At 62.7% G+C, this 57,671-nt stretch carries 47 protein-coding genes and 4 pseudogenes (2 of these 51 cut by a window edge); 21 read left to right on the forward strand and 30 right to left on the reverse strand.

The annotated features are described in order from the left end of the window. On the forward strand, positions 1–622 hold the 3' portion of the coding sequence (locus tag V1292_RS28520; protein ID WP_334375909.1) for a trans-sulfuration enzyme family protein. It extends 551 nt beyond the left edge of the window; 622 of the gene's 1,173 nt are visible here — the last part of the coding sequence; the start codon falls outside the window, past its left edge; its stop codon occupies positions 620–622. Between the two features lie 126 nt (positions 623–748). Here the strand turns inward: V1292_RS28520 and V1292_RS28525 are convergent, their stop codons facing one another. Together V1292_RS28525 and V1292_RS28530 are read right to left on the reverse strand one after the other, a co-directional pair. Next, a complete protein-coding gene (locus V1292_RS28525; RefSeq protein WP_334375910.1) occupies positions 749–1,189 on the reverse strand; it encodes a globin family protein in 441 nt (146 codons plus the stop codon). 249 nt (positions 1,190–1,438) lie between these two features. Further along, complete coding sequence (locus V1292_RS28530; RefSeq protein ID WP_334375911.1) at positions 1,439–2,194, reverse strand: SDR family oxidoreductase; 756 nt, start codon at positions 2,192–2,194, stop codon at positions 1,439–1,441. Positions 2,195–2,331: 137 nt separating this feature from the next. Here V1292_RS28530 and V1292_RS28535 point away from each other — a divergent pair, with 137 nt between their 5' ends. After that, a complete protein-coding gene (locus V1292_RS28535) occupies positions 2,332–3,222 on the forward strand; it encodes an AraC family transcriptional regulator (RefSeq protein ID WP_334375912.1) in 891 nt (296 codons plus the stop codon). A 60-nt stretch (positions 3,223–3,282) separates the two neighbouring features. On the opposite strand, the gene V1292_RS28540 is transcribed toward V1292_RS28535, so the two are convergent. The 4 genes from V1292_RS28540 to V1292_RS28555 all read right to left on the reverse strand — a co-directional run bounded on the left by V1292_RS28540 (position 3,283) and on the right by V1292_RS28555 (position 6,453). Continuing rightward, a complete protein-coding gene (locus tag V1292_RS28540; protein ID WP_334375913.1) occupies positions 3,283–3,918 on the reverse strand; it encodes a class I SAM-dependent methyltransferase in 636 nt (211 codons plus the stop codon). Positions 3,919–4,170: 252 nt separating this feature from the next. Further along, entirely contained in the window at positions 4,171–4,701 is a 531-nt protein-coding gene (locus V1292_RS28545; RefSeq protein WP_334375914.1) for a dihydrofolate reductase family protein, read from the reverse strand. A gap of 176 nt (positions 4,702–4,877) precedes the next feature. After that, a complete protein-coding gene (locus tag V1292_RS28550; protein ID WP_334375915.1) occupies positions 4,878–5,546 on the reverse strand; it encodes a hypothetical protein in 669 nt (222 codons plus the stop codon). Positions 5,547–5,568: 22 nt separating this feature from the next. Continuing rightward, positions 5,569–6,453 carry a LysR family transcriptional regulator gene (locus V1292_RS28555; RefSeq protein WP_334375916.1) on the reverse strand — a complete coding sequence of 295 codons (885 nt, stop codon included), beginning with the start codon at positions 6,451–6,453 and terminating at the stop codon, positions 5,569–5,571. Positions 6,454–6,599: 146 nt separating this feature from the next. Here V1292_RS28555 and V1292_RS28560 point away from each other — a divergent pair, with 146 nt between their 5' ends. The 4 genes and pseudogenes from V1292_RS28560 (at position 6,600) to arsH (ending at position 9,337) form a co-directional block, all read left to right on the forward strand. Next, entirely contained in the window at positions 6,600–7,673 is a 1,074-nt protein-coding gene (locus V1292_RS28560; RefSeq protein ID WP_334375917.1) for an alpha/beta fold hydrolase, read from the forward strand. 208 nt (positions 7,674–7,881) lie between these two features. Next, positions 7,882–8,346: a PadR family transcriptional regulator gene (locus tag V1292_RS28565; RefSeq protein WP_334375918.1), complete on the forward strand. Its 465-nt coding sequence runs from the start codon at positions 7,882–7,884 to the stop codon at positions 8,344–8,346. A gap of 89 nt (positions 8,347–8,435) precedes the next feature. Further along, positions 8,436–8,579 carry a hypothetical protein gene (locus V1292_RS28570; RefSeq protein ID WP_334375919.1) on the forward strand — a complete coding sequence of 48 codons (144 nt, stop codon included), beginning with the start codon at positions 8,436–8,438 and terminating at the stop codon, positions 8,577–8,579. Positions 8,580–8,585: 6 nt separating this feature from the next. Then, positions 8,586–9,337: pseudogene (arsH, locus tag V1292_RS28575) on the forward strand (arsenical resistance protein ArsH). A gap of 128 nt (positions 9,338–9,465) precedes the next feature. On the opposite strand, the gene V1292_RS28580 reads toward arsH, so the two are convergent. Further along, positions 9,466–10,536, reverse strand: a complete 1,071-nt coding sequence (locus V1292_RS28580) for a nucleoside recognition domain-containing protein (protein WP_334375920.1) — start codon at positions 10,534–10,536, stop codon at positions 9,466–9,468. A gap of 117 nt (positions 10,537–10,653) precedes the next feature. Here V1292_RS28580 and V1292_RS28585 point away from each other — a divergent pair, with 117 nt between their 5' ends. Beyond that, the gene (locus V1292_RS28585; protein WP_334375921.1) at positions 10,654–11,106 is read left to right on the forward strand and encodes an Lrp/AsnC family transcriptional regulator; all 453 of its coding nucleotides are present in this window, start codon (positions 10,654–10,656) and stop codon (positions 11,104–11,106) included. Between the two features lie 105 nt (positions 11,107–11,211). Here the strand turns inward: V1292_RS28585 and V1292_RS28590 are convergent, their stop codons facing one another. The 8 genes and pseudogenes from V1292_RS28590 to guaA form a co-directional block, all read right to left on the reverse strand. After that, positions 11,212–12,474, reverse strand: coding sequence for a serine hydrolase domain-containing protein (locus V1292_RS28590; protein ID WP_334375922.1), 1,263 nt, complete (start codon positions 12,472–12,474; stop codon positions 11,212–11,214). Positions 12,475–12,716: 242 nt separating this feature from the next. After that, the gene (locus tag V1292_RS28595) at positions 12,717–13,892 is read right to left on the reverse strand and encodes a spondin domain-containing protein (RefSeq protein ID WP_334377195.1); all 1,176 of its coding nucleotides are present in this window, start codon (positions 13,890–13,892) and stop codon (positions 12,717–12,719) included. Positions 13,893–14,309: 417 nt separating this feature from the next. After that, entirely contained in the window at positions 14,310–15,101 is a 792-nt protein-coding gene (locus V1292_RS28600; RefSeq protein ID WP_334377196.1) for an aminoglycoside adenylyltransferase family protein, read from the reverse strand. Positions 15,102–15,139: 38 nt separating this feature from the next. Next, a pseudogene (locus V1292_RS28605) lies at positions 15,140–15,276 on the reverse strand (GMP synthase (glutamine-hydrolyzing)); the annotation flags it as partial. Positions 15,277–16,013: 737 nt separating this feature from the next. Then, positions 16,014–16,928: a restriction endonuclease gene (locus tag V1292_RS28610; protein WP_334375923.1), complete on the reverse strand. Its 915-nt coding sequence runs from the start codon at positions 16,926–16,928 to the stop codon at positions 16,014–16,016. A 3-nt stretch (positions 16,929–16,931) separates the two neighbouring features. Then, on the reverse strand, positions 16,932–18,749 hold the full coding sequence (locus tag V1292_RS28615) for an ATP-dependent helicase (RefSeq protein WP_334375924.1): 1,818 nt from the start codon (positions 18,747–18,749) through the stop codon (positions 16,932–16,934). After that, a complete protein-coding gene (locus tag V1292_RS28620) occupies positions 18,736–20,520 on the reverse strand; it encodes an ATP-dependent nuclease (protein ID WP_334375925.1) in 1,785 nt (594 codons plus the stop codon). The genes V1292_RS28615 and V1292_RS28620 overlap by 14 nt, the downstream gene beginning before the upstream one ends. Before the next feature lie 163 nt (positions 20,521–20,683). Continuing rightward, a pseudogene (guaA, locus tag V1292_RS28625) lies at positions 20,684–22,280 on the reverse strand (glutamine-hydrolyzing GMP synthase). 237 nt (positions 22,281–22,517) lie between these two features. On the opposite strand from guaA, the gene V1292_RS28630 reads away from it, so the two are divergent. Beyond that, the gene (locus tag V1292_RS28630; protein WP_334375926.1) at positions 22,518–22,850 is read left to right on the forward strand and encodes a DHCW motif cupin fold protein; all 333 of its coding nucleotides are present in this window, start codon (positions 22,518–22,520) and stop codon (positions 22,848–22,850) included. Between the two features lie 107 nt (positions 22,851–22,957). On the opposite strand, the gene V1292_RS28635 is transcribed toward V1292_RS28630, so the two are convergent. Next, positions 22,958–24,256, reverse strand: coding sequence for an RsmB/NOP family class I SAM-dependent RNA methyltransferase (locus V1292_RS28635; protein WP_334375927.1), 1,299 nt, complete (start codon positions 24,254–24,256; stop codon positions 22,958–22,960). Positions 24,257–24,890: 634 nt separating this feature from the next. Here V1292_RS28635 and V1292_RS28640 point away from each other — a divergent pair. The 4 genes from V1292_RS28640 to V1292_RS28655 are packed head-to-tail and all read left to right on the forward strand — an operon-like array spanning position 24,891 to position 31,799. After that, a complete protein-coding gene (locus V1292_RS28640) occupies positions 24,891–27,083 on the forward strand; it encodes a TonB-dependent receptor family protein (protein ID WP_334375928.1) in 2,193 nt (730 codons plus the stop codon). 14 nt (positions 27,084–27,097) lie between these two features. Continuing rightward, positions 27,098–31,009 (forward strand): cobaltochelatase subunit CobN, encoded by a 3,912-nt coding sequence (gene cobN / locus V1292_RS28645; RefSeq protein ID WP_334375929.1) that lies wholly within the window; start codon positions 27,098–27,100, stop codon positions 31,007–31,009. Beyond that, entirely contained in the window at positions 31,006–31,485 is a 480-nt protein-coding gene (locus tag V1292_RS28650) for a MotA/TolQ/ExbB proton channel family protein (RefSeq protein WP_334375930.1), read from the forward strand. Before cobN ends, V1292_RS28650 begins: the two co-directional genes overlap by 4 nt. Beyond that, positions 31,482–31,799 carry a DUF2149 domain-containing protein gene (locus tag V1292_RS28655; protein WP_334375931.1) on the forward strand — a complete coding sequence of 106 codons (318 nt, stop codon included), beginning with the start codon at positions 31,482–31,484 and terminating at the stop codon, positions 31,797–31,799. Before V1292_RS28650 ends, V1292_RS28655 begins: the two co-directional genes overlap by 4 nt. 54 nt (positions 31,800–31,853) lie before the next feature. On the opposite strand, the gene V1292_RS28660 is transcribed toward V1292_RS28655, so the two are convergent. Further along, positions 31,854–32,270: an MAPEG family protein gene (locus V1292_RS28660; protein ID WP_334375932.1), complete on the reverse strand. Its 417-nt coding sequence runs from the start codon at positions 32,268–32,270 to the stop codon at positions 31,854–31,856. A gap of 321 nt (positions 32,271–32,591) precedes the next feature. Between V1292_RS28660 and V1292_RS28665 the strand changes: the two genes are divergently transcribed. The 3 genes from V1292_RS28665 to V1292_RS28675 all read left to right on the forward strand — a co-directional run bounded on the left by V1292_RS28665 (position 32,592) and on the right by V1292_RS28675 (position 35,453). Further along, positions 32,592–33,284 carry an acriflavin resistance protein gene (locus tag V1292_RS28665; RefSeq protein WP_334375933.1) on the forward strand — a complete coding sequence of 231 codons (693 nt, stop codon included), beginning with the start codon at positions 32,592–32,594 and terminating at the stop codon, positions 33,282–33,284. A gap of 118 nt (positions 33,285–33,402) precedes the next feature. Beyond that, a complete protein-coding gene (locus tag V1292_RS28670; protein ID WP_334375934.1) occupies positions 33,403–34,371 on the forward strand; it encodes a dienelactone hydrolase family protein in 969 nt (322 codons plus the stop codon). 248 nt (positions 34,372–34,619) lie between these two features. Then, positions 34,620–35,453 carry a metallophosphoesterase family protein gene (locus V1292_RS28675; RefSeq protein ID WP_334375935.1) on the forward strand — a complete coding sequence of 278 codons (834 nt, stop codon included), beginning with the start codon at positions 34,620–34,622 and terminating at the stop codon, positions 35,451–35,453. Positions 35,454–35,459: 6 nt separating this feature from the next. Here V1292_RS28675 and V1292_RS28680 read toward each other — a convergent pair whose 3' ends face one another. From V1292_RS28680 to V1292_RS28695, 4 genes are all read right to left on the reverse strand, one after another. Continuing rightward, a complete protein-coding gene (locus tag V1292_RS28680; protein ID WP_334375936.1) occupies positions 35,460–35,732 on the reverse strand; it encodes a hypothetical protein in 273 nt (90 codons plus the stop codon). Positions 35,733–35,849: 117 nt separating this feature from the next. Beyond that, positions 35,850–36,875: an NADP-dependent oxidoreductase gene (locus V1292_RS28685; protein WP_334375937.1), complete on the reverse strand. Its 1,026-nt coding sequence runs from the start codon at positions 36,873–36,875 to the stop codon at positions 35,850–35,852. Between the two features lie 174 nt (positions 36,876–37,049). After that, entirely contained in the window at positions 37,050–38,540 is a 1,491-nt protein-coding gene (gene guaB / locus V1292_RS28690) for an IMP dehydrogenase (protein WP_334375938.1), read from the reverse strand. 222 nt (positions 38,541–38,762) lie between these two features. Next, complete coding sequence (locus tag V1292_RS28695; RefSeq protein WP_213285993.1) at positions 38,763–39,011, reverse strand: hypothetical protein; 249 nt, start codon at positions 39,009–39,011, stop codon at positions 38,763–38,765. A gap of 138 nt (positions 39,012–39,149) precedes the next feature. Between V1292_RS28695 and V1292_RS28700 the strand changes: the two genes are divergently transcribed. Continuing rightward, positions 39,150–40,628 carry a DHA2 family efflux MFS transporter permease subunit gene (locus tag V1292_RS28700; protein WP_334375939.1) on the forward strand — a complete coding sequence of 493 codons (1,479 nt, stop codon included), beginning with the start codon at positions 39,150–39,152 and terminating at the stop codon, positions 40,626–40,628. A 108-nt stretch (positions 40,629–40,736) separates the two neighbouring features. On the opposite strand, the gene V1292_RS28705 is transcribed toward V1292_RS28700, so the two are convergent. Together V1292_RS28705 and V1292_RS28710 are read right to left on the reverse strand one after the other, a co-directional pair. Next, positions 40,737–41,627, reverse strand: a complete 891-nt coding sequence (locus tag V1292_RS28705; RefSeq protein WP_334375940.1) for a Crp/Fnr family transcriptional regulator — start codon at positions 41,625–41,627, stop codon at positions 40,737–40,739. Between the two features lie 243 nt (positions 41,628–41,870). Next, positions 41,871–42,554: an RlmE family RNA methyltransferase gene (locus tag V1292_RS28710; RefSeq protein ID WP_057846319.1), complete on the reverse strand. Its 684-nt coding sequence runs from the start codon at positions 42,552–42,554 to the stop codon at positions 41,871–41,873. A 535-nt stretch (positions 42,555–43,089) separates the two neighbouring features. On the opposite strand from V1292_RS28710, the gene V1292_RS28715 reads away from it, so the two are divergent. Further along, on the forward strand, positions 43,090–43,719 hold the full coding sequence (locus V1292_RS28715) for a phasin family protein (protein ID WP_334375941.1): 630 nt from the start codon (positions 43,090–43,092) through the stop codon (positions 43,717–43,719). Between the two features lie 87 nt (positions 43,720–43,806). Here the strand turns inward: V1292_RS28715 and V1292_RS28720 are convergent, their stop codons facing one another. Next, positions 43,807–44,850, reverse strand: coding sequence for a Ppx/GppA phosphatase family protein (locus tag V1292_RS28720; RefSeq protein ID WP_334375942.1), 1,044 nt, complete (start codon positions 44,848–44,850; stop codon positions 43,807–43,809). Positions 44,851–45,071: 221 nt separating this feature from the next. Between V1292_RS28720 and V1292_RS28725 the strand changes: the two genes are divergently transcribed. Continuing rightward, on the forward strand, positions 45,072–47,447 hold the full coding sequence (locus V1292_RS28725) for a xanthine dehydrogenase family protein molybdopterin-binding subunit (RefSeq protein WP_334375943.1): 2,376 nt from the start codon (positions 45,072–45,074) through the stop codon (positions 47,445–47,447). Positions 47,448–47,606: 159 nt separating this feature from the next. Here V1292_RS28725 and V1292_RS28730 read toward each other — a convergent pair whose 3' ends face one another. Next, the gene (locus V1292_RS28730; RefSeq protein WP_334375944.1) at positions 47,607–48,401 is read right to left on the reverse strand and encodes a hypothetical protein; all 795 of its coding nucleotides are present in this window, start codon (positions 48,399–48,401) and stop codon (positions 47,607–47,609) included. Positions 48,402–48,550: 149 nt separating this feature from the next. Between V1292_RS28730 and V1292_RS28735 the strand changes: the two genes are divergently transcribed. The 3 genes from V1292_RS28735 to V1292_RS28745 all read left to right on the forward strand — a co-directional run bounded on the left by V1292_RS28735 (position 48,551) and on the right by V1292_RS28745 (position 52,064). Next, a complete protein-coding gene (locus tag V1292_RS28735; RefSeq protein WP_334375945.1) occupies positions 48,551–49,045 on the forward strand; it encodes a YaiI/YqxD family protein in 495 nt (164 codons plus the stop codon). Positions 49,046–49,048: 3 nt separating this feature from the next. Next, entirely contained in the window at positions 49,049–50,863 is a 1,815-nt protein-coding gene (locus V1292_RS28740) for an ABC-F family ATP-binding cassette domain-containing protein (RefSeq protein ID WP_334375946.1), read from the forward strand. Between the two features lie 118 nt (positions 50,864–50,981). After that, positions 50,982–52,064, forward strand: coding sequence for a D-TA family PLP-dependent enzyme (locus tag V1292_RS28745; protein WP_334375947.1), 1,083 nt, complete (start codon positions 50,982–50,984; stop codon positions 52,062–52,064). 87 nt (positions 52,065–52,151) lie between these two features. Here V1292_RS28745 and V1292_RS28750 read toward each other — a convergent pair. The 5 genes and pseudogenes from V1292_RS28750 to mmsB all read right to left on the reverse strand — a co-directional run. Continuing rightward, positions 52,152–53,331 (reverse strand): annotated as a pseudogene (locus V1292_RS28750) (TIGR03862 family flavoprotein). A gap of 174 nt (positions 53,332–53,505) precedes the next feature. After that, positions 53,506–54,423 carry an SDR family NAD(P)-dependent oxidoreductase gene (locus tag V1292_RS28755; RefSeq protein ID WP_334375948.1) on the reverse strand — a complete coding sequence of 306 codons (918 nt, stop codon included), beginning with the start codon at positions 54,421–54,423 and terminating at the stop codon, positions 53,506–53,508. Positions 54,424–54,564: 141 nt separating this feature from the next. Next, positions 54,565–55,044 (reverse strand): MaoC family dehydratase, encoded by a 480-nt coding sequence (locus V1292_RS28760; RefSeq protein ID WP_334375949.1) that lies wholly within the window; start codon positions 55,042–55,044, stop codon positions 54,565–54,567. Between the two features lie 3 nt (positions 55,045–55,047). Continuing rightward, positions 55,048–56,778, reverse strand: a complete 1,731-nt coding sequence (locus V1292_RS28765) for an AMP-binding protein (protein ID WP_334375950.1) — start codon at positions 56,776–56,778, stop codon at positions 55,048–55,050. Between the two features lie 10 nt (positions 56,779–56,788). Further along, positions 56,789–57,671, reverse strand: the 3' portion of a protein-coding gene (mmsB, locus tag V1292_RS28770) for a 3-hydroxyisobutyrate dehydrogenase (protein ID WP_334375951.1). Its footprint extends 5 nt past the window's final position; 883 of the gene's 888 nt are visible here — the last part of the coding sequence; its start codon lies off the right edge, out of view; its stop codon occupies positions 56,789–56,791.

Consider the following 57,671-nt stretch of genomic DNA (forward strand, 5'->3'; position numbering starts at 1 on the left):
GCCGCTCAACCTGAAGCCGCTCGATCTTGGAGCGGACATCGTCACCGAAGCGCTCACAAAATACGTCGCCGGCCATTCCGACGTCTTCATGGGCTCCATCACTGTGCGTGACGAGAAATTCGTCGAGACGATGCGTTCAACGCTGGGCCGTTATGGCATAGGCGCCTCGCCCGACGACGCGTCTCTCGTGCTTCGAGGCATGGAAACGCTGGCCGTCAGGCTATCCTACAGCTCCCGGGTGGCGACTGATATTGCCTCGTGGCTCGTCTCACAGCCGATCGTCGAGGCAGTGCTCTTTCCGCCGCTGGCGCAATCGCCGGGCCACGCCCTCTGGAAGCGTGACTTCCGAGGTGCAAGCGGTGTGTTCAGCGTGATCTTTCGGCGAGGTATGGCGGCCCGCGTGCTTCAAGCTCTCGATACGCTGCGCATCTTCTCAATCGGAGCTTCCTGGGGAGGAACGCGCAGCCTTGTGGCACCGATGCCCGTCGTACAGCATCGCAGCGTCACGCCCTGGCCCCACGACGATTTGGTTTTGCGCTTCAGCATCGGGCTCGAAGCGGAACAGGATCTCCATGCAGACGTCGAAAGGCTTTTGCAGAGATTGTCCGCGGATCCGCAGTGAGTGACGGCGAAGCTCGTGGCGCAATAGCGAAGGCTAATCCGAGCTGGCGGAATGTCTATTCCGCCTATCGTTGATCTACTTTTCAAACAGCATGAGCGTCGCGGGCCAAGAGGCGACATGCCGGATTCAAATTGCCTGCAGGGTCGCGCTCTCTCGCGATGCGGCTGCCGCATCACGCATGACGCCGGACACGGTGCTGTATGCCTCCACCCAGGCGGACTTCGCCGCTGGCGTCCAAGCCTCTTTCAACCCCTGCTCCAGTGTCCATAGCAAGGCTGCACCAACCGTTTCGTAATGCCGATCCTCTACGCCATACCGAATATGGTTCCGCCCGAGGATCTCTAGCGTCGGTATCAACGACGGCAAGTCATCGACACTGTTGATCACGGCACTCAGTGCCTGGACGAGCTTCCGGCGCTGCTCTTTCATATCGGCATTCTTGAACAATCGCTGCAGCGATGGATCGAGCGTAAACAGTCTCTCATAGAACAAACCAGCCGCGATATCGCTGATCGGAATCACCTTTGCCCAGGTCGTCTTGAGAAGTTCTTTAGTTTCAGGAGACATGGCAGCACTTTCCTATCCGTTTGAATAATCTGATCGGAACACTGCAAATATGTACTGGGCCAACGCGCCAAGGTTCGATACCGGCACAATGATTTGTTGAGATCAGTACGTTCTCTTACTGCGAACGGCCCCAAAAGGAGCAGCGGGTCGCAGTTCATCTTTAGACCCACAGCAACGGTCACTTCGGTTCGGGGGGCGCGTGCGCGCCCCCGACACCAACATTAGCGTCAACGCGCTCCGGCGTATCGGTCAGATGACCTGGCCGCCGGAGACTTCGATCCGCTGGGCGTTGATCCAACGATTGTCCTCGCAGAGCAGGCTCGCGATCATCGGACCGATGTCATCGGGCTGGCCGACACGGCCGAGGGTGGTCATGCCCGCGAAGGTCTTGTTGAGATCCGGCGTATCGCGGACGGCGCCGCCGAGGAAGTCGGTCTCGATCGCGCCCGGCGCCACCGTGTTGACCGCAATGCCGCGGCTGCCCAGCTCCTTTGCCATGTAAACGCTGAGCACTTCCACCGCCCCTTTCGCCGCCGCATAGGCGGAGAAGCCGGGGAAGGACACGCGGGTCAGGCCGGTGGAAAGATTCACGATCCGGCCGCCATCGGCGATCAGCGGCAGCAGCGCCTGGGTGAGGAAGAACACGCCCTTGAAGTGAACGTTGACCAGCTTGTCGAACTGCGCCTCGGTCGTCTCGGCGATCGACGCCATATCGCCATGGCCGGCATTGTTCACGAGGTAATCGAATGTGTCGCGCTGCCAGGTTTTCCGAAGCATCGTCCGCAGTCGATCGGCGAACGAGGCGAAAGTAGAGACATCGCTGACGTCGAGCTGCAGGGCGACCGCCTTGCGGCCGATCCCCGCTATCTCGGCGACAACGGCTTCGGCGTCCTGCTGCCGGCTTTGATAGGTGATGATGACGTCGCTGCCCTTGCGGGCGATGTTGAGCGCCGTGTTCCGGCCGAGCCCGCGGCTTGCACCGGTAATGAGGGCGATCTTGGTCATGGTCGTGCTCCTGTTGCGTGAGTGACCACGCCGATATGGCGCACGCGAGCCAGCCTTAGTTGCCAGAACCTCGACGATCCTTGCCTAATCCTCCAGATCGAATTTACGCATCAATCCGGGCGCGATAGGATTGCCGCATGACCGACACTCTCCTCAAGGCTGTTCGCCGCTATGCGCAGGCCAATGCCGATCCGGCCGGGATTGCTCGCACTCCCATTGCCGGTCTGACGGCCATTCGTGCGACTGCACCGAGCGGCCTCGACTACGCGATCTCCCGACCGCTCGTCTGTCTCGTGCTGCAGGGAACCAAGCACGTGACGATGGGCAATCGGGCCTTCACATTCAGCGCGGGTGACTCTTTGCTGGTCACGGCTGACGTTCCAACGGTGAGCCAGGTCAAGCGGGCGAGCATCGCCTCGCCCTACTTCGCGCTCGTGTTGGACCTGGACCCGCCGGTGATCGCAGACCTCGCCGTAGAGATGAAAGCCGTGCCGACCGCCGACGGCGCGCCGGTGCGCTGGGAGCCGACCGATGCCGAGGTTACCGACGCGGCCCTTCGGCTGATGCGCCTGATTGAGCGCCCGGCGTCCGTGCCGGTGCTGCGCACACAGTTGATACGTGAGATGCATTACTGGCTTCTGACCGGCCGGCACGGAGAGGCGATCCGGCGTCTTGGCTGGCCGGACGGTCACGTGCAGCGAGTGGCGCGCGCGGTCGCAGTGCTTCGGGCCAAGTTCGCCCAGCCATTACCGGTCGAGCAACTGGCGGCCGTTTCCGGAATGAGCCCGTCGTCCTTCCATCAGCATTTCCGGGCAGTGACGTCGCTTTCGCCGCTGCAGTTCCAGAAACAATTGCGCCTGATCGAGGCGCGACGCCTGATGTTGTCCGAAGGGATGGCCGCGAGCAGCGCCGCCTTTGCGGTCGGCTACGAGAGCGCGTCGCAGTTCACCAGGGAATACGGCCGCCTGTTCGGCTTGCCGCCGGGCCGGGAGACCAAAGCAGCGAGAGGGAACGTCCAGGCCGCCTGATTCACCCTGCGCGCCGTTCACCAGTTCGTCACGATGAGAACGCCAAGCGGCTATCGATAGTTACTTCCTTGCCACAACGAACGGCCGCCCGTCCTTGCCGCGCGAGGCATGGCGAGCGCGCTCGATGATTTCAAATCCCGCTGCCGAAATTTCGCGCTCCAGGTCCTCCGCGGACAGGAACGCCACATAGGGCGCCTTGCCGACGAGCTGCATCAAGGGCAGCGCAATGCGCAATAGCGGATTCATTTCCTTCAGGCACGGCGTCTTGGAAATGAAGACCCCGCCGGGCCGCAGCAGCCGATGGACGCCTCGGAGCGCCGTTTCGCGCTCCGCCACCAGATGCAGGACATTGAAGCCGAAAGCGATATCGAAACTCGCGTCCGGCCACGGCGCCGCCTCGGGCCGCGCCACTTCGAACGTGGCGTTGCTGCAGCCTTCGGCTTTCGCCTTTTCGCGCGCGATCGCGATCATTTCGCCCGATAAGTCGGTCGCCACAATGCGCCCGACCGATGATGCAAGTCTTAGCGCCGTCGTTCCCGTCCCGCATCCGAACTCAAACGCCGTTTCGTCCCCCTTGAGGTAATGTCGCGTCCGCTCAAGCGTGCGCTCATAGCCCGCCATGTCGGCGATCGGGTCGGCGGCATATTTGCGCGCAGCGCGATCCCAGAACTGCGCGTCATTTGCAACACGAAACATGGCGGCTCTCCTGCGCGGTGACTTCTAGCATACGTGCAGGAAATGGAAATGCTAACGGCGACGCAGGTGCGCGGGGTGGATTCGCGAAAGCGTAACCCGCCGTTCAGGCGTTCGTCATGATGTGACAATGCGGTGAATTACCCCCTCGACTAACTGACTAATTAATCGCGGCCAGAAAAGACTGTCGCAACGACAATTCGTTTCAAACCGCGATGGCCGTTTTAGACAGGACCGACGGCACCGGACGAGCGATCAGGCAGGGACGTATGTCAGCCGGACCGTATCCTCGCCAATATGATCGGTGGCGACGAGGCGAAGGGGCGGCCGGGGGCCGGCGAAGAATGGCTTGCCCCGGCCAAGCACAAAGGGGCGGAAGTACAGTCGATACTCATCAATAAGGCCAGCGTCGCCCAGGCTTCGCGCCAAGTCTGGTCCGGCGACTTCAATCTCACCGCCGAGCCGAGCCTTCAGCTCACGGACCGCCTCGATACCATCCGTGAAGAGTGTGGCGTTGGGGCCGACGGACTTCAACGAGCGCGAGACCACCCACTTCGGTTGGCTCCGCCACACCGCCGCGTAATCGTGTTCTTCCGCGCCCCAATCGGGCTGGTCTTCGTCCCAATACCGCATCACCTCGTAGATGCGGCGACCGTACACACTGCCGGTGAAACCGCGCACCTGCTCGATGAAGTGACGAAAGAGCACCGGATCCGGTGGCCCCATCGCCGTGTGGTCGACGTAGCCATCCAGGGACAGATTCATTCCGAAAACGAGCTTCGCCATGTTCTGTCCTTTACTTCCAGCGAGGATCGCCGAGCGGACTCTCCGTCACGGCGGTTGCAGTTTGCAACTGGTTGTAGCCTACCGAGACTGGTTTTATATTGCAATCAGTTTTTCGGAGTGAGCATGTGGGTCACCAAGGCGCAACCTAGGGTGGGCAAAGCTGGCCGTAATTGTGGTCAACCCTCTACGGCGTTCTCATGAACCCCGCTGCCGCGAAGGCCCCAGAGGATCAGCGCAAAGGATATGATTCCCGTCGGGGCGGCTGGGTACATGACGAGTTGGATCAGCATCTCCTGAGCGTCGTTCCCACGTGCGCCGGCCGCCGCGATCGGAATGATCGAACCACCGGCTCCCAAGAGAGCCGCGATCACGAAACCGGCGATCGTTGCAAGCGCGGAATAGATGAGAAACCAGAATGCCAGCCGTGACGGCATCGATGTGAGCTTCAGCTTCGGCCAGACCAGACCCTCGGCCACAAGCAACACTCCGGTGAATCCGCTGAGCGTGTGAACCGAACGGCCGAGATTGGGTGCGGCGAAATACGGCCCCGCAAATCCCTGGAAGCTCGTGAAGAGGAACAGGGCCACGCCGATTTGAATCAGCCGGTGACCCTGGACGGCTAGTCGCGTCGCGCTCATGCGTTGCTCCTTTCGGCTGTCACCGTGATGTCTGGAGCCCGGTTCTGATTGAATCAGAACCGGGCTCCAGATTTTTGTTTTGACGCGTTTTCTTGACGCGAACCGGACCAGATCGAGTACCGCATTTACCGCGTCGCCTGATTGCTGCGCCTTGTGAGATTTATCGAGTGCTTCGATAAGGAAGATTCCGCGGCTACGGAATTCCACGCTGGCCTCGGCCGTGCAAGGCTTAGCGCAGTTCGCTTGCGGTTGCCCGCGCGGTCTCGACGAAATGGCGAAGCGCGCGCCGGGCGCCGCGTGGCCGCCATGCGATCGCGAGTTCCCAAGCGAGATCGTCGGGCCCCTCGACGAGAGGCACGAACGCGACCCCCTCGACGTTCATGGTTCGCGCGCCCGAAGGTACGAGGGCCAAGCCGAGTCCGGCGGCGACGAGGCTCAGGATCGTGTGCATCTGCCGTGCTTCCTGTGCGATGCGCGGCAGAAAGCCGGCCCGTCGGCAGGCCTGCATGATCCGTGTGTGAAGAGCCGGACCCTGCCGGTGGGGGAACAGAATGAAGGCGTGCTCGGCGAGATCTGTGAGCCTGCACTGGCCGGCTGACGCGAGCGGGCTGGCCGCAGGGACGGCGATGGCGACCTGATCGCGGTGGATCAGTTCAATCGTGAGGCCGTCAATCTCCTCTACTGGTGGGTGAAGGAAACCGAGATCAACTGTGCCGGTCGCCAGGTCTGATAGCTGTGCGTCGGTCGGGCGCTCATCGAGCCGAATGGCCACCTCTGGCCAGGCTTCCTGAAAACGGCGGATCGCGGCCGGGAGCACGCGATAGAGCGCCGCAGACACGAATGTCACCGAGAGCTCGGCAAGTTCGTCGGACGCAGCGCGCCGTGCAAGGCGCACGGCCTCGTCGCCCTGGGCGAGCGTCCGCCGCGCCTCCTCGAGGAACACCCGACCGGCCGGCGTGAGGCTCACGACGCGCTGGGTTCTTTCGAAGAGCGGGAAGCCGAGCTGAGCTTCGAGTCGCCTGATCGCTTGGCTCAGGGGCGGCTGAGCCATGACGAGCCGCGCTGCGGCCCGCCCGAAATGCAGTTCCTCAGCCACAGCCACGAACTGGCGCATGTGCAGTAGATCAACGGCCATATCCTGATCGTCTCAATAAAGATCGCATTGATATTGGTAACGTGGAACGCGAAGTACAACCTCCCTCGCATCGGCAACCGCAACCGGTGTTCTTGCCTCGAGCGCCGGCATTCAAGGAAGTGACGATGCGATTCTTGTCATTCGCCATGGCCACGGCGATGGCCTTGCTTACCCCGATCCAGGCCGGGGCCGAGATCTGGCGCGAGGATTTCCGCGTTTCCTCGGAGCCCGGGATAGAGTTGGCCCTCCGCGAGGTACGCGATACCGACGCGCGGGCGGCAAGGCCACCCGTGATCCTTCTGCACGGCGCTCGCGTACCGGGCGTCGCCTCCTTCGACCTTCCGGTCGAGGGCGGCTCGCTCGCCGCCGACCTCGCGCGTGCCGGCCACCGGGTGTTCGTTATGGACGCGCGCGGCTACGGCGGGTCGTCGCGCCCCCGTCAGGACGGGCCGCAGGATGGTCAACCGCTCACCAACTCGCACGAGATCGTACGCGACATTGGTGCCGTCGTGAGCGCGGTCGAACGCCGAACGGGCAGCGACCGCGTCGCGCTCCTCGGCTGGGCAACCGGCGGGCACTGGGCCGGCATGTATGCCGCGCTTCACCCCGAGCGGGTCAGCCACCTCGTCGTCTACAACAATCTTTATGGCGCAACGCGCGGGCACCCTTCGTTGGGGCCCGATGGCGAGAACGCTGACCCGGCGGATCGCAGCCGCTTCAACGTTGCGAGGTTCGGCACCTATCGGCTGAACACCGCCGACTCGTTGTTGCCCTCATGGGACCGCTCGATCCCGGCTCGGGACAAAGCAGGCTGGCGCGATCCGGCGGTGGTCGAGGCCTATCTGAAAGCGGCGCTCGCGTCTGATCCGACCTCCACCAAGCGGAGCCCGCCGGCGTTCCGGGCACCCTCGGGCGCGATGGAGGACAGCTTCTATCTCGCGTCGGGCCGACAGTTGTGGGACGCGGCGTCGATCACGGCGCGGGTGTTGATCGTGCGCTCAGGCAATGATTTCTGGAGCCGGCCAGAGGACGTGACGGCCTTGGCAAGTCACTTGGCCAATGCTGTCGAGGTGCGCACCGTCACGATTCCGAACGCCACCCACTACGTTCACCTCGATCGCGCCGAGCATGGGCGGGCGCAGTTCCTGAGCGAGGTGACACGCTTCCTCGCGCAGCCACCCCTGGCGGCGGCGCGATGACGCAGATAGCGGCCATCGCTGAGCGGATGGCGGCTTCTGGGTTCCCGGATAGAGACTATCGACAGCGACCGGTCAAATCTTTGTGCACAGATGCGAGCGGGGTCCCAACAACAGGCGCTCAAGAACACCGTCACCCTGCATATTACCAGGCGTGGATTCCGGCCGACGAGTACGTCACGGCTTAAGCTCCGCATTGCTTGATACCTCGATGTTCGAGGCCTACATGGTTCGTATGGCTCGCCTGCCTCGCCCCGTAAAGGCCATCCGTTCGGCGCCTCGCCCAATGCTCGATTACACCGATCGCGCGTACTGGCAGGGAACGATCAAGATGTCGCTTTCCAAGTTCTTCGTACTTTGCGTGCTTCATCAGAAGCGGATGCACGGATACGAGGTTGTCCAAGCAGTTCAAAGAACGACAAAGGGATGCTGCAGTCCTACCGAGGGAACGGTCTATCCGGTGCTCAACGAGTTTGAGGCAGGCGGCTACCTCACCTCGCATTCCGAGATTGTCCAGGGGCGCGAACGGAAGGTCTACACCCTCACCAGGAAGGGGCGCGAAGCGTTCCAGACCGCAGTCGACGCATGGCTGGAGGCGACAGATTGCATCATTGCCAGCAAGGCAGCAGCAGATGCGATGAATCGTTCGCGCGGCAAAGCCAAATACACATGCTGATATTTTTTTGCACTTATACATCGATGATCAAGGCATCGGTATCCGATGCGTCTGTTGGGTCGCTGCATATATGCATTTCAAAGAGTCAAATGAACATGGTCATCGCGCTTGGCAGCGCTCAGGCCGGCCGCAGGATCGACCTGTTCGGCGGCCGCGACGTGCTGGCCGTTATCGGTCGCTCGAACTTGCCGGCTTCGTCGCTCTCCTTGCTCCCACCCTTCATCAACGGTTGAACAAGCATGAGACTTCGTTCACTTGCCAATCCGGATCTCCTGCCCGCGCTCGACAAGCGCTACGCCCTGCAACGGCCGGAAACCGACCTTGGCGGCGGTCCACAGTATCCCCCACGCATCCTGCTGCTCTACGGATCGCTGCGGGAACGCTCCTATTCCCGGTTCGTCGTCGAGGAGGCAGCGCGCCTGCTGCGGTTCTTCGGAGCCGAGCCGCGGATATTCGATCCCTCGGATTTGCCGCTACCCGATCAGGTCAGGGCGGACAATCACCCGCTGTCCACGAGTTGCGCGAGCTCGCCATGTGGTCGGAAGGACAGATCTGGTGCAGCCCGGAGCGCCACGGCCAGATCACCGGCGTCATGAAGGCGCAGATCGATCACTTGCCGCTCGACATCGGCGGCATGCGGCCTACCCAGGGCCGGACACTGGCCGTCATGCAGGTTTGCGGCGGCTCGCAGTCGTTCAATGCGGTGAACACGCTTAGGCTCTTGGGACGCTGGATGCGGATGTTCACCATCCCCAACCAATCGAGCGTCGCGAAGGCCTTCCAGGAGTTCAATGAAGCCGGACGGATGCGGCCGTCTGGCTACTATGAGCGGATCGTCGACGTGGTCGAGGAACTTTTCCGTTTCACGATCTTGCTCCGACCGCATGTCGCTGCCCTGAGCGACCGATACTCCGAGCGCAAGGAGGCGGGCCGCCCGGCGAAAGATGTCGAGACTGACCTGTCGGCGATCGCAACAGCGCACCAGCGGTGAGGAACACGAGCGTGACTAAGGCTGGTCCGGCCGACTGATCTCCACTTGGTCAAGCGCGACCGAGACTGGCCGCAGGGCATCGCCCCTCTGGCACGCCTGCGGGCCTGAATTGCGCTCCACACGACGCTTCAGTTCTCCGCGGACCCCGCCCCTCCCTTTACTTTCCGGCTGGTCCCGCCCAAAGGACGCGAGGCGAGCAAGCGCCCTGCTAACGTTTCGTCGAGCGACGGCGCGAACTGACGTTCTTCCCTATGGAAGAGGGCTTTGAAGAAAAGAGTGTCAGAAGCCGAATTGATTATTCTGGCGATCAAGGCGGTCGCGAGCACGGCAAAGGCCAGGCGAGCAAGAAGCACGCTCGTAAGGTCAGCGCCGAGCGCGACGACGACCACCGTATCCTCGATGAGGCTGTGGGCAAAACCCATGAACACGCAAGCGAGGAATATCTGACGCGGCTCTGCGCTAGCCGTGCGCGCCTCGCGGATCAGCAGTCCTGCGCCATAGGAAATCCCAAGAAACAGGCCGACAGCGGCGAAAGGCACCGTCTGCTTTTCAATGCCAGCGAGTCGAAAGAGTGGCGCAAGCCCACTGTTCATCCAATCCAGGATGCCTGACATCTTGAGAAGCTCGATTAGCCAACTCAGCGAAAGCAGAACGAACAGCATGATCGCCAGGGTCTTGAGTGTGCCCAGGAGAACGCCGCTCCAACCGGTGCTTTCATTCATCGGCATCCAGGCCGGCTTCACCGGCTCGGACTGCCATCCGGTGGCGGCGAATATCTGGTGCAGAAGGACGGCAAAGATCAACCCTCCGCCGATACGAAGCGCCGCGGTGACCAGGAAGCCAGGTCCGGCTTTTTGAATTATCCGTTGCTCGATCGGAATGGCGTGCGCAAACAGCAAAAGAGCCGAAAAAACTGTCATGTCGGCTGTGCTGAGTGCTGAAAGCGGAACCAGGGTGAATATGGTCACAAGCGCCCCCCAGATCCCGACCAGCAATCCGGTCAGCCAGGCAAAGGCGAGTTCGGGTGGCAATCCCACCAGCGTCATGACTGGGGAGAAGAACGGAGAAATCGCCTGGATGACACCAAGGTCCTGCAGAAGCTGGGTGACTATCGCAACCGGCACGATGACGCGAACCAGCTCCCAATAGATTTCAAGCGTTTCCAATGTCTTGCGATAGACGGCGGTGCAGATCGTCATTGGCGGCTCCATCAGCGTTGGAGCCCCGTGACTAGCGGGAGACGCTTCGCATTTGCGGTCAAACTTTGCGATTCTGTGCAATAAAATTGCATCGACGGACGCCGAGCGAGGACCGAGATGGACAAGATCGACAGGAAGCTTCTCAACCTGCTCCAGGATGACGCTTCACGGACGAACGCCGAACTGGCGGAATTGGCCGGGCTTTCCCCCTCGAGCTGCCTGCGCCGCATTCGACGACTGAAAGAAAGCGGCGTCATCAGCCACGTTGTCGCGCTTCTTGCCCCGGCCAAGGCTGGCCGAGGCATGAAGGCGTTCGTCACCGTCGAACTGGAGCGACATGGCGAGCAATACATGCATGATTTTTTGGAACGGGCCGCTCAGGAAACGGCCGTCACTCAGGCCTACAGCGTGAGCGGCCAAACCGACGCCGTCCTCATGCTACGCTTGACGGATATGGACGAGTTCGATGCGCTGTGCGAGCGGCTGTTCCGAGAGCGAAGCAATGTCGCACGATACTACACCATGTTCGTGATCCGAACGGCCAAAGAAGTGACCGCAATTCCGCTCTAGATTCTACAGTTCGATAGACCTACCGGCTGCCTTCGCATTGCGGTCGTTCGCGACCACATGCTCAGCGGGGGCGGTCCCCTGCGGATCGGCGTGAGCGCCACGGCGTCAGCCTCCCGCCATCAGATCCTTCGCCAGCGCCATGTAAGCCGGCAGCGTTACCGGATCGTTGGCGGCGTTGCCGGCGGCCGGGTGCGAGGCATAGCGGGCGATCACCATCTCGGCTTTCGGATCGATATAGATGCCCTGCCCGTGAACGCCGCGCGCCATGAAGGCGCCGTGCGCGTTATGTGTTACCCACCACTGGTTCCGGTACGAGGCGCCGGGCAATGTGGTGTAGCCGGCCGGCTTGAACTTTTCGGGATCGCCGCCGCGCGCGATGTCTTCGACGACTTGAGACGGCACGATCTGGCGGCCGTTGAAGCGGCCGTGATTGCGGATCGTCTCGCCGAAGCGGGCGAGATCGCGCAAGCTGGTCGAAAGGCCGCCGCCGCCGCTTTCGGTGCCGATGCGGTCGACGTGATAATGCGCGTCCTCTTCCGCACCCATCGGAATCCAGATCCGCTCCGACAGCAGATCGGACAGCGTCATGCCGCTGGCCCGCCGGCAGATCCAGGCCAGCACGTCTGAATTGACGGTCTTGTAGGCGAAGGCCTTGCCGTGCTCGCCCTGCTTGCGCTGCGCACGCAGAAAATCGAAAATATTGGTCGCGCCCTCGTAGCCCGGCTCGATCGGCGCCATGCCGTTCGCCCGCCTGAGCCCGAACACGCCGGAATTCTTGTCGGTATAGACCTCGGTGTATTCGAGGCCCGTGGTCATATCCATCGCCTCGTGCACGCGCGCATCGCCGAACGCGCTGGCCTTCAGCTCGGGGACATAGTCCGTGATCGGCGCCTGCGGATCGATCTTGCCCTCTGCCACCAGAATGCCGGCGAGCGTGCCGGTGAAAGATTTCGTGACCGACATCGCGATATGCGGTTTGTGCGGCTTCAGCGCACCGAAATAGCGCTCGTAGATCAGCTTGCCCCGGTGCAGCACGGCGATGCCGTCGGCATAGGTTTCCTCAAGCATGCGCGCAAACGTCATGGGACGTCCGTCCATCGTGACCGAAGCGGACGCACCGATATCGTGCTCCTCGCGCGGCAGCACCGACGCGGGCCCTGCCCCGCGCCAGACGTTTACGGTCGGCACCAGTTGGCGAATATTGCTCCATGCCCAGCGCAATTCGGGGAAGCTGCGGAACGATCCGGTATGGAACGTGATGGTTTTGTCCGGCGGCGGGGGAAAGCCCTGCATCCAGCCGAGTGCTTGCGGATCGGTCTCGGCGGCAGCGGGGGCGGCGGTCTGACTGGGGGCGGTCGCGACGGACATGAAGGCTGGCTCCCGGGGGACGATGCGAACTCGTAACATGGCTATGCGTAGTGCGCAGCCAGCGTTTTAGCGGGGGTGATCGGCGCGGCGAGCAGATTTGTAGCCCGCACGAGCGCAACGATATGCGGGGAGAGTGGCCCCGGGTATCGCTGCGCTCACCCGGGGCTACGCTTGCTTGCCGAGCCCGTACCGCTTGCGGTTTTGCGCCGCATGACGTCCGAACTCGATCAACCGCGTCTATCCTAGGCGAACAGCAAGTTGTCGGCCGAAAGACCACGGAGCGACTCTCCTGGCAGGAAAATGCTGCCGTCGTCGCCGAAGTCGATGACGACGCCGGAATGGCGTTGTGTCGCGTGAGTAAGCACGTCCTCGAAGCTGTCGACGCCCTCGACATTGAGTGCGATCTGGTCGTCCTTGCCGAATCCCACAATCGCGTCGTTGCCGTCGCCGCCTTGGAACATGAACGTGTCGGCGCCCGCACCGCCCACTATCCAGTCGTCGCCCTCCCCGCCGGCAATCAGGTCGTCGCCCCGGCCGCCGAAGATCTTGTCATCGCCGGCGCCGCCATTGAGCTGGTCGTCGCCCCGGCCGCCAAAAATCTTGTCATCGCCGGTGCCGCCATCGACAACATCCCAGCCGGCGCCGCCAAACACCGTGTCGTCACCCCCGCCCGCCGTGACAAGGTCATCGTCTCCGCGGCCGATGATCAGATCGCGGCCGTCCGTTCCTTCCCGAAAGCGAACCGTGTTGATGTGAACTTCAGCGAGCTGGGCGCCCGGACGGGTGAAGTCGGCCGCGACCGGATCAATGAACTCGCCGGCCTCATTGAAGCCGCCGAGGATGATCTGGTCGCCTTCGCCGACCGGATTGCCCAGAGAGCCGTTGAATCCGGGATGGAGGTGAACGACACCGGACTCATTCAAGCCAGTGTTGGGCGCGGTCTGGTTGATGAAGGCCGCGTCAAGTTCGGTGTTTACTTCGGTGCCGGCGTCGTAAGCATCTGTGCCCGCGAATGCGATCGTCGTCTCGCCGAGGAAGCGACCCTGGGCGTCGAACAGCCGCAACGCCTCATCCGTGCCGATGAACGCATCGTTCGACGGGATAATCATCGATCCGAAACTGGCGAAGGGATTGGAGACACCGTCGACGTCGAGGATGGCCGAGGTGGTCTCCTGCGTCGCGATGGGGCCGGCGGCGCCGGCGACGAGCAAACCCTGTCCGTCGGCATCGGCCGTGACGAGCTCGGTACCAAGTATCGTGGCGGCGCCGTCCTCGGCCAATTGCTCGAGCCCCGGCGAAGCCGCTTCGCCGACGTTGAACAGATCGAAGCTTCCATCGTGGAAACCGAGCCAGGCCGGCGTCAAAAATGTGCCGCCGCTCTCGGAGGTATTTTTGATTGTGACCCTGAGTTCAGTCATGGACGCCTCCCCTTGACTGCAAGGCCCCCAGAGGATCACTCCCTAGTCAGCGCCATCGATCGGATCAAATGACAATAGCTCACGTCCAATCACAAGGCGTTGCGACATACAACCTGACTGACCCATCGCAATGCGTGCCATGATCAGCAGGATGCCACAGCAGCCGGCGTGGCGACGATCTTTGCGCTTACACCTCCGGGCAGTCTGAGTTCGGCCGTGGGCTCGTTTCTGGCGGTAACTCGTTCTGATGAGACAATGCGGTGGATTACGCCTTCGGCTACTAATCCACCCTACGAGCTGAAAACTTCGATGCCTTCATCGGCTCCGCTCCTCCGAGCGGAGATCCGGCGCCGAAAAGCTCTACCCTCAATGCTCCAGTTTGAAGGGTTCAGACCAACGTGAAGCGCCGGCGAGCGATCATAGCGGAAGTGACGGCGAGGTGACTTCCACCTTGCAGAAGCGGGCAAAAGCCAGGACCTCATCGAGACGATTGCCCAGATCGTCTTCACCCCCGCCGAGATAGGCCCGCAGCGCCGTCTCCATGACAGGCCGGTGCTGATGCGGCAGGCGTTCAAGCGTCCATCGGGCAGCGGCATCCTTGGACGCGATTTCGCCCGTGCAGGCGCTGAACCAGATGCGGGCCAGCGTAAGAATGATGTTCCTCTCGTCACCGCGGAGATCGTCCTCGCAATTCCACAGGGACAATGTTTCGTGCAGCGCGCGGCGAAAGTCAGCCGGCGGCACAGGATCGAAAAGATCGGACGCGCGGGGCCCCTTCAAGGCGACACTGTGCCGACGCAGCTTTGTCAGCAGGATCGCAAGATCACGATCCTCGATGGGAGGTTCGACGATTCCCCGCTTCACGTCGCCGCGCAGCCACTCGCCGAATTGCAGTTCACGCCGTGGAGAATAGCGCCACGGCACCACTTCGGCTTTGACGATGACTGTCACTTCCAGTGGGCGCAGCGGCGTGCCACCCTTCGGCGTTCCCGACACCGCCAGCAAGCCCGTCATTAACGAGGCCCGCGCGACAGGCGAAAGCGCGGCATTGACGGTAACCAGCAAGTCGATGTCGCTATGCGGCTTCAGCCCACCATCGATGGCAGAGCCGAACAGATGGATAGCATGAACCTGGCCGCTGAGGTGCTGCTCGATGACCGCAAGCGCCTGCTGTAACTGCTCAGCGATTTCGTCGGGAACAATAGGCATAGTGCTCATGAAAGTGCGCGATAGCGAGAGCCTCGCCCTCACTCCCACTCAAGCGTCCCCGGCTGCTTACTCGTCACATCATACACTACCCTATTCACCCCTTCACCTCGTTGATGATTCGCGTCGCGGTCTGGCCGAGGAAGCTCATGTCGAAGGGATAGAAGTCGGCGGTCATGTTCCGCCCGGTTTCTGATCTACTTTTCAAAGAGCATGAGGGTATGGGTCCGCATTCTCGCGGCGAAGCGCCCGAGCTTTGCGTCATCTGGGGCCCTCTGCACTAGTAGAGGGCGCAGGGAAGACCGGGTGCTGGCTGCACCCGCGGTCTCGTGTGCAATTGCGCATAGCAAAAGCGCACACGAGCATACAGGTACAGCGGGAGCATCCCGGCCTTCCCTGCGCGATGGCTTTACGGCTTATAACGTGCTCTCCCCGGCGAACGGCTTTTTTGCCACCGTCGCCCCCAAGAAGCTTAGCTTGCAGCTTCGCTCCTTAAGGACTTAATGCCAGCACCGCGACATCAGGACCACACGACTTCGCCGTACGCCTCTTGCGCGCAACGTCTATCGCGCCTTCAGCGTCCACCGCATCTCACCGCACGTCAGTGACGATGGCCAACGCCCCTCATCTGCCGTGAGACGGACGGAGTTATGCGACTGATTTGGGTGAGAACGAAAGCAGAATATTTTTGATTCCGGGGCTTGACACGACTTCTGAAAATCAGAAGTGATTTGCCTGTCGTGCTAGTTTGTGACGCGGCCTTGAGCTACCGTTGCAATTTTTTGCACTGTAACCGTGATGCGACGAGCCCACTCCTATTCGATGGTCACAATACCGGAACCTGAAATCGTGCAGAAAATCTCAAGAATAGGGTCGCCATCCCGGCGACGACGACGGCCCATCGAAAAACCCGCTTCAACGGCCACGCAAGCTAAGGTCTCGAACCGCAACGAAGGCGCGATTTGTCTCTGCCGCACGGCGGGCCTTCTCCTCCAAGACGTCGATCAGCGATACGCGGCGCGAGAGAACCTCGTAGAGATCGAGACCGTCAGCACAAATGAGATTGGTCTGACGGCCGCGCGCAAACGCATCAAGCCCGTCTATCGTGAAGCCTGAGTTGCTAACAAACAGACCGCGCGACCACGATGCTTTCCCTGCAACCTTTCCTGAGAAGATCATCAGGTCCGCGAAACCGATCTGCGGTCCGTGCCATTTGGCCTCCACCAGATAGGTCTGTCCCTGAAGCTTGAAGCTACCGTCGATCTGTTCCCCCACCAGGCGGAAAGCCCCGCGAGGTGCAAGGCCGAAGCCAGCAAACAGCTCGTTGAGGAATGCTTCGAAGCGAAGGCCGCGTGTCTGCGGGTCGAGCTTCGTGATCTCAATGAGAAGCGCGGCAAGCTCCTGCGCCTTCGCCTCGTTCAGCATTGTTGCTGGTCGGGGCGCGGGCTCCTCGGCTTTCGGCGGGCCGAAACTGCTGAGGAAGCCCGAATCCAGTAACTCCGGAATCTTGAATTGCACGCCGGGAAGGAGGCTGTTCAGCCGGTCGATCTCTTCGCGGCTCAGGGGATTTCCCTTACCGCGTCGGTAGGTCATGGCCTGCCGGACGATTGCCACGATCAGCTTTGTAAAGCACGACCGGCGCTGTTCGAGCGTCGCGGTCAAGAGCTGGACGATCGCAGGCCTCTTGCTGCCCGGAACCCATAGATCTCCGACGCCAGCTTGCGATGCCGCAAGCGGAAACGCCGTCCTGTTGTTTCCGCTTCCCGGAAGGAAATCGTAGAGGAGGTCCGCTAGGTCTTCGACCGCCTGGGCTTCACGAAATGACAGCATTGATTACTCGCCGTAGGCCTCTTCCATTCGCGCTTCAAGTTCGTTCAAGAACGGGGAGCGCCCCCAATTCATCCTCCCGCCACGCGTATCAACATAGCCGGAATAGAGCATGTGGATCTCGTCCCGAGCTCGCGTAAGGCCGACGTAGAACAACCGTCGGCTCTCGCGGCGAACCGCCGGCAGCTCATTGCGCCAGGGCAGACTTCCGAGATCGAGACCAACCATGATCACGACGTCATATTCGCAGCCCTTCGCGGAGTGCAGCGTCAACAAATTCAGGTGCAGCGGTGAGCCATCGCGTCCCCCGAGGCTCGCTAGGTCAAGGTCCGCGAGCGGCCCCCCGACCGCTAGCGCCGCGGACATGCGGTCTACCTGTTCACGCTGATCGGCGAGGCTCGGTTCGGTCGCCATCAACGCATCCAGAATCCCAGCCCGTACTCCCGCCACGAACTCCCGAGCGAGTCCCTCCTCGACTCGAAGCGACCAGAGAAGCTGTGTTAGACGTTGCGTTTCATCACGCGCCTGTGCGTCGGATATCCGAGTGCGGTGAAATCCGAGCCAGCGATCGAGCAGCCCACGCAACTGCGGACGGGCCTTGCGCCAGCCGCTGGAGCACCAGGCGGCGCAATCCTCGATCCAGCTCGTGAGCGCGACTTTCCGATAAGGAGCTGCGGTGTCGATGCGGACGAAATCAAGACCCGCGGCAGCAGCAGCTTCCGCGACGACGTCGCCGGCCCGATAATCCCGGTAGAGAATGGCGATCTCGCCGAGCGCGCGTCCGGGCTTGGCCGCGAGCGCTGCCGGGATGATCTCGGCGACCGCGTGCGCAGCCTGTCCTTCGAGCCCAGCGGGGCATCGGACGAATTCGATGACCGCCTGTCGGTCCGGGTCGTTGGATTGATAACCACGAGCCTCGCCGAGCGCCATTTCCGATGCGCTGACGATGCGCGACGCCGAACGATAGTTGAGCTGGAGCTGAACACGCTCGACATCGTCCCGCCCGGCCAGTTCCTGCAGCAGGGCTCCGTCCGCGCCGGTGAAGCCGTAGATCGACTGATCGGGGTCACCCACCGCAAAGAGCCGGACGCCGCCATCGAAGGCGACGCGCTTCACGATGCGGTGCAACGCCACGCCGAGGTCCTGATATTCGTCGACCGCGAGGACCGGAAATTTCGCCTGAAGAAGCGGGAGCACCCAGTCATGCTCCGACACCAGTCGCTGCCCGAAAATCACAAGATCATCGAAGTCGATGATGCCTAAGCGACGCAGCTCGGCCTCATATCCCTCCGCCCATGCGGCGAGCTCCGCCTCGCTGGTCCAGGCGATAGACGTCCTATCGAGAACCGACCGTCGATGCCGCCCAAGTTCCATCGGCTTGTTGGGATGGCCGACGCCGAACAGCCGATCTCCGACCCGCTTCATTGCTTGGTCGCTCTGCCGTTGCGTGGCGACGGCGAGCGGGAACGGCACCGGCAGGTCCGCAAGCCGGCCATAGGGCATGAGGAGATGCCTCAAGCAGAAGCCATGGACTGTGCCGATAAACAGATTGGGCGCCTCGCGCAGGCCTAGCCGTTCGAGGCGACGCGTCAGCTCGCGTGCACACTCCTGGCTATAGGTGATGCACGCCGCCCCGCGCGGTGCGCGCACGTCCTCAGCCATGATTCGGGCGAGCTTGAGCACCAGCGTCTTGGTCTTACCGCTGCCGGGTCCAGCCAGCACCACGCAGTGGCCAGTTGAGTCATAGGCCGCCTGCTGGCCCGGATTGCCGACAAGATCGGCCGCCTGGGCGAGATAGGCCGCACTGACGCTACGCAACGGCATTGCGAATGTGCTCCAACGCCTGGCGGATGTATTCTGGGCAAGTGTCCTCGGTGACGCTGGGCGCTAGCGCCTGGGCAAAGCGACCCTTGCCGACCCGTTCAATGAGAGCAATAAGGCGATCATCATCGAGTGTTTCGGGATCGTCCACCCATCCCTGCAACTCTTCGCGCGAGTCGTCGCCGATAGCCAGCTCTCGCTCGATCACCTCCTGAATGTCCTCGGCAAGCCCTCCGGTGAATAGTTCCGGCTCGAGGGTGTTGCTGTTGACAAAGTAGCCGAAGGGTTCGGCGCGAGCGATCACGGCGTCAGCGTCAAGACGCCGGTAGTCGACGCCTTCTTCAAGCAGTTGTAGCAGATTGATCAGGCGGCGGCGGACCCGAGGGGGACTTCTACCATTTGGGTCGCGGTCCGTCAGAATGACATGCGGGATGTTCAGTCCCTGCGGACCCAGCAGCTTGACGTAAGGCGTGAAATTGGTGCCGCCGACCGAGCATACCGTGATGCCCAGCATATCGAGCGGAATGTCCAGCGCCTCTGCAAAGGCGGGCACCAGGAAGCGCTCCGCGTCGCCCTCGACCAGGATCACCCCTCGGGCGAAGAAGATTTCACCACGGCTCACATCGATATAGCGCTGAAGGTCCGCCTCGTCGCGCTCATCGAGCGGAGCCGTGGCGGTCGAAACCGCCACCGTCGCATTCGTTTCCGCGTCGTAGCGGAGCAGCACGATCGAGCGGATCGGCGTGACGCTGGCGATATGCGGCGAGTGCGTCGTCAGGATCGTCGTGAGCGGCGGCGTATCTTCTTCGCCATTCCCGCCACTGCCCAGGAAATAGCGATAGACGAGACGCTGGACGTGCGGGTGAAGGTGGGCCTCTGGCTCCTCGACGACGAAGAATGTGTGATCGCGCTCGCCATCCGTGACGAGGTGATCGAGTTCCAGACTCTTGAGCGCCAGGAAAATCAGGTTCGCGGTGCCGAGACTGGCGTCGGGAATGCCACGTGCGCCATTGTCGATGAGCAGACGCAGGCTGCGCAGCAGCGCGTCGACCCGCGTCGGCGCGAGACCGAGCGTCAAGGGGACGGCATGCTGCTCCCCGGCAATGGCGATCAGTCTCTCGCTGATCCGCTCTGCGGTCGCGACCACCTCATCATGGCTGACAAGCTCAGCCTGCGCGTCGTTCACCTGCTGCTGGATTTCCGCGCGCGCATCCTCGTCGAGCGACGTCGCCAACTCCTCGATCAGCGGCCTCAGCGGTGAGTTGCGCCAACTCGACAGATCCTTCTCGGCATCGCGCAACGCAACCTGCACGTCGAGCGGCAGCATCCGCCGCAGCGATGGGCCGACGGACATCTCGGGATCGTCGCCGCTGAAGATGATGTACTCATAGTCGGCCAGACTCTCCGGATCCCGCCCGAGATTGGCCTTCGGCTGAAAGCGATAGGTGAGCCGTGCGACCATCGGCGGCCCGGGGTCAACCACGCAGTCATTAAGATGCGCCATCAGACGCGGATTGCCGGTGAAGTCGGTCAGCTCGACCGCGATCTCGATCGTCTCCCCAAGCTTGTCCTCTCCTAGACCGTCCCAGAAATGCTCGAGCCCGAGCTGGCGATCACGCTCGGAGAGGCCGGGGTCGAGGATCAGTTGCAGGGCACGGACGAAGTTGCTCTTGCCGACCTTGTTCTCGCCGACGATGACGATGCTTTCGCCCGTTGCGACGTCTAGTTCCGCGAAGTTGGCGAAATTGGTTATTCTAACTCGTGAGATGCGCACACTTCTCCCCCCCAACTATTGGACGCTGCGATTGGCCCACATCGCAATGTCCGCCCAAGGCATGAGAGCATCTTAGAGAAGAAATCCATCTTCGATCATGCGGACGTAATCTCTTACTGCGTCGCCTTCAGGCGCCCCCTGGCGTGGCATGGCTGCTGTCAAATCACTCCCACTCAATCGTCCCCGGCGGCTTGCTCGTCACGTCATACACCACCCGATTCACCCCCTTCACCTCATTGATGATCCGCGTCGCGGTGGCGCCGAGGAAGCTCATGTCGAAGGGATAGAAGTCGGCGGTCATGCCGTCGGTGGAGGTCACTGCGCGTAAGCCCACGACGTATTCATACGTGCGGCCATCGCCCATCACGCCGACCGTTTTCACTGGCAACAGCACGGCAAAGGCCTGCCAGATCTTGTCATAGAGGCCGGCTTTGCGGATCTGGTCGATATAGACCGCGTCCGCGTTGCGGAGAATGTCGAGCTTTTCCTTGGTGATGTCGCCAGGACAACGGATGGCGAGACCCGGGCCCGGGAATGGATGGCGGCCGACAAAGATTTCGGGCAGGCCGAGTTCGCGTCCCAACACGCGGACTTCGTCCTTGAACAGTTCGCGCAACGGCTCGACCAGCTTCATGTTCATGCGCGCCGGAAGGCCGCCGACATTGTGGTGCGACTTGATGGTCACCGAGGGGCCGCCGGTGAAGGAGACGCTCTCGATCACGTCGGGATAGAGCGTGCCCTGCGCCAAAAATTCGGCGCCGCCGATCTTCTTCGCTTCCTGCTCGAACACGTCGATGAACAGGCGGCCGATAGTCTTGCGCTTCGCCTCGGGATCGCTGACGCCCTTGAGCTCGCCGAGGAAAAGCTTTGAGGCATCAACATGCACCAGCGGGATATTGTAGTGATGCCGGAACAGGTCGACGACCGTCTCGGCTTCGTTCAGCCGCAGCAAGCCGTGATCGACGAACACGCAGGTGAGCTGGTCGCCGATCGCTTCGTGAATCAGCACCGCGGCGACCGCGGAATCTACGCCGCCGGACAGGCCGCAGATCACCCTGCCCTTGCCGACCTGGGCGCGGATTTTTTCGATCGCTTCCTCGCGGAAGGCGCGCATGGTCCAGTCGCCGGTGAAGCCTGCGACCTTGCGGACGAAATTGCGCAGCAGCTTGGCGCCATCAGGCGTATGCACCACTTCGGGGTGGAACATCAGGCCGTAATATTTGCGCTTCTCGTCCTGGATCACCGCAAACGGCGCGTTCGGCGAGACGGCGGCCACCGTAAAGCCCGGCGGCATTTTGGTGATGCGGTCGCCATGGCTCATCCACACCGGATGGCGCTCGCCCATCGACCAGGTGTCGTCGAACAATTTGCTCGCCGTCTTCACCTCGACATCGGCGCGGCCGAATTCGCGGTGGTGGCCGCCCTCGACCTCGCCGCCGAGCTGGGCGGCGAGCGTCATCTGGCCGTAGCAGATGCCGAGCACGGGGACGCCGGAATCGAAGATCAGTTGCGGCGCACGCGCCGAGCCTTCTTCGTGCACCGACTCCGGGCCCGCCGGAGAGGATCACCGCCTTCGGCTTCATCTCCTTGAAAGCGGCTTCGGCCTTCTGGAACGGCACGATTTCGGAATAGACGCCCTCCTCGCGCACCCGGCGGGCGATCAGTTGCGTCACCTGACTGCCGAAGTCGACAATCAGAATCTTGTCATGCGCCGAGGCCACCGAGGTGGTCTGCTCGCGGGCTTTCTGTGCTGCTGTCATGGACAGGAATTACGCGACGGGGCGCGGCCTCGCAACCGCGGCAACGGGCTGACCCACATTCTTTCTCGGGCATGGACAGATCGATACTGGGTAAGTATTATTGACCTAATTTGGCCGGCCGCGCGCTGTCGTTCCGGGGCGCGCCTAAGCGCGAACCCGGAACCTCGAGATTCCGGGTTCGCTTCGCGCCCCGGAATGACGGAGACTCTCTCTTATGAAGATCGCAGGACATTCCGCATGAAAATTCCCACCCTGCCCTTCACCGTCACTGACTGGAGCCAGGTCGCCGCGACCACGCATCCGGGTGTTTCAGGCGAAGCGCTGTGGCGCACGCTCAACATCGGCGACTTGCGCGTGCGGATGGTCGAGTATTCGCCGGGCTATTTCGCCGATCACTGGTGCGACCGCGGTCACGTGCTCTATGTGCTGGAAGGCGAGCTCGATACCGAACTGCGCGACGGGCGGACGTTCAAGCTTCGTGCGGGGATGAGCTACCAGGTGTCGGATTTCGGCGATGCTGCGCATCGCTCGTCGACGAAGACCGGAGCGAAGTTGTTCATCGTGGATTGAAGATCTCTCCTCGTCATTGCGAGGAGCGAAGCGACGAAGCAATCCATCTTTCTTTACGCCGCGCGATGGATTGCTTCGCTTTCGCTCGCAATGACGCGGAAAGAGCGTCACGCCTTCTTCAGCACCGAGACGAAGAATCCATCCGTGCCCGTGCGACGAGGCGTCATCAACCAGCCTTCCGCCGATCGCAGCGCAGCCTTTTCAAAATCTTCCGCTCTGTCCCATAGCATGCTCGCCGTCTCGTTCAGTGGCTGAATCGAAAACTCGGGATGACGTGCCACGAAAGCGCGGACTTGTTCGCCGTTTTCGCTTGGCAGCACCGAGCAGGTGACATAGGCGATCCGGCCGCCCGGCTTGACCAGGCGGCTTGCGCGATCAAGCACTTCGGCCTGGTCCTTCAAGCGAACCTCCAGCGCGCCGGGGCGCATCCGCCATTTGGCATCGGGGTTGCGGCGCCAGGTGCCGGTGCCGGTGCAGGGCGCGTCGATCAGCACGAGATCGGCGGACGACTTGATGTCGGCCAATGGATCAGTGTCGCCCTTCGGCGCACGAATCTCGGCGTTGTGGACGCCGGCCCGCGACAGCCGCTCGTAGATCGGGGCGAGCTGGCGCTTGTCGCGATCGGTCGCGATTAATCGCCCCTTGCCTTGCATCATCGCGGCCAGCGCCAGCGTCTTGCCGCCGGCGCCGGCGCACAGATCGATCACCTGCTCGCCGGGCTTTGCAGCGGTGAACATCGCCGCAAGCTGCGAGCCCTCGTCCTGCACTTCGATCGCGCCCTTGATGAAATCCTCTTCCGCATGAATGCCGGGATTGCGGGCGTCGGCGCCGAGTTCGATGCGGAGCCCGATCGGCGACCACGGCGTCGGCGTAGCTCCGAGATAGCCAAGCGACGCCAGCACTTTTTCGCGCTTGGCCTTCAGCGTATTGACGCGCAGATCGAGCGGCGCGCGGCTCGCCATCGCGGTCGCCTCCGCCACGCGATCGTCGCCGAACACGGCAACGAGATGCGGATCCAGCCATTCCGGATAGTCGCCGGCGATGTGCGGCGGCGCGGCGTCGATGGTCCGCGAGGTGAGCGCCGATCGTTCGGCCTCGGTCAGCGGTTCCGGCGCAAAGCGTCCGCCGTCGCAGAGAGCCGATATCGCCTCGACATCGAGCTTGCGCTCGAGCTTCATCATGCCGAGCACGCGCGCCCGCGGCGTGTCGGCGTCCATCAGCCAGGCGCTCGATGCCCGCCGCCGCAGCACGTCCCAGATCAGGCCCGAAATCGCCGCGCGGTCGCCCGAGCCGGCATAACGATGCGCGGTGCCCCACTCCTTCAGCGCCTTTGCCGCCGGAACGCGTTGCGCGTCGATGGTTTCGATCAGTTCGATAGCGGCGGAAAGGCGGGCAGCGGGGGTCATCAAGAACTTTCGGCGTCAGAGCGTTGTCGAACGAAAACAATTCAAGACAAGGGGGCTAGCACATTGCACCAAAAGGAAAACCAGCAAACGCGCTCGGTTTGACAACAAGGTCTGGCACCGCCGACCACGTTCCATGGAAGCGATCGCCGATAGCGTCGTGCATTCACCGCGACCTTCACGACATTCAACTTGCGTCGGTGCTTTTGATTGGGCCCAACATCCCGTTGACAACGGATGCCTCCACTCCGTACACGTTACGTTATAACGTTACATTCGGTAGGGTGTTACCCGAATGGCGGGATTGGGGAATGGCATGGGCGTGGCGGGAATGGTTGGCGTGGCGGACGCGTGGGTGCGGGGGACTGAGGCTGCGCCGATTTCGGTAGTTTCTTGCGCAACACATCGATCAGTCGGATTGAACCATCAGGTGTGGCGAGCCTCAAGGCTGACGCTACTCGCCAGTGTTGGGGCTGTTTACGCAACGCTTGCTCACGGCCAGACACCGACTAGCTCCGACAAACCCTCTGTCTTGCTCGAAGCCATCACAGTGGCCGCGCCACCGCGCTCCGTCACTGCTCCGCGGCGCCCGGTAGCTGTCCCTCGGGTCCCGGCGGCTTCGGCGCCGTCCAATTCGGTGACGCCGGCCAGCGAAACGTCGCCTCCGGCCGCCAACGCAAGCCTGAATCCACCGCCCTTTCAGGCGCAGCAGGAGCGCTTCATCCGACGCCCCGGCGCCGAGACCGTCGTCTCGGTGACGCAGCAAGACAAGGGCAATCAGGCGAACCTGAGGGAGGTTCTCGAGCAAACGCCGGGTGTCTACATCACCGATCGGGGCGAGAACACGCTCGGCACAATATCAATGCGCGGCAGCGATAGTTCGCAAACCGGCCCGCGAAGCGGCCGCGGCGTGCGCGGCTACATGGATGGCGTGCCGATCGGTCGCATCGAGAGCGGCATCACCCAAGCGTTCTTCGATACGAAGGCCATCGACTATATCGAAGTCTATCGCGGCGCGAACAGTCTGCGCTATGGCGCGCTCGCGACCGGCGGAGCGATCAACGCCGTTTCCAAGACGGGATTGACCGCACCCGGAGTGGCGCTCTCGGGTTCCGGCGGGAGCTATGGCAACGCGTTCGGCCAGTTCGAGGTCGGCGGCGCGAAGGGACAGTTCGACTACTACGGTCAGGTCAACCAGTATCGCAACGACGGATACCAGTTCCACTCCCGCAGCGAATCGACGAAGGCCAGCGGAAACTTCGGTTGGCGGCCGAGCGAGAACGTCGAGAACCGGACCTTTGTGTCTTTCAGCAAGAGCGAACAGCAATTGCCGACGTCGGTGCCGCTGAAGCAGCTCGATACCTACCGGCGATCCGGTTACGATCCGACCAACGCCTCATTTCCCTACAATCTGCGTGCGGACTACGACTATCAGCGCATCGTGAACAAGACCGTCATCCGCGCCGGCGATACGGCCTATGAGATCGCGCCGTATTTCATGGCATCCCAGTTTGACCATCTCCCCTCGCCGCGTGCCGGAATCGTCGATGTCAAATGGCAGGACAGCGGAATTTCGCTTCGCGCCGAACGCAAGACCGAGATTGCCGGCTTGCCGACCGAGCTCGTGGCGGGCTTCCGGCCGACCTACGAAACCGCCAGGTATCGCGACTGGCAATGGGCTGCCGGGTCGGCGGGCAATCAGAAATCCAAGCTCGTCTATGATGACAGTTTTCGTTCATGGCTGACGGAAGGATTCTCTGAAGCCGCAATCGAGATCGTCCCGCGCGTGCGCCTGTTCGCCGGCGCACAGGTATTCTGGACCAACCGAATCTTCCGCGACGAGTATTCCGGACCCGTGGTCCCCTCGGGCGGCCTGCTCGGGCCCGCCAGTTCAAACGGTCGTCGCAACTACGATCGTGAGTTCAGCGCGCTCAATCCCAAACTCGGCGTGAACTGGGAGCACACCAGGGATCATTTCTGGTTCGCCAACATTTCGCGAAGCACCGAGGTCCCCAACAGCGGCGACATCTTCTCGCTATTGGGCATAGAGCAAGCCGTCAACGGATTGAACAATCCGGCTGTGCAGCTCAACCTTACGCAAGACTTGCGCATGCAACGCGCCTGGACCGCCGAAACGGGCATTCGCGGCGGTTGGGAACGCTTCGGTTACGACATCACGCTCTATCATATGCGCCTGCGGGACGAGATATTGTCTCAATGCGCTCTGGGACTGATTCCGCTGAACCGCCTGACGCCGGGACAGCGGGCGCAGATAAATGGCCAGTTCGCCTGCAGCCAGTCGGGCAATCTTGTCGCCTATAACGCCGACCGGACCATTCACAGCGGAATCGAGACCGGCTTCAAGACGCGGCCTTTCGTCGATGTGTTTACGCACCGCGATCATATCTTTCTGAACGCCATCTGGAACTATACCGACTTTCGCTTCGACAACGATCCGGTATTCGGCAGCAACCGGTTGCCGGTGCTGCCGACACATCAACTGTTCGGAGAATTGGGATACCGGCATCCCTCGGGCTTCTATGCTTCCGGCAATATCCGCTACGTCGGCGAGCGTCAGGTGACCTTCGACGGCTCCGGTGGCGACGCCTTCGTCGTCCCGGCGTACGCGCTGTATGGCATCAAGGCAGGCTGGAAAGCCCCCGATAATTCCTGGACGCTGTGGTTCGAAGGACGCAACCTGACGAACGTCGCCTATGTGGGTGACTTCGTGCCGCTGCTGAAATCCAGCGATGCGGCATCTGGAACGCCGTCAGTTTATCCCGGTACGGGGCGGGCGTTCTATGCTGGCTTCACCAAGCGATTCAACTAGCGGGATCGCGCGCGATGTTGAACCGTATCGGCTTCGCTTTGAACTGCCTTGTAGCGATCGTGGCCCTCGTTGCCTTGCCATCGCCTGCGACGAGAGCGCAAGATGCGGGCGCTTCACGTCCTGTTTCGCACCTTCGTGTCATCACGACCGATTTTGTGCTGCCGGGAAGACTCGACAAGCTTGCGCGCCTCGCCAAGGACGCCGGGTTGAAACTCGATCACGTCTATGTTGAGGCCGACGCTGGCGATCCCAAGGCCTGGATCGCGGGCGTTGACCTCGTGATTCTCGATACGCCTCGCCCGATGGACCTGGCGAAGGTTCAGGAGCGGATTGGCGCTGCCTTGACGGAAAGTCGGACGCCGTGGATCCGCGTCGGCGGCGGCCCGCCGGGATTCGGCAATTTTCCGCCGACCGAAGCACGGCGACTGATTGGCTATTATTCCAGCGGAGGAGAATCCAACCTTCGCGCGATGTTTGCATCCCTTGTTGCGCAGGGCAATTCCTCCATCCCTGCGCCCACACCCATCCCGCAGACGGGATTCTATCACCCGCAGGCCGGTGCGCTCTTCAAGTCCGTCGAAGATTACCTGCAATGGGGGGCCGATCGATGGAAGGAAGGTGCACCGCGTATCGCCATCAATATCCACCCAGGCTTGATATCCGGGATGGAGACGCAGGTGCTCGATGCATTGGTCGCACGCAGCGAGAGTCTCGGCCTGGCGCCAATCCCCTTCTGGTTCGATGCCGCGGACCCGGAAGCGCTGCAAAAGAGCGTCGGCTCAGCAAAACCCGATCTGCTCATCGTAGCCACGCATATGCAGAACGGCCGGGCCCGACGCGCCGAGTTTGCAAGCCTCAATATTCCCGTGGTCCAGACGGTAAGCTTCCGGGAGGGCGATCCGGAAGCCTGGTCAGTTGCCGATACGGGCATGAACTCGAGGCTTGTTGCGACGTTCCTCGCGCAGCCGGAAAGCTGGGGTATCAGCGACCCCATGGTGATCGAGGCCGTCCGCAAAGGCGAGCCGGTGCCGATATCCCCGCAGGTGGATGCGTTGTTGCACAAGGCGGCGCAACTGTCCGCTCTCCGTCGCAAGCCGGCGGCGGACAAGCGGCTGGCGTTGATGTTCTGGAACTATCCGCCGGGAGAAAAAAACGTCTCGGCTTCCAATCTAAACGTTCCACGCAGCCTCGAACGCCTGACCGCATCGCTTGCCTCGGCCGGCTACAACGTACCTGCCGCGGACGAGGCACGGCTTATCAAATCTGCCCAGGCGATGATGGGCGCCCTGTATCATCCGGAACGGCTGCCCGCCTTGCGCGACGAAGGCCTCGCCGCCACCCTGCCCCTCGCCCGCTATCGCACATGGCTGGACGAATTACCGCAGAGGCGCCGCGAAGAACTGCTGGCGCGCTGGGGCGATCCGGGCGCTCAACCTGACGTCATCGAGATCGCAGGCGAAAAGCATTTGGTCATTCCGCGCCTTGCGCTCGGCAATCTTGTCATTATGCCGCAGCCGCCCCGTAGCGGGCGGCCGGGCGCCGACTATCACGACACCAAACAACCGCCCGGGCACCTCTATCTCGCTACATATCTTTATCTGCGAGAGGCCCACGGCGCCGATGCGCTCATCCATTTCGGTACCCACGGCACGCAGGAATGGACACCCGGCAAGGATCGCGGATTGTCCGTCGACGATTATCCCTATCTCGCCATCGGCGCCCTGCCGGTGTTCTATCCCTACATCCAGGACAATGTTGCGGAAGCGATCCAGGCCAAACGCCGAGGCCGCGCCGTGACGGTCAGCCATCAGACGCCACCCTTCTCGCCGGCCGGTCTCTACGACGAGCTGCGCGACCTGCATGCCAAGATCCACGAACATGCGCAGCTCGACGAAGGCACGGTCCGCGACCGGGTCGCGGCCCAGCTTCGCAAGACCGTGCTGGCCGCCAACATGCACCGCGATATGGGATGGAGCGAGCAGCGAATGCAGGACGACTTCGCCGCCTTCCTCGCAGAACTGCATGATCATGTGCACGCGCTCGCAGACCATGCCATGCCGCACGGCCTGCATACTTTTGGTGAGCCGGCCAGCGATGAGGAACGCGTCGCGACCGTCATGCAGCAGCTCGGCACACCGTTCTATCGGAAGCTTGGCGCCGATCCGAAGGAGTTTTTCGCAGTCGATTCGAGCAAACTGCAGGACAGCCCGCCTTACCGGCTGCTGCGACGGCATCTGAGGCAAGGCGTCTCGCTCGACGAAGTAGCGGATCCGGAACTGCGGACGATGCTTGAGCGCGCCATGGCTCTCGATCGCCATCTCGTCGGGACGGGCGAAATCGAGGCGCTGCTTGCGGGCCTTGCCGGCAGCTTCGTCAGTCCGGGCCCCGGCGGCGACCCCATCCGTAATCCCGATGTGCCCAGCGGCCGCAATCTGTTTGGATTTGAACCCGACAAGATTCCGACCAGGGAGGCCTACGAGGCAGGCGGCGTGGCGCTCACGCAGCTTCTCGATGCATATCGTGCCGAGCATGGCGGCGAGATCCCGACGAAGCTGGCCTTCAGCCTGTGGTCGGGCGAGACCATGCGTCACCTCGGGGTGATGGAAGCGCAGGCGATGCATGCGCTGGGCCTTCGCCCGGTCTGGGACCCGGGTGGACGTGTTGTTGCAATGGAGATCATTCCTGCTGCGGAACTCGGCCGCGCCCGCATCGACGCGGTACTGCAGGTGACGAGCGTTTATCGCGACCAGTTTGACGGCTTCATGCGGCTGCTTGCTGGCGCCATAGCGCGGCTCGGCACTCTCGACGAGGCCGGAAACACGATTGCTCACAACACGGAAGCGATCGCCGGCAGGCTGACCGCCCAACTGGGGACAGCGCAAGCGCGCCGTCTTGCATCCATGCGAATGTTCAGCAATGCACCCGGCGATTACGGAACAAGCCTGCCGGGCGCCATCCTAAAGTCCACGGCCTGGGAGCAGGACGCGCCGCTTGCGGAAGCGTTCCTGTCGCGACTGCAATACGCCTACGCCGACAAGGAATGGGGAACACGGATCGAAGGCGGAAACCTGTTTGCCGAGCAATTGAAGGGTACGCAAGCTGCAGTCCTTTCACGCTCCTCGAAGCTGCACGGCATCCTCTCCACCGACCACCCGTTCGAATATCTCGGCGGCTTGTCAATTGCGGTTCGACATCTCGATGGCCGCAGTCCCTCGCTCTATATCGCCAACCTGCGCGAACAGAACTCCCGCATCACCTCAGCGGCCAGGTTCCTCGCCGACGAGATGCGTTCGCGCTACCTCAACCCGCACTGGATCGAGGGAATGCGGCAGGAGGGTTATGCAGGAACACTGGAGATACTGAATGTCGTCAACAATTTCTTCGGATGGCAGGTGGCTGATCCGAACACCGTGCGCGCCGATCAATGGCAGGCGATGCATGACACTTTTGTTCGCGACGTCCGCAATCTGGACCTTGCTGCCTGGTTCGAGGCGCACAACCCGACTGCGCAGGCGCAGATCGTCGAACGGATGATCGAAGCGATCCGAAAAGGCTACTGGGACGCTGCCGAGCAGACCCGCAAGGAGTTGATCCAGCGCTGGCAGGAGCTCGCGGCCCGTCACGACATCAATCTCGGCGAGCCAGAGACCGTCGCCTTCATTGCAAAAACCGCGGCCGGCTTTGGCTTGAACGCCGCGGCTGGCGGCGCCGCCTCGAACCAGCCGAAATCGGCAGAAGAGCTGGCGGATGGATCCGAGCCGGTTCGTGGCCCCGTCCTTCAGCCGACGCCCCCTGCGCCGGCCGGTGCCGATGTCGGCTGGCGCGCCTTGCTTGGCGCTGCATTCCTGTTTGCTTGTTTCGTTGCCGGCGCGGGCGTTCAGACGCGCACCAACCGGCATATGTCGACTTTGGGACGAGGCGCATGAAGACTATCGATTCCACTCTGTATGTTCTTACGACGGTGTTTCTGTATCCGATCCTGGCGCTGATCCTGGCCTCCCTGATCTACGCGTTCGTCGCGCTGGGAGCGTTTGCCGCCGAGGCATTGCAACGCGGACGCGGCCAACACCGGTCTCGCCTTTCCGCCTATCATGCGGCAACACGCGCCGGCAGTGCCGATCTCGAACTATGGATCATGCAGCGGCTTGAGTGGCTGAGGATCGTGTCGCGCACTGCACCCATGCTTGGACTTGTCGCGACGATGATTCCGATGGGACCGGCACTGCTCGCGCTGTCCAACAATAACGCCAGAGCCGTCGGGGAAAATCTGGCACTCGCCTTCTCGTCCGTGATCCTGGCGCTGGTAACGGCAAGCATCACCTTTGCGATCCTGACGGTACGCCGCCGCTGGCTGTTGCAGGAATTGCGCGCTGTGGAACGCGCCCAGGAGACTGCGTCATGAGGTTCCTGTCGGAGACGGATGCAGACGATCCAATTCTTTCGGTGGTCAATCTGATCGACGTATTTCTCGTCGTCATCGCGATGTTGATGATCGTCATCGTGCAGAATCCGCTCAATCCATTCTCGAACAAGGACGTTGTCGTCGTCGAAAATCCGGGCAAGCCGGACATGCGCATCGTCGTGAAGGACGCACAGTCGATGACGCAATATGAGACGAGCGGCGAGATCGGCGAAGGGCGGGGAATGCGCGCCGGCATCACCTACCGCCTGCCGGACGGGCGGCTGATCTATGTGCCGGAGACACCTCGCCCATAGGCAGAGGCCCACGCCGCGGCAGGCCAACGGCTGGCCGCACGGGTTCGGACTAGATCAGAAGAGAAGCTTCAGCGCGAAATAGATCCACATCACAAGCAGCACCAGCGCGCCGGCAAACCACGCCAGGCTGCGCTGCTGGATGTTGTTCGAGGTGACGAAAATGCCGGCATGGGCAAATCGTGTCACCACGAACACCCAGGACATCAGCACGATGAAGAGATCGGCCCGGCGCAGCGGCAGCGCCAGCGCGATCAGGAGGTAGAACAGCAGCGGTACTTCGAACTGATTTGAGAAGCAATTGCCGATCTGGGCCACGCGGGCCGGATATTTCGGCTGTCCGAGCGCGATGTCCTTCAGGCTGGTTTCGCGGGCCTTCACCGCCTTGGTGCGGGCCGTCACCATCCAGAACATCAGGAAGAATGTGAGCCCGATCAGAACGAAGACCGGCAGCAAAACCATTTGAACCGACATGAGAATCTCCCCCGAAGCCTGCGTGAGGCCTTACAGCAATAGCGAGGCGCCCCTCACCTGACAAATCCACTTAATTCTGCGTCATACCGCTCAACCCCTCATCCTGAGGAGCCCGCGAGAAGCGGGCGTCTCGAAGGATGTAGGCCACAGACAGGGCCTCATGGTTCGAGACGCGCTTCGCGCTCCTCACCATGAGGGTCTTATGACGCAGGACGTTTAACCGGGCTCGCTTGAACCACAAGGAGAGCCCAGACGACCAACTATCGAGAATTCCGAAGGTTCTGGTCTCGAACCGGCCTTGAAGCAATCCGCGAGCAGGCGATGAACATCACCTCCCCGATCCTGACCGGCGCCGGCCGTGCCGCCGAGCTGCCCGGCGATTCCGTGACCTCCCTGCTCCGGGCCGTCGGATTCAGCGACGGCCCGGACGGCGGCCTTGGCATCGTCATGTCGGCCTTGGCCGGTATCGCCGCGGCGCTGGCGGTCGCGATCATGCTCTCCGTCTATTTCCACGGTGGCCACCGCAGCCGCCACGATCTGCTCAAACACGGGCTTGCCGCTTCCGCGGTGCTGGTCCTGCTCGCCTTCGCAATCTCGGACATCAGGCACGCGGCGCAGGCCTATCTCGGCCTCAATCCGGCAAAGCCCGCGGTGGAATTTGAAATCCGCCTGCCAAAGGCGACGTTGACGACCGCCGCAGACATCCAGATCGAGCTGCTCACTGACCGGAACCAGAAGCTGGCGAAGGTCCAGGAGGCGCTGGCCTCCGCGCCCGACGGTCGCAGCATCTTGCGCGGGACCGTGACGCTCGATTATCGCACCACCGAGCGGATGATGGTGCTGAACCTCCCCGGCCGGGCCCAAAGCACGTTCCGCCTGCGGCTGCCGGCAAGCCCCTCGCATTCGGAGCAGTTCGGACCATGGCATCTGGCCGACGGCATCGTCCCCGCCAATGGCGGCACGGTGACACCGGAGAGTCATGACGCCTTCGCGATCCGCTACCGCGTGCTCTGACGCCATTGAGATATAAAGATGGCGGACCGCTGGGCACATTTGCTTTGACGCCAACAACCGGCGCTCTACTGTATCCCTGACGGTCGCCGAAAAAGAGCGGCCGCGGGAGGATTGAAACTTGCGATTTCGCGATCAGGACATTGTCTTCGCCAACGGCGCCAAGGGACAGAATATCGATATTCTCACCGCCAATCCGGTCAACTACTTCCACGTCATCAGCAATGCAGCCGAGCTGCCGAGACTTGTGATCGACGGCAAGCTGTTCCTGCCGGCTTCGAACGATCGCAAGCGCAATGGGAAGCTGCCGCTGGTGATGGTGGTGCCGGGCAGCCTCGGCGTTGCGGCCTCGCATTTGGCGCATGCCGAAACGGTGGTCGGTGACGGCTTTGCGGCGTTTGTGCTGGATAGTTTCGGCGCGCGCAATGTGACTTCCACCGTCGCCAACCAGACCCAGTTCTCCTTTGCTGCCAGCGCCTATGACGTGCTGGCGGCCTGGATGGTGCTGTCAGCCCATCCGGAGATCGACGCATCCCGGATCGGCGCGCAAGGCCACAGCCGCGGCGGCTCGGCCGTGCTGACGGCTGCGACGCGCCGCTTTGCCGATGCGGTGGTCGGCGCCGGCGCCGGTTTTCGAAGCGTGCTTGCCGCCTATCCCTGGAGCGGCCATCAGTTCCTCGATCCGTCCGTCGACGAGACCGAAATCCGCGTCATCATGGGTGATGCCGATGAATGGTGCTCGCCGATGCAGGTGCAGGGCCATTGCCAGGCCGTCCGCCTCTCCGGCGGCAAGGCGACGATGCGGCTGATCGGCGGCGCGCAGCACAGTTTTGACCGCGGCACCGGAATCGAGAACGTCGCTGACGCGTCCGTCTCCCCCGCCGCGCCGACGGCCTATATCGCCAATGACGGCGCCTTCATCCATCCGCTTCAGGGCGTCGCGGAGAGCAAGCTGACCGACCGCGACCTGATGATCTATGCGCTGAAGGCCGGCTATGGCCGCAAGGGCGCGAAGATTGGAAGCCGCGACGGCGACGCTGAGCTGTTTCGGGAGGACATGCTGGCGTTTTGGCGACGGACGTTGGGGTGAGGATCGCGCCATCCCGAAAACTGTCAGCACCCGCGAAAGCGGGTGATTCAGTATTCCAGAGACAGCAATGATTGAACTGATGGGCCGCGGCGTACTGGGTACCCCGCCGGAGCCTGTCATCGGGCTCGCCGAAGGCGAGACCCGGTGGCGGGGTACGACAATGGAAAGTGGGGCGGCGACGGCGACTTAAGATATCGTCATCGTTCTGACTCCAGACGCGGCGATAATCCGTCCGAAAGGATTGCTGCATGACCGAATTTCGCCTGACGCAAATTTCCGATACCCACCTCACCCGCCGTCTGCAACAACTCACCGACAATTTTCACCGCGTCAGCGAGCATATCGACGCGACGCGTCCCGATCTCGTCGTCAACACCGGCGATCTCGCCTTCGACGCGCCGACCAACCCGGACGATCTCAACTTCGCGAAGGAATTGCACGACGCGCTGCCGGTGCCGTGCCGACATCTGCCTGGCAATCACGATGTCGGCGACAACCCGACGGCCGTCGGCGCCCCGCCGAAACCGCCGGCAACCGAACAGGAGCGGCAGAAATATCTGTCCGTCATCGGCGAAGACCGCTGGCGCTTCGATGCGGCCGGCTGGAGCTTTATCGGCCTGAATTCGCTAATCATGAACACGGGAATCGAGAGCGAGGCCGAGCAGTTCGGCTGGCTGGCGGCGGAGCTTGGGCGCATCAATGGCAGGCCGGTTGCGCTGTTCCTGCACAAGCCGCTTTACCTGCACACGCCTGATGATCCCGAGACGGCGGGAACGGCAATCCGCTATGTGCCGCAGCCCCGGCGCAGGAGTTTGATCGAGATGTTTTCGGCCGTCGATCTGCGGCTGGTCGCCTCAGGCCACGTTCATCAGCGGCGCGACTTTACCTTTGGCCACACCCGCCATGTCTGGGCGCCCTCCGCCGGCTTCATTATTCCCGATCGGATGCAGGAAGTGATCGGTGTCAAGGAAGTCGGGCTGGTAGAGTATCGTTTCCAGCCCGACGCCCTTGAAGTCCGGCACGTCAAGGCGCCGGGACAAACCGATGTTGATCTGGATTCACTGATTGGCAGGAAATCCTAGAGCAGCTCAGTATTCCCGCTCAACGTAGCCGTAGTAGGAGCCACCATCGGTCCACGGTGCCGTCGCAAAGGCACCTACGCGTGGGGCCGGCTGAAACCGGTTGCCGTAGTAACCGGGTCCGGGCGTCACAGTGACACCGTAACCTCCCGTCGTGTAAGCGGAGTTCGGATAGTTAAACCCGATCATGCCGGGTTCCTGATAAACCGCCTGAGCCATCGCAGGAGTGGCCAGCATCGTGGCGGCAACCAGGCCGAGCGATAGTTTCTTGAAGATCGTCATTTGGCTTCTCCATTAGATGTCAGGGCCAACGACAGTTTCGAAGGGACGTTCCGCCACCTCAAGTAGGCGTGAGCTTCCTCGTTGAGGGTTCCCCAGAACTCCGGGCGCGCGCCGGTTTCAAATCCTGTCCGGCCCGACGCGCACCAACTGCTTACCGAAATTGGCCCCCTTCAGAAGGCCCATGAACGCTTCAGGCGCACTCTCGAGGCCTTCGGTGACGAATTCCTTGTGCTTGACCTTGCCCTCGCGCACCCAGCCCGACATGTCACGCAGGAAGTCGCCGTGGCGCGCAGCGAAATCGCTGACGATGAAGCCGCGGATGGTGAGCCGCTTGGTCAATACCGCGCGCATCAGGGACGGCGCCCATTTCGGCGCCACCGCCTGCGTGTCATTGTAATGCGCGATCAGGCCACAGACCGGAATGCGCGCAAAGGCATTGAGCAGCGGAAACACGGCTTCGAACACCGCGCCGCCGACGTTTTCGAAATAGACGTCGATGCCTTTTGGGCAGGCATCCTTCAGCTTGGCCGCGAGATCAGGATCGCGGTGATCGAGGCAATCGTCGAAGCCGAGTTCATTCTTGACGTAAGCGCATTTGTCCTTGCCGCCGGCAATGCCGACCGCGCGGGCGCCCTTGATCTTCGCGATCTGGCCGACCGCCGAGCCGACCGCGCCGGAAGCGGCCGCGACGACGACGGTCTCACCCGCTTGCGGCTTGCCGATGTCGAGCAGGCCCGTATACGCCGTCATGCCGGGCATGCCGAGCACGCCGACCGCGGTCGAGATCGGCGCGATTTTCGGATCGATTTTTGCAACGCCCTTGCCGTCGGAGACCGCATGCGTCTGCCAGCCGGCGCGCGACAGCACGATGTCGCCCTTGGCGAAGCCGGGATTGTTCGAGGCGATCACTTCGCTGACGGTGCCTGCTTCCATCACGCCGCCGATCGGCACCGGCTGGGCATAGGACGGCCCGTCACTCATGCGCCCGCGCATGTAGGGATCGAGCGACAGCCAGATGGTGCGAAGGAGCACCTCGCCAGCGCCCGGCGTGGGGATGGGGCAATCCTCGAGCCGGAAGTCGGAGGGTTTTGGTTCGCCGACGGGGCGCGAGGCGAGAACGATGCGTTTGGCTGATGCGGACATGACGGTTTCCTCCAAATGTTATTGTTCTTCGTCATTGCGAGCGTAGCGGAGGAGTCAAGCAATCGGAAGCCGTCATTCCGGGATGGTCCGCAGGACCAGACCCGGAATCTCGAGATTCCGGGTTCGATGCTTCGCATCGCCCCGGAATGACGACGGTAATTTCGTCTGTCGAAACTACGCCCCGCCCGGATAATTCGGGCTCTCCCGCGTGATCGTCACGTCGTGGACGTGGCTTTCGCGCAGGCCAGCACCGGTGATGCGGACGAACTGAGCCTTGGCGTGGAATTCGGCGAGGTTGCGTGCGCCGACATAGCCCATCGCGGCGCGCAGGCCCCCGGCGAGCTGGTGCATGACGTTGGCGACGGGGCCCTTGTAGGGCACCTGGCCCTCGATGCCTTCAGGCACGAGCTTCAGCGTGTCCTTGATGTCCTGCTGGAAGTAGCGGTCGGCCGAGCCGCGCGCCATCGCGCCGACCGAACCCATGCCGCGATAGGCCTTGTAGGAGCGGCCCTGCCACAAAAACACTTCGCCGGGCGTCTCGTCGGTGCCGGCGAGCAGCGAGCCGACCATGGCGATGTCGGCGCCGGCAGCGAGCGCTTTGGCCAGATCGCCTGAATATTTGATGCCGCCATCGGCAATCACGGGCACATCGGCCTTCTTCGCCGCTTCCACCGCATCCATGATCGCGGTGAGCTGCGGCACGCCGACGCCGGCGACGATGCGCGTCGTGCAGATCGAGCCCGGGCCGATGCCGACCTTGATCGCGTCGGCGCCCGCGTCGATCAGCGCCTGCGCGCCCTCTTTCGTTGCGATGTTGCCGGCAATCACCTGCACCGCGTTGGAAAGCCGTTTGATGCGATTGACCGCGTCGAGCACCCGCGAGGAATGGCCGTGTGCGGTATCGACCACGATCAGGTCGACGCCGGCATCGATCAGCCGCTCGGTGCGCTCAAAGCCACCCTCGCCGACCGTGGTCGCGGCAGCCACACGCAGGCGGCCATGCTCGTCCTTGCAGGCGAGCGGATGCGCAACCGCCTTTTCCATGTCCTTGACGGTGATCAGCCCGACGCAGCGGTACTGGTCGTCGACAACGAGCAATTTCTCGATGCGGTGCGTGTGCAGCATCCGCTTCGCCTCGTCCTGGCTGACGTCTTCGCGAACCGTGACAAGGTTCTCATGCGTCATCAGCTCCGAGACTTTTTGCTTGGGATTGGTCGCAAAGCGGACGTCGCGGTTGGTGAGAATGCCGATCAGCTTGCCGGGCGAATTCTTGCCGGCGCCGGTGACGACGGGAATGCCGGAAAAGCCGTGGTCCTTCATCAGCGCCAGCGCGTCCGACAGCATCGCATCGGGACCGATGGTCAGCGGATTGACCACCATTCCGGATTCATACTTCTTGACCTGCCGCACCTGGGCGGCCTGCCCTTCCGGATCGAAGTTGCGGTGAATGACGCCGACGCCGCCGGATTGCGCCATCGCGATCGCCATGCGCGCTTCGGTGACCGTGTCCATCGCCGACGCGATAATCGGAATGTTCAGCGGAATCGCGCGGGTCACGTAGGACCGGATATCAGCCTCCGAGGGCAAGATATCCGAGAGACCGGGTTTCAGAAGCACATCGTCGAACGTGAAGGCTTCACGGATACCCTGAAGGCCCTGCGCCATTGCCAACTCCTTTCGGCGGCTCGCCGCCCCAATCAGTTCTATGGATGAACGCCGCCTTCGGCGATGCTACCGGCATCGCCGTCGAATCGAAGCCCATCGGTGGGGTTGACGGTGGTCGATAGCATGGCAGCACGCCGAATCAAAGCGTTTGACGGCTATGCACAGACTTTTCGGGAAACGCCGCAATCCCAAGGGCTTAGGGGAAGAGTTTACGGCAAGGCCTTACGGCCGATAGCCCGGCGGCGGCCCGTGCTGGCGGATCGCCTCCACCACCTCGCGGTGCCGGCGGTCCTCCCGCTTCATGTGAACCGCGATCAGCGCATGCGCCGACGGCACCAGGAACAGCACGTGGAAGATCAGCCCGAAAACCAGGCAAAACACGATCAGGACCAGGTTGAAGATCGCCGAAAACGGCTGCCCGTTCAGGAGCAGCCCGAGCGGCGGCAACAGCGCGGCGAGAACGTAGATCATCATGACCTCCAGCGGCTGGCGCGGTGCATACCAGCGTCACGCAGGATTTAGGTGGTATGCCCGGTTTCGCAATGGCTTGTGTGACAGTGGGGTGATACAGCGCCCTCGCCTGCCTCTTTCTTCAATCCCCCCATCCCGATGGACAAGCAACGCCTGATCCCGCTGATCGTCGCCACCGCCCTGTTCATGGAGAACATGGACTCGACGGTGATTGCGACCTCGCTGCCGGCGATCGCGGCTGACATCGGCACCAGCCCGCTGACGCTGAAGCTGGCGATCACGTCCTATCTGCTTTCACTCGCGGTGTTCATTCCGGCCAGCGGCTGGACCGCCGATCGTTTCGGTGCACGCATGGTGTTCTCGATCGCCATTGGGGTGTTCATGATCGGGTCGATCGGGTGCGCGCTGTCGCAGAACGTCACCCATTTCGTCATCGCCCGCATCCTGCAGGGCATGGGCGGGGCGATGATGACGCCGGTCGGACGGCTGGTGCTGTTGCGCTCGATCGACAAGAGCGCGCTGGTCAATGCGATGACATGGGTGACGGTGCCGGCGCTGGTCGGGCCGGTGATCGGCCCGCCGCTCGGCGGCTTCATTACCACCTACTTCTCCTGGCACTGGATTTTTCTGATCAACATCCCGATCGGGCTGCTCGGCATCTTCATGGCCATGAAGTACATCGACCCGATCAAGAGCGACGATCCCGAGCGCTTCGATCTCTATGGGCTGGTGCTGGCCGGGATTGGGCTAGCCGGAATCGCCTTCGGTCTCTCGGTCGCGGGTCTCAATTTGTTGCCATGGCCGATTATCGCCGGCCTGGTCGCGATCGGCACCATCTCGATGACGCTCTATGTCATGCACGCGAAACGAACCGGCTCGCCGGTGCTGGATTTCTCGCTGCTGCGACTGTCCACCATGCGCGCCAGCATTATTGGCGGCTTCCTGTTCCGGCTTGGCATCGGCGCGCTGCCGTTCCTGCTGCCGCTGTTGATGCAGGAAGGTTTTGGGCTGACGCCATTCCAGTCCGGCCTGGTGACGTTTGCCTCGGCCGTCGGCGCCATGGGGATGAAGACGCTGGCCGCACGCATCATCCGTGCGTTCGGCTTCCGCTACATGATGACGGTCAACGCCGTCATCAGCGCGGTCTTTCTCGCCGCCTGCGCATTGTTCACGGTGACGACGCCGCTGTTGCTGATCTTCATCATCCTCGTGGTCGGCGGCTTCTTCCGCTCGCTGCAGTTCACCGCGATCAACACCGTCGCCTATGCCGAGGTCGAGCCGGCGCAGATGAGCCGAGCCACCACGCTCGTCAGCGTCAACCAGCAATTGGCGATATCGGCAGGCGTCGCCGTCGGCGCGTTCTCGGTGGAATCGACCATGCTGTACCAGCATGTCACGGAGCTGAGTGCCGGCGTATTCCCGCCCGCGTTCCTCGTAGTTGCGATCATCTCGGCGGCGTCGGCATACTTCTTCTGGCAGATGCCCGACGATGCCGGCCACGAGATTTCAGGGCGCAAGGTCGTCGAGATCTCCAGCCGCAAGGGTGCGGAAAAGGCAGCGACCAAGAAGGCCGCCAGCGAAGGCACCGAGGACGCGCGGGACCAGCGGCTGGGGTAACTCGCGGCGCGCTTTCACGCCCAAATGCCGAATTTTCCCGTCTCCGCGCCTCGCCGACTATCCTGCACCTGTCGACCGTTGAGGCCCAGCAATCCGGTCAATGACCTCTCAATGACCCCTTGGCCGTTGGCCGGTCGCTCCCCGCGTCGGAGTGCGCTGCCGCACTTCGTCCGCGTTGGCAGACAGGGAAGCTTCGGCGCCAAGCGGCGGCACTTTCATGTCTTCCGTCAGGACGATGCGATCGATTCTACGGCGCATGAGTTGGTAGCACTCGCATGTCGCCGCTTCGAGCCGCTTCCTGTCAATCTCAATCGAGCTGCGCCGATTGGATCGGATTCCACCGGAGTCGCGCAGCTTGCATACGACATGCGTCACCGTCGGGCGGCGCACACCGAGCAGTTCCGAAAGCGTCTGTTGCGTCACCGGCAGGATGTCGCCGTCGGCACGATCGTGGAGCTGCAGCAACCATCTTGCCAGGCGCGCCGTCACCGAGTGCAGCGCATTACAGGCTGCAACGTGCTGGAATTGGACCATTAGCGCCCTGGTGTGGATTTGAACCGTTCCCCTCAAGGCGCTGCTGCGTTCAAGCGCCGCCTGAAACTGTGCCGGCGAAATCTGCAGCGCGGTCCCCGCCATCCGCACCACCGCCGTTGTTGGAGAGCGGGCAGGCCCCAGCGTCGTCAGGACGCCCACGGCTCCTTCATTGCCAACGACTGCGGTCGCAACGGTTTGTCCGCTCGGCATATCCATCACGAAAGCGATCAGGCCGCTAAGCGGGAAGTGAATCCGTTCTATTGGATCGCCCGACCGCACCAGCACGGCGTCACGTTCGAGGGTGACCAGTCGGAAATGACGCACAAGCAAATCGAGGTCTGCCGGCGGCAACGCAGCTAACAATCGATTGCCAACTCTGGCCCTCTGCTCCATCACGGGAATACTCCTTCCCAGACGGAGGCGCGGCTCACTTGCAGAAAATTCCCGGTGGCGTTGGGGCTGCATGTGACAAACAGACCGCGCCTGAGTACTGAAACAAATACTTAGTACTGAAATACGCCGCTACGGGAGAAAGTTCCAGGGATTCGACGCGTGATCCGGGCCAAGGACGGCAACCGTTGGAGACGCTATCCAGTCCTCGCGCCGTCCAGGTTGCAGGAGCCCAGTTCTGATCAGAACCGGGCTCTAGATTTTTGTTTTGACGCGTTTTCTTGACGCGAACCGGTGTCCACTTCGCTGGAAAACGCTCTAATTGCGGTGCCCTCGAAACCCCATCGCCAGCACGTAGCGCTCCGAGGAATCCTGCCGGCTCGAGGCCGGCTTGACGTGACGCACGCTGGAAAAGTCGCGCTTCAATTGGCCGACGAGTTCGGCATCGGCGCCGCTTTGAAAGACTTTTGCCAGGAACGTCCCGCCGGGATTGAGCACCTCGGCGGCAAAGGCCGCGGCCGTCTCGACGAGGCCGATGATGCGGAGCTGATCGGTCTTGCGGTGGCCGGTGGTGTTGGCCGCCATGTCGGACATCACAACATCGGCGCGACCGCCCATCATTGCGATCAGCTTTTCGGGTGCGTCCTCGGCCAGAAAGTCGAGCTGCGCGAAATCGACGCCGGGAATTTCCGGCATTTCCAGCAGATCGATCGCGACCACTTTGCCCTTGCCATTGATCGCGCCGACGCGCTTGGCCGCGATCTGGCTCCAGCCGCCGGGGGCAGCGCCGAGATCGACCACGGCGTTGCCGGGCTTGAGAAACCGATACTTGTCGTCGATTTCGATCAGCTTGTAGGCCGCCCGCGAGCGATAGCCCTCCCGCTTGGCCTTCGCCACGTAGGGATCGTTGAGCTGCCGCTCCAGCCAGAGCTTTGACGACAGCTTGCGCTTGCCCGCGCTCTTGACCGTGACGTGCAGCCGTCCGGTGGTGTCTTTCGCCATATCGATACTTGTCTTGAAAATGCCAGCCCGGACCCGGAGCCTGGAATCAGTAGCACGGAAGTGGATGCGCATTGAAGCGAGTATGATGAGATCGCCGGACCCACTGTCTCAGCGCCAGCCCCCCGTTGCCATGGAACAGGACGACGCACCGGGCTGCCGGGTCACCCCGTTCGAGGCAATGCAGCCGCACGCCATTGCAGTCGATGAAATTGCCGATCGGTGGGTTCTTTCCGTTCGGCCGTGACCTGAGAACACTATATTCCCAATCACCAGAACAAGGACGACACCCTAAGATAGCTTCGGGGCAGTGGACATTCGCTGAGCCTCGTGCCGTGCCTAGCGATCCGAATTGCGGCGGGTGAAGAGCCAGTCTGCGGCATAACCGCGACATGTTTGCCGACGTTCGTAAGCAGTCGTTGCGAACCAAGCGAGGTGTGCAGAAAAGATCGGAAGGCTTGGAACGGTCGCACAGCGATTGCGTTGCTCGGGTCGGAGCTGGGGGAGTCATCAACCTGCAATCAGCGGAGAAGTTCAGATGGCCAACCCACGCCAAGAGGAAAAGTCTACCCAAGGCATGGAAGACGCCGCCCGCCGCGCCGGCGAGAGGACTGCCGAACAGACCAGCCGCTTTGGACAAGCTGCAGCCGAGCAGACAACGCGAATCGGACATGCTGCGGCTGAAGCCGGCGAGGAAGTGGTCCGGGCAGGTGCTACCCTATTCCAGCAAAACGCCGAGACGTTACAGAGCACCTGGCGCTTCGGCCTGGATATGGCGACGACCATGATGGGGCGGTCCACGGAGCAACTTGGTCGCTCGCTCGGCCTGTCAGGAGAGGGAGTGCAACAGGCAACCGAACGATCGGCCCGCAACGCGCAAACCATCCTATATACCGGCACAACGGCTGCCAAAGTGATGGGCGGCATTTCGCAGGAATACCTGCAGTTAGTTCGGCATCAAGTCGAGACGAACATGGACCGCATGAATGAATTGTGGGCCTGCCGAACTCCTCAGGAGGTTGCAGCCGTTCAGACGGACCTGGTCCGTGAGACCATGGGTTCTGTTTTGGAGAGCAGCCGGCGGATCGCCGATATGTCGCTCAAATTGGCCGACGATGCCGGAAAGCAGATTAAGCAGAATATGGAAGAGGTGCGGCGCGCCGCCTAGTGCGGGCCCTATTGCTCAGCTTTGAGGGAAGAGCGGCTGGCTTTCAGCCGCTCTTCCAGTTTGCGGGCATAGCCCGGGACCCACACATCAGCACGGCCGCAGCGCGCCGTCCTCGCGCATCATCTCCACCAGCATGCCCTCGCGCAGGCCGCGGTCGGCGACGCGGAGCCGAGGCAATGGGAAGGCGTCGCGGATCGCGTCGAGAATGGCGCAGCCGGCCAGCACCAGATCGGCGCGCTCGACGCTGATGCAGTTATTGTTGGCCCGCTCCTGATAGCTCATACCGAGCAGCCGCTGAATCACAGCCGTGACGTCGGGACCGTTCATCCAGATGCCATCGATGCGCCGGCGGTCGTAGCGCGCCAGATTGAGATGGATGCCGGCAAGCGTCGTCACGGTGCCCGAGGTGCCCAGCATATGCATGTCGCGCAAATCGTTGCCGTGCTCGGCCGCAAACGGCGCCACATAGTGCGCGACTTCGCGCACCATCCGCGCATAGGATTCCGCCGTGACGTCACGACCGCCGAAATGCTCGGCCAGCGTGACGACGCCGAGCGGGACCGACATCCACGCCTTGATGCGCGGCACCGCGTTCTGCTCGTCCGGATCGCGCTCGATCCGCACCAGCTCGGTCGAGCCGCCGCCGATGTCGAACAGGATCGCACCCCGCCCCCTTGAATCAAGTAACGGCGAGCAGCCGATCACGGCCAGGGTTGCTTCGGTCTCGCGATCGATCACCTCGAGGCGGATGCCGGTCTCGCTCGCGACGCGGGCGCGAAAGCTGTCGGCATTGGCGGCAGCTCGGCAGGCTTCGGTCGCGATCAGCCGCAGGCGCTTGGCCTTGCGGTAGCGGATCTTGTCGCTGCAGATGCTGAGCGCCGCGATGGCGCGCTCGATCGCCGCCTCGCTGATGGAACCGGTGGCGGAAATGCCCTCGCCAAGCCGGATGATCCGTGAAAACGAATCCACCACGCGAAAACCGTCGCCGGTCGGGCTGGCGATCAACAGCCGGCAATTGTTGGTGCCAAGGTCCAGCGCGGCATAGACACCGTTTGCCGTGGCCGCCGCAACCGACCCTGACGGGCTGGCGCAGGCCTCAATGGCTTCGCGCAGCCGCGTATCGTGGTTCATCAAAACTGTCTTTCCGCAGGCCGCGTCCGGGCCGCCGAAGAAAAATTACCGTTCACGGAAACTTTAGCAGCGCCAAGGGGCTACGCAACAACCCATCACATAGGACTATGCCCAATCAGGCGTTGTCCGGGATTACACGGTACGTTATCTGAGCGGGAACTCGCGGAACCAAGAATCCAACAAGAAATCCAAGAGAATCCCAAGCATTTCAGGTGTTTTCGATGCAAGATCACACGTCGGCCCCCTCCCTGGACAACGCTATCGCACTGCAAAAATACGGTGTGGGGCAGCCGGTGCGCCGCAAGGAAGACGACACGCTGGTGCGCGGCAGGGGCAAATACACCGACGATTTCGCCCTGCCCGGCCAGGCCTATTGCTGGATGGTGCGCTCCAGCCATGCCCACGGAATCATCAGGGGGATCGACACGGCCGCCGCCAAGGCGATGCCGGGGGTGCTCGGCGTCTGGACCGGCAAGGACCTCGAGGCCGCCGGCTACGGGCCCTTCACCTGCGGCCTGCCGTTGAAGAGCCGGGATGGCTCGCCGCTGTTGCAGACCAACCGCCCGGCGCTGGCGACCGACAAGGTGCGCTTCGTCGGCGACCCCGTGGCGTTCGTGGTCGCGGAAACGCTGGCGCAGGCGCGCGATGCGGCGGAGGCCATAGAACTCGACATCGAGCCGCTGCCCGCCGTGACCGACGCGGCGGAAGCCGCAAAGCCCGGCGCGCCGCAGCTTTACGATCACATCCCGAACAATGTCGCGCTGGATTATCACTATGGCGATGCCGCCAAGATCGATGCGGCGTTTGCAAGCGCCGCCCATGTAACCAGGCTCGACATCGTCAACACCCGCGTGGCCGTGGTGTCGATGGAGCCGCGCGTGGCGCTGGCAGCCTACGACAAGGCGGCGGAGCGCTTCACGCTGCAGGTGCCGACGCAAGGCGTTTCCGGCAACAAGGTGACGCTGGCAAAAATCCTCAATGTGCCGAACGACAAGGTGCGGATCCTGACCGCCAATGTCGGCGGCTCCTTCGGCATGAAGAACGTCAGCTATCCCGAATATACCTGCATTCTGCACGCGGCGAAGGCGCTGGGCCGGCCAGTGAAGTGGACCGACGAGCGCTCGACCAGTTTCCTCTCCGACAGCCACGGCCGCGCGCAGCTCATCCACGCCGAACTGGCGCTCGATGCCGACGGCAAGTTTCTGGCGGTGCGCCTTTCCGGCTACGGTAATCTCGGCGCCTATATCACCGGCGTCGCGCCGGGGCCGCTGTCGCTCAACACCGGCAAGAACCTCGCCAGCGTCTACCGCACGCCGCTGCTTGGCGTCGACATCAAGACGGTTTTGACCAACACCACGCTGATGGGCGCCTATCGCGGTGCCGGCCGGCCCGAGGCGAACTACTACATGGAGCGGCTGATCGACCGCGCCGCCGACGAGATGGGCATCAACCGGCTGACGCTGCGCAAGCGCAACTTCATCAAGCCGTCGCAACTGCCGTTCGCGGCGGCTTCTGGCGTCACCTATGACAGCGGCGACTTTGCAGGCGTCTTCAACAAGGCGCTGGAGATTTCCGACCACGCCAATTTTGCCAAGCGCAAGAAGGAGAGCAGGAAGAGCGGCAACCTCCGCGGCATCGCCGTTGGGTCGTATCTGGAAGTCACCGCGCCGCCGAGCGGCGAACTCGGCAAGATCACCTTCGAGCCGGATGGGTCGGTGAAGCTGACCACCGGCACGCTTGATTACGGCCAGGGCCACGCCACGCCGTTCGCCCAGGTGCTGTCGGCGCAGCTCGGCGTTCCCTTCGAAAAAATCACTATCGAGCAGAACGACAGCGATCTCGTCCGCTTCGGCAACGGCACCGGCGGTTCGCGCTCGATAACGGCGACCGGCCAGGCGATCGTGGAAGCCTCCGCGCTCGTGATCGCAAAGGGCAAGCAGGCGGCCGGGCATCTGATGGAAGCGTCCGAAGGCGACATCGAGTTCGCCAATGGCCGCTTCACCATCGCGGGCACCGACCGCTCGATAGGCATCATGGATCTGGCGAAGCGCCTGCGTGATGGCAAGATGCCCGAAGGCGTGCCGCTGTCGCTCGACGTCGACCATGCCACCAAGGACACGCCGTCCACCTTCCCCAACGGCTGCCATGTCGCGGAAGTGGAAATCGATCCCGAAACCGGCGTCGTGAAAATCATCCGCTATTTTGCCGTCAATGATTTCGGCACCGTGGTCAATCCGATGATCGTCGCCGGCCAGTTGCATGGCGGCGTCGCACAAGGCATCGGGCAGGCGCTGATGGAGCAGGTCAGCTACGATGCCAGCGGCCAGCCGATCACGGGCTCATTCATGGATTACGCGCTGCCGCGGGCCGAAGACATTCCGCCGATGGAGATCGGCGACCACCCCTCGCCGGCAAAATCCAATCCGCTGGGCACCAAGGGTTGCGGCGAAGCCGGCTGCGCCGGCAGCCTCGTCTGCGTCGTCAACGCTGTGATCGACGCGCTGTCGGATTACGGCATCACCCATATCGACATGCCCTTGACGCCGGAACGGGTGTGGCAGGCGATTCAGGATGCGAAGGCGAAGCAGGCCGCGTAGCGCCGCACTGTTCGCCATACACACAACTTGTCATCGCCCGGCTTGACCGGGCGACCCAGTATTCCAGAGACGTTCGTGATAGAACCGTGAGGCCGCGGCGTACTGGATTCCCCGCTTTCGCGGGGAATGACAGGTGAGATTGTGGCCACCGCCTTGCCCCTACGCCGCCGCCTGCTCACGCGGCTGGTAGATCGCGATGTGGTGGCAATGCGCCAGCGGCGTGTTGCCGTTGCCGACGACCAGCGCGTCGAGCTCGACGAAACGGTGGCCTTTCTTGTCGTAATTGCCGACCACCTTCGCACGCGCGGTGATGACGTCGCCGGCCTTCACCGCTGACAGCAGTTGCATGCGGCTGCCGACATGAATCCACGGGCCCAGGATGGCGTTATCGACCAGCACCCGGTTCATCACCCGCTGCAGCAGGCCGGGATGACCGAAACCCTCCGTGGCGTAGATCGGATCGGTTTCCCTGACGTCGGCGAGATATCCCGCGGCCGCTTCGCCTGCCCAGTCGCGCGGGATGGTGCCGAGCCATTTGCCGACTTCATAGGAAGATGCGTTGACCGGCTTGCGCTCCGCGACCGCCGCGACTTCCTGGTAGTCTCCGATCGAAACCGCCGGTGCGGAGACCGGCAGGGACGCGGTGCCGGTGGCGCAAAGCTGGCCGCGGCTCTGCACCTCGATCGACAGCACGCCGTTACTTTCTTCCGCCGTCAGCTCCGCAAGTTCGCCGTCATAGACCGGCTTGACGAAACGCGCCTCGATCAGTCCGCGTTCGAGGAAGGCACGGCCCCACTTCATCACCGGCTGATGCATCATGTAGGCCATCACGTCGACGCCGGGGACCAGCCCACCCGAGAATCCGAACCGCTTTGCCACGGTGTCGTCATGCATCTTGTTTTCGGATTGTTTGGCGGTGTTGTAGGCTTGGACGCGATACGGCTCGATGCGCATGCCGGTTTCCTGTTTTTTTGGTTGTTTTCCGCCGGTTATGGTACGCGAAGAATGTGCCGAGGCAAGCGTGTTCCCGGTCCCTGTTTTCCTCGCATTCCGGCATCGAATAGGTTACCACGCGCGGGCAACAGAGCCGCAGTCGAACCGATATGCCTGACGTGAACCCGACCCGCATCTATGTCGATGCCGACGCCTGCCCGGTGAAGGACGAGATCTATCGCGTCGCGATCCGCCACGGCCTCCCCGTCAGCGTCGTTGCGGGAAATTTCATCCGCGTGCCGCAGGATCCGCTGATCGAACGCATCTCTGCCGGTTCCGGCATGGACGCCGCCGACGACTGGATTGCGGAGCGCGCCGGCCGCGGCGACATCGTCATCACATCGGATATCCCGCTCGCCAGCCGCTGCGTGAAGGCCGGCGCCGAGGTGATCGCGCCGAACGGCAAGCCGTTTACGGAAGCATCGATCGGCATGACACTCGCGGTGCGCAATCTGATGACCGATCTCCGCTCGTCCGGCGAAGTGACCGGCGGTCCAAAGTCCTTTGCACCGCGCGACCGCTCGACGTTTTTGTCTGCGCTCGACCGGACCATCCGCCGCATCCAGCGCCAGCGGGCGCAGCAGCCTGCGCCGAACCAGGGTTGAACGATGGCGCCGCCGCTGATCCAGTTGAAGGATATAAGGCTGACGTTTGGCGGCACGCCGCTGTTGTCGGGCGTGGAACTGTCGGTGTCGTCGGGCGAGCGCGTCTGCCTGATCGGCCGCAACGGCTCCGGCAAATCGACGCTGCTGAAGATCGCTGCCGGCCTTGTCGAGCCGGATAGCGGCAGCCGCTTCGTGCAACCGGGCGCCACCATCCGCTATCTGCCGCAGGAGCCTGATTTCGGCGACCATAAGACGACACTGGCCTATGTCGAGGCAGGCCTCGGCCCCGGCGACGATCACTACCAGGCGCGCTATCTGGTCGAACAGCTCGGCCTCTCCGGTGACGAGGACCCTGCGCATATTTCCGGCGGGGAAGCCCGCCGCGCGGCGCTGGCGCGGGTGCTGGCGCCCTCGCCGGATATCCTGCTGCTGGACGAACCGACCAACCATCTCGACCTGCCGACCATTGAATGGCTGGAAGGTGAACTGGAAAGCCGCCGCTGCGCGCTTGTCCTCATCAGCCATGACCGCCGCTTCCTTTCCAACCTGTCGCGCTCGACCGCCTGGCTCGACCGCGGCCAGATCCGGCAGATCGACCGCGGCTTTTCCGCATTCGAAGCCTGGCGCGACGAAGTGCTGGCGGAAGAGGAACGCGAACAGCACAAGCTCGACCGCAAGATCGTCAACGAGGAACACTGGCTGCGCTATGGCGTCTCCGGCCGCCGCAAGCGCAACGTCAAGCGACTCGGCAATCTGCACGCGCTGCGCGACCAGCGGCGCAATTATCGCGGTGCTGCTGGCAATGCCAACCTCGCGGCCGCCGAAGCTGAAAAATCTGGCCGGCTGGTCATCGAGGCGAAGAACATCGCCAAGGCCTATGGCGACCGCAAGATCGTCGATGGTTTCTCAATTCGGGTCCAGCGCGGTGACCGCATCGGCATCGTCGGCCCGAATGGCGCCGGGAAAACCACGCTGGTTCATCTTTTGATCAGCAACGATCCACCCGATGGCGGCACGATCCGGCTCGGCGCCAATATCGAAATGGCGACGCTGGACCAGCACCGCGAAAGCCTCGATCCGAAATCGACGCTGGCGGAAGCGCTGACCGGCGGCCGCGGCGACCATGTCATGGTCGGCGGCAAGCCGAAACACGTGGTCAGCTACATGAAGGACTTTCTCTTCGCGCAAGAACAGATGCGCACGCCGCTGGAGGTGCTTTCCGGCGGCGAGCGCGGCCGGCTGATGCTGGCGCGAGCGCTGGCAAAGCCGTCGAACCTCCTGGTACTGGACGAGCCGACCAACGACCTCGATCTCGAAACGCTCGACGTGCTCGAGGAGATGCTCGGCGATTACGAGGGCACGGTGATCCTGATCAGCCACGACCGCGACTTCCTCGATCGCGTGGTGACATCGGTGATCGTGCCTGAAGGCGATGGCCGCTGGATCGAGTATGCCGGCGGCTACACCGACATGCTGGCCCAGCGCGGCGAAGATTTGTCGCGGGAATCCGTCAACGCACCCGCGCCGGTTGAGGAAAAGAAAGAGACCAGAGCTACCGCCCCTTCCGCCGCCCCAAAACGCCGGCTGAACTTCAACGAAAAGCACGCGCTGGAAACCCTGCCGAAGACGATCGCGAAACTGCAGGCCGAGATCGCAAAGCAGCAGAAGCTGCTTGACGATCCCGATCTCTACGCCAAGGATCGCAAGAAGTTCGACGCGGCGTCATCGGCGATGGCCAAAGCGCAGGAGGAGCTGGCCGCCGCCGAAGACCGGTGGCTGGAGCTGGAAGTTTTGCGGGAAGAGATAGAACAAGCGTAAGCATTTCACCGTCATTGCGAGGAGCGAAGCGACGAAGCAATCCATCCATCCGCTATGCCGTTACGATGGATTGCTTCGCTTCGCTCGCAATGACGAAAGAACAACCGGAGTTCACGTCATGACAACGCCCCTCGCCGCAAAAATCGCCCGTGAGTACGGCACGCCCTGCGCGGTCATCGACATGGACCGCGTCGAGCGCAACATCGCCCGCATCCAGGTGGCCTGCGATACCGCCGGCGTCGCCAACCGACCGCATATCAAGACCCACAAGAGCCCGCTGCTCGCACAGATGCAGGTCGCGGCCGGCGCAAAAGGCATCACCTGCCAGAAGCTCGGCGAGGCCGAAGTGATGGCGGAAGCCGGCATCGACGACATCCTGATCAGCTACAATCTGATCGGCGAGGAAAAGATGGCCCGGCTCGCGGCGCTGCAGGCCAAGGCCAACATGACGGTCGCTGCCGACAATTCGACCGTGATCGCCGGTCTGCCGCAGGCGGCGGCTGCTTCGGGCCGACCGCTGTCGGTCGTGGTCGAGTGCGATACGGGGCGCAAGCGCGCCGGCGTCGAAACGCCGGCCGAAGCGATTGCGCTGGCGCGCGAGATCGCTGGCTCGAAGGGGCTGCAATTTGCGGGCTTCATGCTGTACCCGACCGAGACCGGCTGGACTGAGGCGCAGCAGTTTTTCGACGAGGCACTGGCGGGCGTCCGCGCGCACGGGCTCGATGCGACGATGGTCTCAACGGGCGGCTCGCCCAATCTGAAAAATCTCGGCAAGCTGAAGGGCGCGACCGAGCATCGGCCCGGCACCTATATCTACAACGACCGCATGCAGGTCGCGGCCGGCGTCGCCGAATGGGACGATTGCGCGCTGAACATCTATTCCACAGTCGTGAGCCGCGCCGGACCGGACCGCGGCATTCTGGACGCTGGCTCGAAGACGCTGACATCGGATCCCGGCGGCGGCCTCGACGGCTACGGGCTGATCCTGGAGCACCCGGAAGCGAAGATCGCGCGCTTCGCGGAAGAGCACGGCTTTCTTGACCTGGCCCGCAGCAACACGCGGCCGAATGTCGGCGACGTCGTTCGCATCGTGCCCAACCATGTCTGCGTCGTCGTCAACATGATGGACGAGGTGGTGATGGTGCGCGGCGACGACATCATCGGCACGCTGCCGGTCGCGGCAAGGGGGAAGCTGCGGTGAATTCGTAGGGTGGGCAAAGGCGCACTTGGCCGTGCCCACCATCAAGTGCAACGCAAGCAATGGTGGGCACGCTTCGCTTTGCCCACCCTACGATTCCGATATCCACTTCAGCGCCCCTCGCCCGGCCGCCACGCCTGTCGCAAACGACGCCTGCAAGAGGTGACCGCCGGTCGGCGCTTCCCAGTCGAGCATCTCACCAGCCGCGAACACGCCGGGCAAGCGGCGGAGCATGAAAGCGGCGTCGATTTCTTCAAAAGCGATCCCGCCCGCGGTTGAAATCGCGCGCGCGATTGGAGCCGTGCCGGTGAGTTCGATTGGGACGGCGTTGATGAGGTGCGCGAGATCGGCCGGCGACATCGACGCCAGCGAAGCGCCCGATGCCTTGGCGGCTTCCTGCAGCAAGCCGATCGCAACCGGCGACAAACCCACGGCCTTGCGCAGAAAATTGGACAGGGATTGCTTGCCCCTTGGTCCCGACAGCCGCGCGATCAGCTCTCTTTGCTCAAGATCTGGCCGCAGCCCGATGTGCAGGATTGCCTGCCCTGAAATCACAATGGCCTCGCGCAACTCGGCAGATAGCGCATAGATCGCGCCGCCCCTCGATGCCGGTACGAGTGATGATGGCTTCGCCGCGCACGGTATGCGCGCCAAAGCTCAACGCCACGCCCTTGAGAGGTTGGCCTTCAAAGCGGTCGCGGAAAATTTCCGACCAAGCGACGGTGAAGCCGGAATTTGCCGGCCGGAGCGGAGATATCTTCACCCCTTTTGCCGCTAGAATCTGTGTCCACGCGCCATCCGATCCGAGCCGCGGCCAACTCGCGCCCCCAAGCGCCAGCACGGTTGCGCGAGGCTCGACGACGAGCGGTCCACCAGGCGTTTCAAAGCGCAGGCGGCCCTGCTCATCCCAGCCGATCCAGCGGTGGCGCAGCGCCAACTTTACGCCCATTGAGTCTAGCCGCCGTAGCCATGCCCGCAGCAATGGTGAGGCCTTGAAGGCTTTCGGGAAGACGCGGCCGCTGGAGCCGATAAATGTCTCCTGCCCCAGTGCCTCGCTCCAGTCGCGCAACGCCTGCGGCGGAAACGCTTCGATGGCGGCTTTCAAGTGCGGCATCGCCTCGCGATAGCGGACAAGGAATTGCGGCAACGGCTCGCTGTGCGTGAGGTTGAGCCCTCCGCGCCCGGCCATGAGGAATTTTCGGCCGGCGGATGGCATCGCGTCGTAGACGGTGACGGCGGCGCCACGCTGCGCGAGGACTTCGGCCGCCATCAGGCCGGCAGGGCCGGCGCCGATGATGGCGGTGTTTTTGGAGTGCGAAGACATGGCAGGAATGTTCGGCTGCCCAGGAGAACGCCGTCATTCCGGGATGGTCCGAAGGACCAGACCCGGAATCTCGAGGTTCCGGGTTCGAATGCTTCGCATCGCCCCGGAACGACCAACAGGCTACAGCTTGATGCCCGCCCGTGCCGCGGCCTGTGCGACATACTTCTGCGTCTGCTCGAATGCGCCCTGCAGCGCCTTCGCCTTCGACACGTCGTCAATCTCGGCAAAATGTGCCGCGATCGCGTCCGGCGTCCAGTCGGACTGGGCCAGGTTGATGCCTTCGGTCTCGATGATCTTGATCACCGCAAACGAACCCGCGCCCGCGCCCATGATGGTGCGGGTCGGCGCGTCCTCGCTCAGCAGATATTCCACCGCGGGCGTGATCGCTTCTGGTTTCATCAGCGCCAGCGCCTGCGGCGGCAGCAGCTCTTCCGTCATTCGGGTGGCCGCGGTCGGCGAGATCGTGTTGACGCGGATGTTGTTCTTGCGGCCCTCCTCGGCCAGCACGTTCATCAGGCCGACCATGCCGGCTTTGGCCGCGCCGTAATTCGCCTGGCCGAAATTGCCGAACAGGCCAGACGACGAAGTGGTCAGCACGATGCGGCCATAGTTGCGCTCGCGCATGCCATCCCACACCGCCTTGCAGCAGTAAAACGTGCCGACGAGATGGACGTCGAGCACCTTGGCAAAGTCAGCGACATCCATTTTTCCAAACGACTTGTCGCGGAGAATGCCAGCGTTGGCGCAGAGCAGATCGACGCTACCCCACTCCTTCGTGGCTCGCTCGACCATCGCCGTGACTTGTCCGAACTTGGAGACATCGGCGCCGTCGGCCATCGCCGTGCCGCCCGCTTTGCGGATTTCCTCGACCACGGATTCGGCCGGCGTCAGTGAACCGCCGGTGCCGTCCCGCGCGCCGCCGAAATCGTTGACCACCACCTTGGCGCCGCGGCTCGCCAGCCCCAGCGCATGCGCCCGTCCCAGACCATTGCCCGCGCCTGTGACGATTGCGACGCGTCCGTCAAACCTGATTGCCATGTGAATTGATCCCGATTGTTCATGCCCGGGCTTGACCCGGCCATCCATCAAAATTTGAAGAGTTTTTGATCAGCGATAGATTGCCGGGTCAACTGGTTTGAAGACGCGCTTCGCGCTTTTGCCCGGCCATGACGGCAAAGGTCAGTGGAAATAGATCAGCCCGATCCAATCGGCGACCAACGCCGGCTTGCCCTCGCCCTCGATCTCGACGGTGACGTTGGTGCGCGACTGCAATTCCTTCGGCTTGCGCAGCTTGGCTTCAACAAGCGAGAAGCGGCCGCGGACCCGCGAGCCGGCGCGGACCGGCGAGAGGAAACGCAGCTTGTCGAAGCCGTAATTGACGCCCATCGACGTGCCTTCGATGACCGGCATGACCTCATACGACATGATGCTCATCAAGGACATCGTCAGAAATCCATGCGCGATGGTATTGCCGAACGCGGTTTCCTTCTTTGCCCGTTCCGGGTCGACATGGATGAACTGATGGTCTTCGATCACGTCGGCATAGAGGTTGATCCGGCTCTGGTCGATCAGGTGCCACGACGACACGCCGATCTCCTTGCCGACCATGGCCTGATAGGCCTCAAACGAGACCGGCGGCTTCTTCCAGACTTCATTCATTCGCTAGCTCTCCAACCCGGCGGTCCGCACCTTCTGCAGCTCCGGGAATTCTTCTTCGCGGAACTCGGCGCCGCGCAACGCATCACTGCGGTTATTATCATGCTCGAGCCGGCGCAACTGCACGCGGCGGATTTTTCCGGAAATCGTCTTCGGCAGCTCCGTCACCAGTTCGATCTTGCGAATACGCTTGAACGGCGCGAGCCGCGTGTGCAGATGCATGAAGATCGACAGCGCGGTCTCGGGGGTCCGTTCTGCGCCCGACACCAGCAGCACATAGGCCTTGGGGATCGCGAGCCGGATCGGATCGGGGCTCGGAACGACGGCGGCCTCCGCAACCGATTCATGCTCCAGCAGCACGCTCTCCAGCTCGAATGGACTGATGCGATAGTCGGAAGATTTGAAGACGTCGTCGGAGCGGCCGACAAAAGTGAGATAGCCCTCGTCATCGGCAAACACCACGTCGCCCGAGCGGTAGAGATCGCCGTCTGCCCCACCCAATTTGCCGTCGTCGCCCTGGTAGCCCTGCATCAGGCCTGCGGGGCGGTCGGCGCCGAGCACAAGCGTCACCTCGCCCTCCTTGGTGACGTGGCCGTCACTGTCGGTGATCCGCACCCGGTAGCCCGGCAACGGCCGGCCCATCGAGCCGACCTTCACCTTCTGGCCCGGCGAATTGCCGGCGAGCGCGGCGGTCTCGGTCTGGCCATAGCCGTCGCGGATGGTCAGCCCCCACGCCGCCTTCACCTGGTCGATCACCTCGGGGTTGAGCGGCTCGCCGGCGCCGCAGACCTCGCGCAGGCTGACCTTGAAATCCGCGAGCTTCTCCTGAATGAACAGCCGCCACACCGTCGGCGGCGCGCACAGCGTGGTGACGCCGCAGCGGCCGATCGTGGTGAGCAAAGCCTTGGCGTCAAAGCGCGGCTGATTGACCACGAACACGGTCGCCCCCGCATTCCACGGCGCGAAGAAGCAGCTCCAGGCATGTTTGGCCCAGCCTGGCGAAGAGATGTTCAAGTGCACATCGCCCGGCTGCAGGCCGAGCCAGAACATCGTCGAGAGGTGGCCGACCGGATAGCTGCGCTGGCTGTGCCGCACCAGCTTTGGTTTCGCCGTGGTGCCCGAGGTGAAATAAAGCAGCATCGGATCGTCGGCATTTGTCGGGCCATCAGGCGTAAGGTCGTCCGAGGCGCTGGCGGCCTGTTCACAGGGCAGCCAGCCATCGTGCTTCGATGTCGCGCCGACCACGACGCGCACCAGTCCGTCGCCGCCGAGGCCCGCAAATTTCGCGACCTGATCCTGCGAGGCAACCACCGCCCGCGCCCTGCCACGCTCGAGCCGATCGCGCAGTTCGTCCGGCGTGAGCAGCGTGGTGGCGGGGATAACGACGACACCGAGCTTCATCGCCGCCAGCATAGTCTCCCACAGCGGCACGGCATTGCCGAGCAGCAACAACAAATGATCGCCGCGTTTCAGCCCCTGCGCCCGCAGGAAGTTTGCGACCTGATTGGAGCGGCGCGACAGCGCGGCGAAGGAAAGTTTTGTCTCCTTGTCGCCGGGATCGACGATCCAGAGCGCCGGGCGATCCCGGCTGTCAGGATTGCGCGCGAGCTCCGCGTCGAACCAGTCGAGCGCCCAATTGAATGGAACGGGATCCGGCCAGCGAAAGCCCTTCACTGCCGCATCGTAATCGGTGCGGTGCTTGAGCAGAAAGGCGCGCGCTTCCTGGAAGGTCGTCATTAGCTCTCCGTTATTTCGCAGCGAGGCTCCGAACGTGCTGGATAATACCGGAAAAATCCACCCCGCCATGGCCGGCGGCATCAAAAGCCTTGTAGATCTCCTGCGCGTGCTTGCCGAGCGGCGTCGCCGCGCCCGCAGCCTTGGCCGCATCCTGCGCCAGTGTCAGGTCCTTCACCATCAGGGCCGACGCGAATCCCGGCTTATAATCGTTGTTGGCGGGCGAAGTCGGCACCGGGCCGGGCACCGGGCAATAGGACGTCAGCGCCCAGCATTGCCCCGATGAGGTCGAGGCGACATCGAACAGCGCCTGATGCGACAGGCCCAGCTTTTCGGCGAGCGCAAAGGCCTCGCCGACCCCGATCATCGAAATCCCTAAGATCATGTTGTTGCAGATCTTGGCCGCCTGCCCCGCACCAGCGCCGCCGCAATGGACGATCTTCTTGCCCATGTTCTCCAGCACGGGCCTTGCCGCCGCAAACGCCTTTTCCTCGCCGCCACACATGAAAGTCAGCGTCGCGCCCTTGGCGCCGCCGGTTCCGCCGGAGACCGGCGCATCGACCGAGAGCATGCCGTGCTTTCCGGCCAGCGCGTGCGCCTGCTTGGCGCTTTCGACGTCGATGGTCGAGCAATCGATGATCAGCGTGCCCTTGGCCATGACAGGGACCACTTCGTTCCAGACCGAGAGCACATGCTTGCCTGCCGGCAGCATGGTGATGACGACATCCGCCCCCTTCACGGCTGCAGCCGAACTCTCGGCAATGGAAGCACCATCGGCCTTGGCCTGATCGCGCGAGGCTTCGACCAGATCGAACGCCGTCACCTTGTGGCCGGCCTTGACCAGATTGGCGGCCATCGGGCCGCCCATATTGCCGAGGCCAATGAATGCGATATTT

This window comes from Bradyrhizobium sp. AZCC 1719 (assembly GCF_036924525.1).
Classification (GTDB): Bacteria; Pseudomonadota; Alphaproteobacteria; order Rhizobiales; family Xanthobacteraceae; genus Bradyrhizobium.

Bases quoted from the DNA above. Each gene is read 5' to 3' on its own strand.
- V1292_RS28695 (WP_213285993.1), bottom strand. From the start codon at position 39,011: ATGATCTACGTTCTCGCCGCGCTGTTGCCGCCGCTCGGGCTGCTCCTG.
- V1292_RS28590 (WP_334375922.1), bottom strand. From the start codon at position 12,474: ATGTCCGTCGCGACCGCCCCCAGTCAGACCGCCGCCCCCGCTGCCGCC.
- V1292_RS28610 (WP_334375923.1), bottom strand. From the start codon at position 16,928: ATGCTGTCATTTCGTGAAGCCCAGGCGGTCGAAGACCTAGCGGACCTC.
- V1292_RS28530 (WP_334375911.1), bottom strand. From the start codon at position 2,194: ATGACCAAGATCGCCCTCATTACCGGTGCAAGCCGCGGGCTCGGCCGG.
- guaB (WP_334375938.1), bottom strand. From the start codon at position 38,540: ATGGCGCAGGGCCTTCAGGGTATCCGTGAAGCCTTCACGTTCGACGAT.
- V1292_RS28705 (WP_334375940.1), bottom strand. From the start codon at position 41,627: ATGCAGCCCCAACGCCACCGGGAATTTTCTGCAAGTGAGCCGCGCCTC.
- V1292_RS28740 (WP_334375946.1), top strand. From the start codon at position 49,049: ATGGCGCCGCCGCTGATCCAGTTGAAGGATATAAGGCTGACGTTTGGC.
- cobN (WP_334375929.1), top strand. From the start codon at position 27,098: ATGTTGAACCGTATCGGCTTCGCTTTGAACTGCCTTGTAGCGATCGTG.
- V1292_RS28630 (WP_334375926.1), top strand. From the start codon at position 22,518: ATGAAAATTCCCACCCTGCCCTTCACCGTCACTGACTGGAGCCAGGTC.
- V1292_RS28560 (WP_334375917.1), top strand. From the start codon at position 6,600: ATGCGATTCTTGTCATTCGCCATGGCCACGGCGATGGCCTTGCTTACC.
- V1292_RS28700 (WP_334375939.1), top strand. From the start codon at position 39,150: ATGGACAAGCAACGCCTGATCCCGCTGATCGTCGCCACCGCCCTGTTC.
- V1292_RS28755 (WP_334375948.1), bottom strand. From the start codon at position 54,423: ATGGCAATCAGGTTTGACGGACGCGTCGCAATCGTCACAGGCGCGGGC.
- V1292_RS28660 (WP_334375932.1), bottom strand. From the start codon at position 32,270: ATGTCGGTTCAAATGGTTTTGCTGCCGGTCTTCGTTCTGATCGGGCTC.
- V1292_RS28535 (WP_334375912.1), top strand. From the start codon at position 2,332: ATGACCGACACTCTCCTCAAGGCTGTTCGCCGCTATGCGCAGGCCAAT.
- V1292_RS28680 (WP_334375936.1), bottom strand. From the start codon at position 35,732: ATGACGATCTTCAAGAAACTATCGCTCGGCCTGGTTGCCGCCACGATG.
- V1292_RS28725 (WP_334375943.1), top strand. From the start codon at position 45,072: ATGCAAGATCACACGTCGGCCCCCTCCCTGGACAACGCTATCGCACTG.
- V1292_RS28760 (WP_334375949.1), bottom strand. From the start codon at position 55,044: ATGAATGAAGTCTGGAAGAAGCCGCCGGTCTCGTTTGAGGCCTATCAG.
- V1292_RS28730 (WP_334375944.1), bottom strand. From the start codon at position 48,401: ATGCGCATCGAGCCGTATCGCGTCCAAGCCTACAACACCGCCAAACAA.
- V1292_RS28580 (WP_334375920.1), bottom strand. From the start codon at position 10,536: ATGACGATCTGCACCGCCGTCTATCGCAAGACATTGGAAACGCTTGAA.
- V1292_RS28655 (WP_334375931.1), top strand. From the start codon at position 31,482: ATGAGGTTCCTGTCGGAGACGGATGCAGACGATCCAATTCTTTCGGTG.
- V1292_RS28715 (WP_334375941.1), top strand. From the start codon at position 43,090: ATGGCCAACCCACGCCAAGAGGAAAAGTCTACCCAAGGCATGGAAGAC.
- V1292_RS28540 (WP_334375913.1), bottom strand. From the start codon at position 3,918: ATGTTTCGTGTTGCAAATGACGCGCAGTTCTGGGATCGCGCTGCGCGC.
- V1292_RS28635 (WP_334375927.1), bottom strand. From the start codon at position 24,256: ATGACCCCCGCTGCCCGCCTTTCCGCCGCTATCGAACTGATCGAAACC.
- V1292_RS28565 (WP_334375918.1), top strand. From the start codon at position 7,882: ATGTTCGAGGCCTACATGGTTCGTATGGCTCGCCTGCCTCGCCCCGTA.
- V1292_RS28615 (WP_334375924.1), bottom strand. From the start codon at position 18,749: ATGCCGTTGCGTAGCGTCAGTGCGGCCTATCTCGCCCAGGCGGCCGAT.
- V1292_RS28545 (WP_334375914.1), bottom strand. From the start codon at position 4,701: ATGGCGAAGCTCGTTTTCGGAATGAATCTGTCCCTGGATGGCTACGTC.
- V1292_RS28585 (WP_334375921.1), top strand. From the start codon at position 10,654: ATGGACAAGATCGACAGGAAGCTTCTCAACCTGCTCCAGGATGACGCT.
- V1292_RS28570 (WP_334375919.1), top strand. From the start codon at position 8,436: ATGAACATGGTCATCGCGCTTGGCAGCGCTCAGGCCGGCCGCAGGATC.
- V1292_RS28720 (WP_334375942.1), bottom strand. From the start codon at position 44,850: ATGAACCACGATACGCGGCTGCGCGAAGCCATTGAGGCCTGCGCCAGC.
- V1292_RS28710 (WP_057846319.1), bottom strand. From the start codon at position 42,554: ATGGCGAAAGACACCACCGGACGGCTGCACGTCACGGTCAAGAGCGCG.
- V1292_RS28650 (WP_334375930.1), top strand. From the start codon at position 31,006: ATGAAGACTATCGATTCCACTCTGTATGTTCTTACGACGGTGTTTCTG.
- V1292_RS28595 (WP_334377195.1), bottom strand. From the start codon at position 13,892: ATGACTGAACTCAGGGTCACAATCAAAAATACCTCCGAGAGCGGCGGC.
- V1292_RS28765 (WP_334375950.1), bottom strand. From the start codon at position 56,778: ATGACGACCTTCCAGGAAGCGCGCGCCTTTCTGCTCAAGCACCGCACC.
- V1292_RS28600 (WP_334377196.1), bottom strand. From the start codon at position 15,101: ATGCCTATTGTTCCCGACGAAATCGCTGAGCAGTTACAGCAGGCGCTT.
- V1292_RS28525 (WP_334375910.1), bottom strand. From the start codon at position 1,189: ATGTCTCCTGAAACTAAAGAACTTCTCAAGACGACCTGGGCAAAGGTG.
- V1292_RS28675 (WP_334375935.1), top strand. From the start codon at position 34,620: ATGACCGAATTTCGCCTGACGCAAATTTCCGATACCCACCTCACCCGC.
- V1292_RS28745 (WP_334375947.1), top strand. From the start codon at position 50,982: ATGACAACGCCCCTCGCCGCAAAAATCGCCCGTGAGTACGGCACGCCC.
- V1292_RS28665 (WP_334375933.1), top strand. From the start codon at position 32,592: ATGAACATCACCTCCCCGATCCTGACCGGCGCCGGCCGTGCCGCCGAG.
- V1292_RS28555 (WP_334375916.1), bottom strand. From the start codon at position 6,453: ATGCGCCAGTTCGTGGCTGTGGCTGAGGAACTGCATTTCGGGCGGGCC.
- V1292_RS28735 (WP_334375945.1), top strand. From the start codon at position 48,551: ATGCCTGACGTGAACCCGACCCGCATCTATGTCGATGCCGACGCCTGC.
- V1292_RS28685 (WP_334375937.1), bottom strand. From the start codon at position 36,875: ATGTCCGCATCAGCCAAACGCATCGTTCTCGCCTCGCGCCCCGTCGGC.